The organism is Roseovarius roseus (assembly GCF_043355935.2).
Taxonomy (GTDB): Bacteria; Pseudomonadota; Alphaproteobacteria; order Rhodobacterales; family Rhodobacteraceae; genus Roseovarius; species Roseovarius roseus.
On the sequence record NZ_JBHFPE020000008.1, the window covers coordinates 1 to 56,447 of the forward strand.

Consider the following 56,447-nt stretch of genomic DNA (forward strand, 5'->3'; position numbering starts at 1 on the left):
AGCTTGCACTGCTGCCCAATGGACAGATCTGGGTGGTCGGGCTCCATCATGCCGCGCCTCACTTCCCGCCCCAAGGCTTCAGCTTTCGTTCCAAAAAAGAGTTGGCCACCGCCAGCTCCCCGATTTTGGCGTGGAGTTCCTTCACCTGCTCCTCGTCAATCTCAGGTTTCTTGCGGCTCCCGCGCTCGAACACGCCGGACGCACCTTCGAGCAGGGCTCGCTTCCATTGATGGATCATCGTCGGATGAACCCCAAACCGGCTTGCCAGCTCGGCGGCCGTCTCCTCCCCCTTCAGGGCTTCCAGCGCGACCTTCGCCTTGAACTCAGGCGCGTGCTGCTTCCGTTTCGACATCTCTGATCTCCTTCTCGTCGAAGATCAGCAGACTGCAAATCGTAGCTTATGTCAGTGTCCGAATTTCGGGGGGTAGCTCACTGTCATATTGTCCAACTCACAGCGCGGTCATTTTCCAAATATCGCGCGGATGGCAGAGCGACCTCGTGTGGTCATTCGAGGATCGCTATCGCCTGATGCGTCGCGAAGCTCTTGAAGCCAAGCGAGCTCATTGGCCGTGACCGGGGTGCCGAAAATTTCGATGAGCGCTGCGGCAGACGTATCGCCGACCGCTTGGTCGAGAGCCAGCCTCATCAGGTAGCCCGGATCACACTCCAATGCACGGGCCATCGACGGCGCACGGTCGAGCGCCAGCTTACTGGATCCGCTCTTTATCATGCTCACCATATTCGGATTGTGAAAGCCTGCCTCGTTTGCGATCTGCAACTGGGACTTCCTCGACTTCAGTTCAAGCACCCGGCGCTCTACATATTTTGCGAGCTTCGTATCTTCATGCGGTTTCTTGGGCATCGCTCTCTCTCTCATCATGTGACGCAGCACGCGCTGCATGTCATATTTATAGCGACGCTGTGTTTGGGGTTGCTTGGGAGATGAAACGAAAGACATGCCAGTCGGACCAGTCGGACCAGTCGGACCAGTCGGACCAGTCGGACCAGTCGACATCTTATAAACCTCTGGCGTCAAGAACAGCTCGCCTGGTCCAAGTGGTCCAATTAGGACGCCTGCACCCGGGTCGTGCCTTGACCGACCGCTAGATTCAGGGATCCTGAACGGATGTGTAACCTCTATTCCAACACGACCGCCGTGGAAGCTATGCGCAGCCTGTTCAAAGTCGCGCCTGGTGACAACCATTTGGGCAACGCCGAACCACTGACCGCGATCTGGCCCAAATATTATGGCCATGTCGTCAGGCTAGATAAAAATGGCGCTCGCGAGCTGGTGAGCCTGTCCTGGGGCTTTCGCACGACGAAGGTCAGCAAGAAAACAGGCAAGACCTTGCAGCCCGCCGCATGGAACAATGCGCGTGACGACAAGGTGCGGTCTGTTGGCCTGTGGAGGGAAAGCTTTCACAAACGCCGCTGCCTGTTACCAGGCGCCTCTTTTTGCGAGGCCAAAGGTAGATCGCCCGCGACCTACTACTGGTTCGGCCTACGCGGCGACGGGCCTCGCCCGCCATTCGCTTTTGCAGGCATGTGGACGCGTTCAAGCTTTGATGGGCCAGAAGGTCAGGATGAGTGCGAAACCTATACGATGATCACCACCACGGCGAATGAGCTGGTAAAGCCCGTGCATCCGGACCGTATGCCGGTCATCTTGCGGCCTTGTGATTATGAGCAATGGCTAAATGGCAGCGTCGAAGACGCGCACGAATTGTTGCGACCCTATCCGGCGGATGACATGCGCATCATCAAGAGCGGCGAAGACGAGCGGCAGGATGAAGGACTATAGATCAATACTGTCGCTACGTCATTTGGTCCATTTTTAGGTTGGTTACACGGTTACAATAAGACATCTAACTTATTGTTTTTATTTACTTAGGATAGAATTCAATCCTCTCTCACAGCACCATCCCCTTCTTTCCTTTTGCTTCGAGCCGCCCGGCGGCGCGAGATCGCCCGTTTGCAACGGGGCCGCGTAGCCGATGCCGGTCTATTCGCCGAGGCCCAGCGCACGCTTCTGATCGGTCGCCCACTTAAGGATCGTCAGATCGAAGGTCAGGGCCATCAGCGACACGCAGATGCCGAGGACGAAGTTCTTGCCCATATCCGTGCCCGCCAGCGTGCGCTGTAGTTCCTGCCCCAAATCCTGCGTGCCGATGAAGGCCGCGATGATGACCATGAAGAAGGCGAACATGATGGCTTGATTGAACCCGACGGCCATTGTCGGAAGGGCCAGAGGCAGTTGCACCTTCCACAGCTTTTGCCGGCGCGTCGCCCCCGACATGTCCGCCGCCTCCAGCATCTCTTCGGGGACTGTGCGCAGCCCCTCGATAGTGTAGCGCGTCAGCGGCACCATGGCGAAGATCAGGATCGAGAAGATGACCGCGACATCGGTAATGCCAAAGAGCATGATGGCTGGGATCAGATAGATGAAGCTGGGAAAGGTCTGCGCCGTATCGCAGGCCAGCAGGACCCGGCGGGACCACTTGTCGCTGCGTGCCGCAGCGATGCCCAAGGGAAGGCCGAAAAGCATCGCCAATGCCACCGCCGAGATGACGGAGTAGAGCGTGATGACCGACCGGTCCCACCACCCCGACAGCGCCACAAGGCCAAAGAACAGCGCCGCCAGCCACGCCTGACGCCGCCCACCCAGCCACAGCGCGAAGGCCGTGATGATCAGGATGAAGGCGGGCGTCGGAATGCTGAGCAGGAAGTTGCGGAAGGGGATCAGCACCTGAACATTCAGGAAGTACCGAATGCCATCGGTGATCGCGTTGACCCAGCCAAGGGCCAGGAAATTCTTCATCAGCTCGTCGATTTCCTTGCCTTGGCTGAAATTCTGCCTGCGTCCGATATCAGTGGCCACCTCGACGAACTGGCCCAGCACGCAGAAGAACGCAAAGGCGCCGATGGCCGTCAGCAAAAGAACATGACGCTTCCACCAGGGGGTGCCGCGCTCGAAATGCTCGGGCTGCTTGACCACCCAGGCCTTGGACATGCGGTCCAGCATGACGGCAATCAGGACGATGGTCACGCCGATCTCGAAGCTGCGGCCCAGCTTGAAACTGCCCATCATCGCCAGCAGCTTGGCCCCGAGGCCGGGCATCCCGATAAAGGCGGTCAGAACGACCATTGCGAGGCTGAGCATGATGACCTGATTGACGCCGACCAGGATCTCGGTCCGGGCCGAGGGCAGGTAGACATGGCGCAGGAGTTGCCAGCGCGTGCAGCCGCTCATATGGCCTGCCTCGACCACCTCATGCGAGACTTTCTGAAGGCCCAGCGTCGTCATCAGGATCATCGGGGGGATGGCATAGATCGTCGTTGCCACCGCGCCCGCCGTCGGCCCCACCTTGAAGAAGATGACCGCCGGCAGAAGATAGGTGAAGAAGGGCAGCGTCTGAAGCACCGAGAGCACAGGCTTGATCGCGCGGTCGATCCAGGCATAGCGCCATGCCATGATCCCTAACGTGAGGCCGATGATGAAGGCCAGCGGCGCGGCCACGACCAGCACCGAGACGGTCTGCATGGCAATCTCCCATTGGCCGATCAGCGCAGTCCAGACAAATACGCCCCCGCCCAGCAACGCCATGCGCCAGCCGCCTAGATAGTAGCCCAGCACGGCGGCAACCGCGGCAATCGCCGTCCAAGGAATGGGCCCTAGATAGGGCCATCGGCGCTGGCCGAAGAAAAGATTGGCCGTGATGTTCAACAGCCATTCCAACCCCTCGGTCAGGAACCGCGTCAGCGCCAGCAGACCCAGATCATCCTTGATGAAGTTGAACGCCGCATCCAGCCACGCGGCAAAGGGCGGTATCCATGCCTCGGGCAGGCGGTGCAGCGCGGCGGGCAAGAGGCCAGAATATTGCAGCAAGGTCAGCAGGATAGCCACACCCACCAAGATCAGCGCCGCACGTGGGCGGGTCAGCGGGGCGCGCGGCGCGCTATTTGTCGCCGTCGCCACCATCAGTTCGGCCCCACAAGGATTTCCAGCGCCTCGGTGCGCCGGAACGCGCCCAGCGCCTTGCCATCGCGCTCAACCGGGATCGCCTCGCGCGTGTCCTGCACCAAAAGTTTCGCCATCTGGTGCACCGTCATCGCCGCATCCACCGGCGCGCCCGTGCCGGTCACGCCCGGCTTGGCCAAAACGCTGGCATGGACGACGCGCGATTTGTCGATATCTTCGGTGAATTTGCGCACATATTCAGTGGCCGGGTGCAGCACGATCTGATCGGGGGTGTCGCATTGCTCGACCGCGCCGTCCTTCATGATGGCGATGCGGTCGGCAAGGCGCAGGGCCTCGTCGAAATCATGGGTGATGAACACGATCGTCTTGTGCAGCAAGGCCTGAAGGCGCAGAAATTCGTCCTGCATCTCGCGCCGGATCAGCGGATCGAGCGCCGAGAACGGCTCATCCAGAAACCAGATATCCGGCTCGATGGCGAGGCTGCGCGCGATGCCGACGCGCTGCTGCTGCCCGCCCGAAAGCTCGCGGGGGAAGTAATCCTCGCGGCCCTCCAGCCCGACCAGCTTGATCACCTCCATTGCGCGCTCGCGCCGCTGGTGGCGGTCCTGCCCGCGCATTTCCAGCGGAAACGCAACGTTCTCCAGCACGGTGCGGTGCGGCAAAAGACCGAAGGACTGGAACACCATGCCCATCTTGGACCGGCGCAGCTCGATCAGCTCGCGCTCGCTCAGCTTCATCACGTCCTGCCCCTCGACCGTGATGGTCCCGCCGGTGATGTCGTGCAGGCGGCTGAAGCAGCGCACCAGCGTGGATTTGCCCGATCCCGAGAGCCCCATTATCACCAGCATCTCGCCGCGGTTCACATCGATGCTGACATCCTTGACGCCCGCGATGTAGCCATCGGCGCGGATTTCCTCGAAGCCGCGACCGGCGGGCATGGTGGCAAGATATGTCTCGGGGTCCTTGCCAAAGATTTTCCACACGTTGCGGCACGAGATGACGGGGGTTTGCTGATCCATGTTCCATCCTGAATAAGGCAAATCGGCCCCGTCCAGCGTCATGCGGGCGGGGCCGGGCATTGAGATCGTCAGATCGGCAGGATCAGTTGATCCAACCCTTCCACACGTCCTCGTTCGCATCCAGCCACTCGGCCGCGGCCTCCTCGGGCTCCATCTCCTCCACATCGACCAGCTTGGCCATCTCGGCGATCTGCGGGTTGGTAAAGGAGATCTTCTCGAGCGTGGCATAGGCGGCGGGCCACTTCTCTTCCATGCCTTCCCATGCGGCCTTTTTCAGATAGCCGTCGGCAGGGTTGCCGCAGTCATAAAGCGCATCGGGATTCGGGCCGACCGCCGGATCGGTGTCGCAGCCATCCTCCCACTCGGGGAACTCGACGAACTCGCCCGGCCAGACGGCCTCGGCAAAGTTGGGTGTCCAGTTAAAGACAACGATCGGCTTCTTCCCGGCCTCGGCGGCACCGATTTCGGCCCAGAGGGCAGCGGCAGAGCCGGCATTGATCACGGTAAAGTTCATGTCCAGCGCCTCGACCCGCTCCTTGCCGTGCTTGAGCCAGTCGACCGGGCCATCGAGGTAACGGCCCTTGTCGCCAGTCTCGACGGTGGCAAAGACCTCGGCGCAGTCGTTCAGGGCCTCCCAGCTGGGCAGGCCCGGGCAGGCCTCCTTGGTCCACATCGGATACCACCAATCCTCGCGGGTGACGGCGTCGTGATCGCCGACATCAACGATGCCGCCCTTGTCCATGGCCGCGCGGAACGAGGCGCCGAACGCGCCCTCCCACACTTCCATTTCCAGCGTGACATCGCCCAGGCGGATCGACTCGTAGACCGCTTGGCTGTCGGTGGTGACGTATTCGACATAGGCCCCCTGCTCTTCCAGGATCTGGCCGACGACGTTGGACATCACGATCTGCGAAGACCAGTTATGGATGGGGATGACGATGGGGTCGCTGCTATCCTGAGCCAATGACGCCACGGGCGCAAATGCGGTCAATGCGGCCAGAATGGCCGTTTGTGTTTTCTTCATGGGTAACTCCCGGTTGTCGCGGTCTGTTCTGGTGCCGCTGTTTCAGGCCCGACTGTGTCGATGCCGAGATGTCCGATAAGGTCTATGCCACGGTCGATGCCGCCGGATCGTTCTTCATCCTCGCAGGTCTTCACTGTGGGTCAAGTTTTTTTCTTGGCCTTTCACGGAAACGCCGACGCTTCATCGCGGAAGCGCCCAATATTGAAGCACGATAATCGGCGCTCATCCCTGCCGCGGAGATACAGGCAGGGACAAGCGCCAAGCCTTCATCGGTCGGATCACTCGATCCAGCCCTCCCAGACGTCGCGGTTCGCGTCGAGCCATTCACTCGCAGCCTCGTCAGGCTCGAGATCTTCGACATCGACAAGGCGGGCCATGTCGGCAATCTGCGCGTTCGTAAAGCTTGCCTTGGTCAGCACGTCATAGGCAGCTGGCCATTTCTCGGGCATACCGTCCCACGCCGCTTTCTTGAGATACCCGTCGGCAGGGTTACCGCAATCATAGAGCGCATCGGGGTTGGGGCCGACGGCCGGGTCAGTGTCACAGCCCGGCTCGGCCTCGGGGAAGGCGACGAATTCGCCCGGCCAGACCGCCTCCGCAAAGTTCGGCGTCCAGTTGAACAGGACGATCGGCCGCTTTTCCGCCTCGGCCGAGCCGATCTCGGCCCAAAGCGCCGCGGCAGAGCCCGCGTTGATGACTGTGAAATCCATATCCAGGGCCGCGACGCGCTCGTTCGCGTGCTTGTTCCAATCGGCCGGCCCGTCAAGATACCTTCCCTTGTCCCCCGTCTCGGGCGTGGCAAAGACAGCGGCACAGGCATTCAGCGCCTCCCAGTCTGGCAGGCCGGGGCAGGCTTCCTTGGTCCACATCGGATACCACCAGTCCTCACGCGTCACGGCGGCATGATCACCCACGTCGATGATGCCGCCCTTCTCAAGCGCGGCCTCAAGGGACAGCTTGTGCGTGCCTTCCCACACCTCCATCTGCAGCGACACATCGCCCAGACGGATCGACTCGTAGACCGCTTGTGCGTCAACGGTCACGTATTCGACGTTGTTGCCCATGGATTCAAAGATTTGGCCCATCACGTTGGACATCACGATCTGGGACGACCAGTTGTTGATCGGAATGACGATGGGGTCGGCGCTGTCCTCGGCCAAGGCGGCGATGGGTGTGCATGCGATCAGGGCGGCCAGAATGGCCGTTTGCGGTCTTGTCATGGTAAACTCCCGGTTGTCGCGTCCATATGCGGATCGCTGTGTGGGGCCCGTATGTACCGGTGCCGGAACGTCCGAGAAGGTCTGCGCCGCGATCGATGTCGCCGGATCCTTTCTTATCCTCGCACCGCCTTACCTTAGGTCAAGCTTTTTCCGGCGACAGGGGCGCGTTCATGTTGCCATCCCGCCGCGCGAATTTCACCCTCATGTTATATTTCTTGTCCTGTGAGGAAAAATTGCGCATGTATGCGATGACAGGGTCACAGCGCGGCCCGGTAAGCAGGATACATGATGACCATCGAACGACTGACACGCGGCGAGGCCGCCCGTCTGACCCAGGACCCGCACCGCCCCCAGCGTGAAGACCGTGAAAACGTTCTGGAAATCGCGATCGGCCGAGAGTTGCGCGCGCATCGGCGCAAGCAGGAAATCACCGTGGCCGAGCTGGCAGCCAAGACCGGCCTCAGCATCGGCATGCTCTCCAAGATCGAGAATGGCAATACCTCGCCCTCGCTGACCACGCTGCAGACGCTGGCCAATGCGCTGCGCGTGCCGATCACCGGGTTCTTCCGCCGCTTCGAGGAGGCGCGCGAATACGTGCACTGCAAATCCGGCGAGGGTGTCGAGATCGAGCGTGCGGGCACGCGCGCGGGGCATCAATACAACCTCCTGGGCCATATCGGATCGAACGGATCAGGCGTGATCGTGGAGCCGTATCTGATCACCCTCAGCACCGAGTCGGACGTTTTCCCCACGTTTCAGCATGGCGGGATCGAGACGATCTATATGCTGGAAGGCGAAGTGGACTACCGCCATGGCGACGATGTCGTGACATTGCGCCCCGGCGACACGCTCTTCTTTGACGCCGACGCGCCGCACGGGCCCGAGCGGCTGGTAACGCTGCCCTGCAAGTACCTTTCGATCATCAGCTATCCGCAGAATGCGTGAGGCGCCCGCAAGGGGCGCCTCATCCGATCATTTCTGCAGCGGCGGCTCTGTTTCCAAATCCGGCCAGATGCCCGGCGAGGTCGGCAGCCCGTCATCATATTGCGACAGGTAGTCCAGCATCAGCTGGTGGTTCGCCTTGAAGCCTTTGTAGTCCAAAAGCTCCTCGGGCAGGTCGCGAATGACGCGATGCAGGCGCCGGCCCCATTTCGGCACGCTCACCACGTCCTGAAACGCACACAGATAGCACCGGATCGGAAAGACTAGCGCGTTCGAGCGCGGCAGGCGGAAGAAGGTCTGAAGCTCGACCCGCAGATGCTGTTTCGCGCCAATATTCTCAGGCGTCAGCGTGGTCTTTTGTACGCCCCATTTGTGGTAATTCTCGGGGCTGGTATCGAGCAGCGGATTGACCGTCATCGTCCAGTTGAGCCGCCGCGCGGGGCTGCCTTGCTGGATGTTCAGCAGGAATTTCAGCGCGCGGACAAAGATGCCCTTTTCATGCGCCAGCGGCACCGGCGCGTGCCATTCAAAGAAATTCATGCCGATATCGAAATCAAGGCTCCAATCGGCCTGCGTCGTCACCATCCCGGCATCCATCCACAGGTTGTCGTCGCGCTGGTCCAGCACGGCGAAATCCCCTTGGGTCTGGCGGGTGATATACTCCATCGGCCCGTAAGGCAGCGTCGTGTCGTCAAGGAAAGTGAACGTGTCGTCGATCCCCAGCGGCTTGTTGATCCAGCGCCACTTGTCGCCATCGCGGTGCAACTGGAACATGTCCGGGTAATCCTCGGACTTGGCGACCATAATCAGCTCCAGCAGATCCCAGCCCGCCAGCGTCATATGCGGCAGCGACTGGCAGCGTAGCGGATCCTGATCCAGCACGATGGCGCGGTCGCGCATCTCGGCCACGTAATGCTCGTCCACGTCAAAGCGGTTGTCGAAAACCGATCCCTCGCGCCCGCCCGCATGCGGCTCCATGTTGACGGAGTACATGTAGTCGTCCTTGTCGAACGGGAACGGAAAGCGTTTTATCGCCCAAGCCGAGTTGTGAAACGAGTAGTCGTCGCGGAACGTCTCGTCGTTGAATTGCATCGTCATGTCGTGGTCCCCCTATCGGTCCAGCACCAGCGTCTTGCCCTCGAAACGGCTGACGCAAGGCATGATCTTCTCGCCCGAGGCATGTTCTTCTGGCTCGAGCCAGTGGTCGCGGTGGATGATCTCGCCATCCTTCTCGATCACGTTCGTCTCGCATTGACCGCAAGCGCCGCCGCGGCAGAGGTAGGGTGCATCCACCCCTGCCCGCTCGATCGCCTCCAGGAGGCTCTCATGCTCGCCAACCTCGATCACCTTGTTGCTGACGGCCAGCTTGACCTCGAAGGGTTTGCCGGGCTTGGGCGCCAGAAATTCCTCGTAATGCACCGCCTCGCGGGGCCAGCCGAGTTCCTTGGCGGTGCCGCGCACCCAATCGATCATGCCCTTGGGCCCGCAGATATAGATATGCGTGCCAAGGGGCTGGCCATCCAGCAGGTGTTCAAGGTCGATGCGCTGGTTCTGGTCGTCGTGATAGATATGCACGTCATTGGGATGCTCGGAGGTCAGTTCCTTGGCGTAGCTGGCCAGATCCTCGCTGCGCACCGAATAATGCAGCTCCCAATTGCCATGGCTGCGGTCCAGCTGCTTGATCTGGGCGAGGAACGGCGTGATGCCGATGCCTCCCGCGATCATCAGGTGTTTCTTTGCGCGCAGATCGAGGCTGAAGAGATTGACGGGGTTCGACAGAACCATCTCATCGCCGACCTTGACCTTTTGGTGCAGGAAGAGCGATCCACCCCTGCCCTCGTCATCACGGCGCACGGAAATGGTGTAGGCGCCGCGGTCGGCCGGATCGGACATCAGGGAATAGGGATTGAGGCGCGTGCGGTCCCCGTCCTTCATCTCGATCACCGTATGCGCCCCGCCCGAGAAGGTGGGCAATAGCCCGCCATCCACCGGCTCGAACTTGAAGCGCGTCACCAGCTCGTTCAGCGGGACGATTTCGGTCACGCGCACTTTGATCTTGGTGGCTCCGCTCATTCGTAAATCCCCTTTTGTTCAGGAATGTTGCCCGGATCCTCGGCATCGACGCAGACGCCCTGATAGGCGGCAAGGCGGCGCGAGTAGTGATCGCGCACGAACAGGGTCAGCCCGCAATGCGAGCAGGTGAACGGGTCCACCTCGACATCCTCAGTGATGCCTTTGCAATGCACGCACTGCATGCGGCGCGAGGTCGATCCGCGATGTTCGGTCTGGATGGCGGTGTGCGGGATGCCGGCCTGCGTCGCCTCCTGCATCGCCTGCCCCATCAGCCCCTCGGTGCCGGCCAGATATATCTGCAGGCCCATATGTGCATCCTGCAGGATACGGCGGATGCGCGGCAGGGACGCCTCATAGCTGGGCGCGATGTGGAGAATATCGGGGCCCAGATCGCGCAGCTTTTGCTCGTAATCTGTGCCCTTCGGGATGTAGATAATATGGGCTTTGGCCATCAGCTCGGGTGTGGCGATGTCCAGAATGGCCTCGGCGCCCTCGCCATCGACGATCATCAGATGATGCTTGCCCGCGCGCGCCTCGAGGCTGCCCCAGACCGGGCGGCTCTTGATTGAGGGGGGGAATTCAAACTTCGACATGTGCGCCATCGTCTCCTGTTGGTCTTTTGTTTGTGGCCTGCGGCAGGGCGATCCCCGCCGCAGGCAAAATCATATGTCAGCCCTTCGCCGTGCGGATCTTCTTGTCCTTGTCGTAGAAGGGCATCTCGGCGGCGACGGCGGGGATTTCGGTGCCATCGCCGTTGCGGACAGTCAGCTTGGTTCCGGGTTTGGCCGCGTCCACGGGCATGCGGGCGATGCCGACGTTATGCTTGTTGACGTGCGAAACCATACCATAGGTCACAGTGCCGACCTTCTTGCCGTCCTGCAAGAGGTCGGCGCCCTCATCGGCGGGCACGTCGCCCTCCAGCTTGACGCCGTAGATCTTGAACCGCTCGCGGCCCTTGAGGGCGTAGTGGTTCTCGGCGCCGACAAAACCGATCTTGCCGGGCGAGACGACGAATTCAAGGCCCAGTTCCCACAGGGTGTCACCGGCGGGGTCGCCGTTCTCATGCGGATAGGTCTCGGAGTTGTCGCCGGGAAAGAAGAGCAGGTAGGATTCGGTGCGCAGACGGTCCAGCGTGCTGAACTGCACCGGGCCGATGCCCATATCCTTGCCCTTGTCGAGGATCTGATCCCAGATTTCGACCACGTGCTTTTTCTGGCAAAAGATCTCGTAGCCGCGCTCGCCGGTATAGCCGGTGCGCGAGATCATCACGGGGCAGCCAAAGAGCTTGGTCTGCATGATGCCGAAATAGGCCAGATCACGAATGCCCGGCACGTGCTTTTCCAGAAAGTCGACCGAAACCGGACCCTGCAGCGAGATATCGTGCAGATCGTCGTCGAAGGTGATCGCGACATTCTTGGCGGCGGCGGCGGCGGTCATCGATTCCATGCCCGCGCCGGTGCCATGCACGACCATCCAAGTGTTGACCGACAAACGGTAGATCACGCAATCGTCGATGAACATGCCGCGGTCGTTCAGCATCGCGGCATAGACCGCGCGGCCCGGCATCAGCTTTTCGACATTGCGGGTGGTGGTGCGGTCGATGACATAGGCGGCGTCCGGCCCGGTCAGGTGAACCTTTTTCAGGCCCGACACATCCATGAGTCCCGCCTTGGTGCGCACCCGCTCGTAATCGGCCTGGCCGCGCTCTTCGCTGTGGTCGTAGAACCACGCGGTGCCCATGCCGTTCCAGTCCTCAAGCTCGCCGCCGATCTCGGCGTGGCGGTGTGCCAGTGCGGAATGTCTCCAGATAATTGCCATGTGATGGCCCCCTGTTGCGATAAGTCAGAATTCGTCGAGGCATTGAGCCTCAGCCGCGTTCAAAAAGCAAGAATGGCATGCAATAATATTTCCTCACAGGCAATTTTTGCGCAATACAGCCGATCCGCCGATTGACACGGGGGAAAAAGCGCGACTGAATGTCGCAGGAAATAAATATTCCTGATGGGCAATGACCGCCCTGCACAAAAAATAACTACAGTGGGAGGAAACTCAAATGGCAACACCGGGCGAGAGCGGCGGAGGTAGCCTGCAAAGGGCTATCGGCTGGAAAGACGCATTCTGGATGGCATCGGGCGTGCCCGCGCTGGTGCTGTTCTCGATCGGGGGAATCGCCGCCACCATCGGCAACCCGTCATGGGTGATCTGGATGCTATCGGTCAGCTTCGGCTTCCTTCAGGCCTTCGTCTACGCCGAGATCGCGGGCCTTTTTCCCAACAAGTCGGGCGGTGCATCCATCTATGGTGCCGCCGCATGGGTGCGCTACTCCAAGATCATCGCGCCCCTGTCGGTCTGGTGCAACTGGCTGGCCTGGACGCCCGTTCTGGCCATCGGGGGCGGATTGGCGGCGGGATACGTGCTGACATCGCTCTTTGGCGCCGAATCGTCGATCAACGCGTGGGAGATCACGCTGCTGAACCTCGATTTCCTGAATGCGGGGCTGACGCTGCGCATCAATGCGGTCTCGATCGTCGGCTCAGCCATCCTGCTCTGCGTCTTCATCGCGCAGCACAAGGGCATTTCCGCCGCGGCCAAGTTGCAGACGATCATCGGCCTCGCGGTTCTGATCCCGCTGCTGATCGTGGGTATCGTGCCGCTGCTGACCGGCGATGTTCTGGCGGAAAACCTGCTGCCTCTCGTACCCATCTCGGGTGAGTGGAACATCGAGGGCACGACGCTCTTCCTTGGTGGCCTCTTCATCGCGGCATGGTCCGCCTACGCGTTTGAAACCGCGATCTGCTATACCAGCGAGTTCAAGGATCCGCAGCGCGACACTGTGCGGGCGATCATCGCGGCGGGCGTCATCTGCGTCGTGGTCTACACGCTGGTTCCGCTCAGCTTCCAAGGCGTCCTCGGCGTGGACGGTATGCTGGAGCCGGGCATCGTCGACGGCTCGGCCGTGGCAGGTGCGATGGCGGGCATGGTGGGCGGCGGCAGCATTATCGCCAAGATCATGGTGGTCATGCTGTTCCTGGCGCTGACGCTGGCGATCATGACGTCGATGGCAGGCTCGTCGCGCACGCTCTATCAGGGCTCGGTCGATGGCTGGCTGCCCAAATACCTGTCGCGCACGAACGAGCATGGCGCGCCGGTCACGGGCATGTGGACGGATCTGGGCTTCAACCTGATCCTTCTGCTGATGTCGGATTACCTCTTTGTCCTCGCAGTCTCGAACTGCTGCTACCTGGTGTTCAACTTCCTCAACCTGCATTCAGGATGGCTGCACCGGATCGACAACGCCGATGTCCACCGTCCCTGGAAGGCCCCCACCATCATGCTCTGGATCGGCGGCATCCTGGCCTTCGTCAACGCAATGCTGCTGGGCGCGGGCGCGAATGTCTGGGGCGAGGGCACGCTGCGCTCGGCCATCATTGCCATCGCGTTGATCCTGCCCGTCTTCTGGTATCGCCATTACGTCACCGACAAGGGCGTATTTCCGGCCAAGATGCTGGAGGATCTGTCAGTGGGCGGCAATACCGACCTCAGTCAGCGCAAGGCGGGCATGCTGCCTTACATCACGCTGGCCGCGGGTGTGGTCGTGGTAATCATCGCCAATCAGGTGTTCCACCTTTAGGGCCGCACATCCTGCTGAAATCTTAAGCTTTACCGCCACCGCCGCACTCAAACCGAGCGCGGCGGTGAAATTTTATTACTCGCATTAATCATCTTGTGTTAGAAAATTTCTGACGGGCGGCGTAACAGCCCGGGCAAAAATGACAGGGAGACCAGACAGTGGACGGCAATCTCAATGCACTAACCACGATCTTTACCGAGTTCTATTACTGGGTCACGGTCGTGTTCATGTTCCTCATCCATGTTGGTTTTTGCATGTACGAGGTGGGCGCCAGCAGGCGGCGCAACCACATGCACACGCTGATGAAGAACATCATGATCATCCCGCTGGTGACGGTCACGTTCTTCTTCTTTGGCTGGTGGATCTACTGGGCCTTTCCCAATTTCTACATCTTTGGCGGCAGCATCGACTGGGATGCGGGCGCGGGCAACGCCCCCTGGTCGCAGAACATGGCCACCAACCTCGAGGATCGCATCACCGGCGTCTTCTGGGCGGCGTTCCTGCTCTTCTCCTGGACGGCGGCGTCGATCGTCTCCGGCTCGGTGATCGAGCGAATCCGGTCCTCGGCGCTGTGGGTCCATGCGGTTCTGATCGGGTCGGTCTTCTGGATCATCGACGCGGCCTGGGGCTGGCACTATGCGGGCTGGATGGTCAAATATCTCGGCTACCATGATGCCTATGCGTCGGGCGTGATCCACGCCATCGCGGGCGGCTATGCGCTGGGCGTGATCATGGTGCTGGGGCCACGCATTGGCAAGTTTTCAAGCGATGGCACCCCGCGCGATATCCCGCCGCATAACCCTTGGCTGCTGACCATCGGCATCTTCCTGATCTACACCGGCTTCTGGGGCTTTTACGCGGCGTGCAACGTGCCACTGATCTCGCCCGAGGCGATCGGCGGGCAGATCACCGGCGTCACTTGGACCGCGACCAACATCTACCTCGCGCCCACCTCGCTTTCGGCGATCACGTTCAACTTCCTGATGTCGCTTTCGGGCGGTCTGATGGCGGCCTATCTCGTGTCCAAGGGCGATGCGTTCTGGACCTTTTCAGGGGGCCTCGCGGGCATCATCACTGCCTCTGCGGGCAATGATCTCTACCATCCGATCCAGGCGATGCTGGTCGCGGCTGTCGGCGTCTTCATCGTCTACAACCTGCACCAATGGGTCGAGCGCACGTTCAAGCTGGACGACGCGGTCGGCGCGGTGGCCGTCCATGGGTATGCGGGCGTTGTCGGGCTGATCCTTGCCGGCTTCCTGCTGTGGGGGGCGCCGTCCTCGCCATATGAGGGCTTTGCCACGGTCAACCCGCTGGGCCAGACCATCGGTGCGGTGATCATGTTCTTCGTCCTCGGCTTTGCGCCGGGATATGGCGTGGCCAAGATCCAGAGCATGCTGGGCGTTCTGCGCATCCCCGAAGAGGTCGAACTGCAAGGTCTCGATTTCGCGGATCATGACACCTACGAGGCCGCCAAGGCGAACATCATCGAAGCGGACAAGGCGCACCTTGCCGCCAAACTCAGAGCATAAGGAGCGCATACCATGTCAACGATCGGATATAATAACTGGGCCGTCGATCTGGCCAATGTCGGCCCCGTCTACCCTTTCCAGGGCTCGGAGGTGCTGATGGTCGTCATCGGCGTCGTGTTCTGGGTGGGCTGGCACCTGATCCAGTATCAGCGCGAAAAGGCGCATCTGGAGAAGGCGCGCAAGATGGGAGACAGGGACCAGATCGCCCGCGCCCTCGAACGCTACTGATCCTGCCTTGATGGACGGGCCTGAGACCGGGGGCGCGCCAAGGCGCGCCCTCTTTTGCCTTATATGAAAATTTGTTTCTTGTTAGTTGAGCGGACCGATCTTTGGTGCTAGCTTCAGAATCGACATCATAGAAGGATCGCAACTCATGTGCGGGATTGTAGGACTTTTTCTCAAGGACACGTCGCTCGAGCCGAAGCTTGGGCAGATGCTGACGGACATGCTGATCACCATGACGGACCGTGGCCCCGATAGCGCGGGCATTGCCATCTACGGCAGCGACAATCCCGGCAAGGTCAAGCTGACCGTGCAGTCGGACACGCCCGACCGCGATTTCGCCAATCTGGACAAGGACATGCAGAAGGCACTGGGCGGCGACGTCACGATGCGCGTCAAGGACACGCATGCCGTGATCGAGATCGACACCGCATGGGCCGCGGCCGCGCGCACCGTGCTGGCCGATATTCGCCCCGACGTGCGCATCATGAGCACGGGCGAAAAGCTGGAGATCTACAAGGAAGTCGGTCTGCCCAAGAATGTCGCGGCCCGGTTCGACATTTCGTCGATGACGGGCAGCCACGGCATCGGCCACACCCGCATGGCGACGGAGTCCGCCGTGACCACGATGGGCGCGCACCCGTTCAACACCGGCCGCGACCAGTGCCTGGTGCACAATGGCTCGCTGTCGAACCATGCCAGCCTGCGCCGCAAGCTGCGCAAGGCGGGCGTGCATATCGAGACCGAGAACGACACTGAGGTAGGCGCGGCCTATCTGACGTGGAAGATGCAGAACGGCGCGACGCTGGGCGAGGCGCTGGAATCCAGCCTCGACGATCTTGACGGCTTCTTCACCTTCGTCGTCGGCACCAAGGACGGCTTTGGCGTGGTGCGGGATCCGATCGCATGCAAGCCCGCCGTGATGGCCGAGACGGATCAATATGTGGCCTTCGGCTCGGAATATCGCGCGCTGGTGAACCTGCCCGGCATCGAGCATGCCCGCGTGTGGGAACCCGAGCCGTCGACCGTCTATTTCTGGAGCCACAACGCCCCACCCACCGCAACCGAGAAGGCCGCGTAAATGCAAACATTCGACCTCGAAGCGCAGGGTCTGCGCAATCTGAACGCGGCCCTCCAGGCGCAATCCCAGGACACCAACCAGACCGCCTGGGAAATCGTCAACGCCAAGGGCAGCCATGCCATTGCCGTCGGCCTCGACGCGCCAATCGAGGTGATCGTCAAGGGCTCGACCGGATACTACTGCGCCGGGATGAACAAGCAGGCGACGATCCGCGTGCATGGCTCGGCCGGACCTGGCGTGGCCGAGAACATGATAAGTGGCACGGTCATCATCGACGGCGACGCCAGCCAGTATGCCGGCGCCACCGCCCATGGCGGCACGCTCGTGATCAAGGGCAACGCCAGCTCGCGCTGCGGCATCTCGATGAAGGGCGCGGACATCATCGTGCATGGCAATGTCGGCCACATGAGTGCTTTCATGGCGCAAACCGGCAATCTGGTGGTCTGCGGCGATGCCGGCGACGCGCTCGGCGACAGCATCTACGAGGCGCGCCTGTTCGTGCGCGGCAAGGTCAAGTCGCTGGGCGCCGATTGCATCGAAAAGGAGATGCGCCCCGAGCATATCGAGATCCTCAAGGATCTGCTGGAGCGCGGCGAATGCGACGCCAAGCCCGAAGAGTTCAAGCGCTACGGCTCGGCCCGCAAGCTCTATAATTTCAACATCGACAACGCATATTGAGGGGGCAGACATGAAAGACGACGCCAAGCACGCACCGCGCACCGTACCCATCCAGTCGGCCACCTTCTCGAACCCGACCAATGCCGAAATCCGCCGCGCCGCGGCCACCGGCATCTATGACATTCGCGGCGGCGGCTCCAAGCGCAAGCTGCCGCATTTCGATGATCTGCTGTTCCTGGGCGCCTCCATCTCGCGCTACCCGCTCGAAGGCTACCGCGAAAAATGCGAGACCAAGGTCACGCTTGGCACCCGATTTGCCAAGAAGCCGATCGAGCTGGATATTCCCATCACCATCGCAGGCATGTCCTTTGGCGCGCTTTCGGGCCCCGCCAAGGAGGCGCTGGGACGCGGCGCGACCATGGCCGGCACCTCGACCACCACCGGTGACGGCGGCATGACCGAGGAAGAGCGCGGACACTCCAAGACGCTGGTCTATCAATACCTGCCCTCGCGCTACGGCATGAATCCCGATGATCTGCGCCGCTGTGACGCCATCGAGATCGTCGTCGGCCAGGGCGCCAAGCCGGGCGGCGGCGGCATGCTGCTGGGCCAGAAAATCAGCGACCGCGTCGCGCAGATGCGCAACCTGCCCAAGGGCATCGACCAGCGCAGCGCCTGCCGCCATCCCGACTGGACGGGCCCCGACGATCTGGAGATCAAGATCCTCGAGCTGCGCGAGATCACCGCATGGGAGAAGCCGATCTACGTCAAGATCGGCGGCGCGCGGCCCTATTTCGACACCACGCTGGCGATCAAGGCCGGCGCGGATGTTGTCGTTCTGGACGGCATGCAGGGCGGCACGGCGGCAACGCAGGATGTTTTCATCGAGCATGTCGGCCAACCCATCCTCGCCTGCATCGGCGAGGCGGTGCGCGCACTGCAGGACATGGACATGCACCGCGAGGTGCAGCTGATCGTCTCGGGCGGCATTCGCGGCGGCGCGGACACGGCCAAGGCGCTGGCGCTGGGCGCCGACGCGGTTGCCATCGGCACCGCCGCGCTCATTGCGCTCGGCGACAACGACCCGCGCTGGGAGGCGGAGTATAATGCGCTGGGCACCACCGCAGGCGCCTATGATGACTGGCACGAGGGCCGCGACCCGGCGGGCATCACCACGCAGGACCCCGAGCTGATGAAGCGCTTTGACCCCATCGAGGGCGGGCGCCGCCTGAACAACTACCTCAAGGTGATGGCCCTCGAGGCGCAGACCATTGCGCGCGCCTGCGGCAAGAACCACCTGCACAACCTCGAGCCCGAGGATCTGTGCGCGTTGACCATGGAAGCGGCCGCAATGGCCAAGATCCCGCTGGCCGGAACCAACTGGTATCCGGGCAAGCCGGGCTCCAGCTACTGACCCGAGGCGCAAGGGGCGCGGCACAGATTGTGCCGCGCCTTTTTTGCTTTTAGCCTCCCGCAAACGAAACAACAGGGACACAAAAACATGACTACCGATCTGGCCAAGTTCGCAAAGGACAATGGCGTCAAATACTTCATGATCAGCTTCACCGACCTCTTCGGCGCCCAGCGCGCCAAGCTGGTCCCCGCACGCGCCATCGCGGACATGCAGGAGGATGGCGCGGGCTTTGCCGGCTTTGCCACCTATCTTGATCTGACGCCCGCCCATCCCGACATGCTGGCCGTGCCGGACCCCTCATCGGTCATTCAGCTGCCGTGGAAGCCCGAGATCGCCTGGGTCGCCTCGAACTGCGTGATGGAGGGGCAGGACGTGGCCCAGGCCCCGCGCAACGTGCTGCGCCGCCTGATCGCCGAGGCAGCCGAGGAGGGCATGCATGTCAAGACCGGCATCGAGGCCGAGTTCTTCCTGCTGACGCCCGAGGGCACGCAGATTTCCGACGATCTCGATACGGCAGGCAAGCCTTGCTATGACCAGCAGGCAATGATGCGCAGCTACGAGGTGGTCCGCGAGATCAGCGACTACATGCTGGAGCTGGGCTGGAACCCCTACCAGTCCGACCACGAGGATGCCAATGGCCAGTGGGAAATGAACTGGGATTTCGACGACGCGCTGGCCACGGCGGACAAGCACAGCTTCTTCAAGTTCATGACCAAGACGGTTGCCGAAAAGCACGGCATGCGCGCCACTTTCATGCCCAAGCCCATTCCGGGCCTCACCGGAAATGGCTGCCACGCGCATATCTCGGTCTGGGATGCGCCTGGCAAGAAGTCCAAGAAGAACGTCTTTGCCGCCGAAAAGACCGACAGCCCCACCGGCGAGCTGGGCCTATCGGAGCAGGGCAAGCATTTCCTTGGCGGTATCATGAAGCACGCGAGCGCGCTGGCGGCGATCACCAACCCGACCGTCAACAGCTACAAGCGGATCAACGCGCCGCGCACCACGTCAGGCGCGACTTGGGCGCCCAACTCGGTCACCTGGACGGGCAACAACCGCACGCATATGGTGCGCGTCCCCGGCCCCGGCCGGTTTGAGTTGCGCCTGCCCGACGGCGCGGTGAACCCCTACCTCTTGCAGGCGGTGATCATCGCGGCGGGCCTTTCGGGCGTGCGCACCAAGGCAGAGCCGGGCAAGCGCCACGACATCGACATGTATGCCGAAGGCCACAAGGTCAAAGGCGCGCCCAAGCTGCCGCTGAACATGCTGGATGCGATGCGCGCCTATGACAGCGACAAGGAGCTGAAAGCGTCGATGGGCGAGGAATTCTCGGCCGCCTTCCTCAAGATGAAGCGCGACGAGTGGAACCAGTTCGTCTCGCATTTCTCGCGCTGGGAGCGCGAGAACACGATCGACATCTGATCCCGGGCGCACCGGACAGAGTTAAGGGCAGGCCAAACGGCCTGCCCTTTTTTGCATTGATCCGCTATGGTGCCCACCCGATGACCACGGCCCACGGGCGGGTTGAACCTCAGTTCAAAATGGCACTTACGGCTCCGATCAGATCCAGAATTTCCTTGGTGTCGCGGTCGACGCGATAGACCTTGTCGCCCATCCGGTAATAGGTCTCATCGCGGTCCAGACCGTAGCGCCCCGGATTACGGATAAGGACATAATCACCCGACAGATAGTCGCCGCGCCCATGGATCTTCTTGGCCTGCCCAGGTGGCAGACAGCCGTTCTGCTTCTTGGCGAGGCCCGGCGGGCAACCCTTGGAATTTCCCGCCATTGCGGAAAGGGGCATGATCGACAGCATCGCTGCCGCTGCAATAAAAATGGTCTTTCGCATGATGGTCCTCCTGCGATGACAATGCCGTAGCGCGGCAAAAGGTTGCGTCCATCCGGGCGCGACCCTTGAGTCAATCGTCCTTGCGCATCTTCTTGGGCGCACCCGAAGCCATGTCGGTGCCGATATATTCCAACCCCGCTTCTTTCCACGCGGCAAGGCCACCCTCCATATGCGCGATGCGGTCGAACCCGGCGGCGAGGCATTGCTGCGCCGCCTTGCCCGAGCGGACGCCCGAGCCGCAATGGAGAACGATCCGCTTGGATTTCTGATCCGGCAGGCAGGCCGGGCGAAACTCCTGCAGCGCCATCAGCATCGCACCACTGATCCGCTCCAGCGCATGTTCCTGCGGGGTGCGCACATCTATCAGCACGAGATCGTCGCGCGCATCCGCAATTTCCTTGGGGGTCCACAGCTCGACCGGGCCGCTTTCGGTGTCTTCGGTTTTCATCTCAGGCTCCTTTGATTGAGCGCGCGTCGCAAATTCGCCGTTTGCGTGCGCAGTGCATTGTGTAAACTGGGGTCGACCGACGGAAAAGGAAACCCTCATGTCGCTGGCGCAACTCACACCCGCCTTCACCGCCCAGACCCAGACCCAGATGAGCGCGACGGTCCAGACCGTTGTCGATACGCTCTTCGGGCGCATCCGCAGCGGCGAATACGCGGTGGACGAACGCCTGCCCTCCGAGCGGATGCTGTCGTCAGATCTGGGCGTCGCCCGCAACACCGTGCGCGAGGCGCTGGAAGTGCTGGAGAGCCACGGCCTCATCCGCCGCCGCGCGGGCAGCGGCAGTTTCGTCAACCCGCAGACCGGCGGGGCGCCCGCCGCCTCGCATAGCGAAATCGCCGCGTCCTCCAGCCCGCTGGATCTGCAGGTGATCCGCGGCATCCTCGAGCCGGACATGGTGCGCCTAGCCGTGGTCAACATGCCGCCCCGCGATATCGAGGCCTTGGGCGAAATCCTAAGCGATATCGAGGCGGTGCACACCGATGCGGGCGCCTTCGTGCGCCATGAAGAGGCGTTCTACCGCAAGATCGCGGCCGGCACGGGAAATCCGCTGATCGCGGGTTGCTACGATCTGGTGCTGGATGCCTGCCGCCAGAGTTTCCGCACCGCGCAACTGCGCCGCCACCTGACCCCCGCGCGGATCGAGCAGTATCAAAAGCGCTACAACAGCCTCTTCAACGCCATTGCCGCGCGCGACACCGATGCCGCCGTCGAGTTCATCAAGCTGCACCTGATCGAGGAGCAGCGCCAGCTCTTGCAAGAGGGCTAGGCAGGCTCATCGAAACCACCCGGAAATGACCCAATTTTCTTGACTCCTGAGGATGCCGCCGATTGAATTGGTCCATACCAAATGAACCAACAATAAAACCGGTTTGAACCAACGGGAGACTTCCATGAAAAAACGTATCGCAATCCTCGGCGCCGGTCCCTCGGGCCTTGCACAGCTGCGTGCATTTCAGTCCGCGCAGGCCAAGGGCGAGGAGATCCCCGAGATCGTCTGCTTTGAAAAGCAGGACAATTGGGGCGGGCTGTGGAACTATACGTGGCGGACCGGCGTGGACCAATATGGCGAGCCGGTGCACGGCTCGATGTATCGCTACCTTTGGTCGAACGGTCCCAAGGAGGGTCTGGAATTCGCTGACTATTCCTTTGAAGAGCATTTCGGCAAACAGATCGCCAGCTATCCGCCCCGCGCGGTCCTTTTCGACTATATCGAAGGCCGCGTGAAAAAGGCGGGGGTGCGCGATTGGATCCGGTTCGAAACCACCGTGCGCCATGTCGAGAAGAAAGACGGCAAGTTCCACGTCACCGTCTGCGACCTGCCCAAGGATCACGAATACACCGAGGAATTCGATCACGTCATCTGCGCGACCGGCCATTTCAGCACGCCGAACGTGCCCGAATTCAAGGGCTTCGACAAGTTTCCGGGCCGCATCCTGCATGCCCATGATTTCCGCGATGCGGTCGAGTTCAAGGATCAGGACATCCTGATCATCGGCACCTCCTATTCGGCCGAGGATATCGGCAGCCAGTGCTGGAAATACGGCTGCAAATCCGTCACGGTCAGCCACCGCACCGCTGCAATGGGCTATAAATGGCCGGATAACTGGCAGGAAGTGCCGCTGCTGACCCATGTCGATGGCAAGACCGCGCATTTCAAGGACGGCACCACCAAAGATGTGGACGCGATCCTGCTTTGCACCGGGTATCAGCACCACTTCCCCTTCATGGAGGACGCGCTGCGCCTGCGCACGGTCAACCGCCTTGCCACTGCAGATCTCTACAAGGGCGTCGCATGGGTGCATGACCCGTCGATGTTCTATCTGGGCATGCAGGACCAGTGGTTCACCTTCAACATGTTCGATGCGCAGGCTTGGTGGGTGCGAGACGCGATCATGGGCAAGATCGCGATCCCCGGAAAATCCGAAATGGAGGCCGATGTCGCCGACCGCGTCAAACGCGAGGATGCGGGCGAGGATGACTACGACGCCATCTGGTATCAGGGCGACTACATCAAGGAGCTGATTGCCGAGACAGATTACCCCAGCTTCGACGTCGAGGGTGCCTGCAAGGCGTTCAAGGAGTGGAAAGGTCACAAGAAGCAGGACATCATGACCTTCCGCAACAACAGCTACAAGTCGGTGATGACCGGCACCATGGCGCCCAAGCACCATACGCCCTGGAAAGACGCGATGGATGACAGTCTTGAAGTCTACCTTCAGAACTGACGTCTGCGACGCCGTTGGATCAGGGCCCCAATGCGTGTCCTGATCCTCCAGCACACCGAGGGCGAGCATCCCGCCGCTTTCGCCGATCACATCATGGCGGCAGGCGACGAGCCGCATGTCGTGCATCTTTATCGGGGCGAGGCCATACCGGGCTTCGCCCCTTTCGATGCGATGCTGGTGATGGGCGGGCCGATGGATGTCTGGGAAGAAGACGCGCATCGCTGGTTGGTTCCGGAAAAGCGTGCCATCGCGGATTGGGTCCGCGGCGGGCGGCCTTATCTTGGCGTCTGCCTGGGCCACCAGCTGCTGGTCGAGGCGATGGGCGGCGCCTGCGGCAAGATGGCGGTTCCCGAAGTCGGCGTGATGCCGATGAAACTGACCGCGATGGGCCGGGCCGATCCGGTTCTGTCGCGGCTGCCCGCCGTGGCGGATGCGGGATTGCGTGTGATGCAATGGCACGGCGTCGAGGCCACGCGCCTGCCCGGCGATACCGCCGTTCTGGCCGAGAATGATTATTGTCGGGTGCAGGCCATCCGCGTCGGGCGCCGCGCCTGGGGCATGCAGTTCCATCCCGAAATCACCGACGATCTCTGCAGCTTCTGGATGAAGGACCCCGGAAACCGCGCCGCTGCGATCGCGTGGCTGGGCAGCGTTGCGGCCGCCGATCAATTCGCCGCCGACAGCGAGGCGCATGTGCCGACCGCGCTGCGCAATTCCGCTGCGTTATATGATGGGCTGAGAGCGGCGGCGCTAGAGAGCTGAGAGCCGCGCGCTGTGCTCGCCTACCACGTTGCCGTCATTGACAAGGATCAGCGCCACGCGCCGCAACGTCGCGCGGATGCGCTCGACATGCGCGCCGGAATGGCCCAGATCGGCCAGCGCGCGGTCCATCAGGGCCAGCCAGTTTTCAGCATCCTCGGCGGTGATGGGGATATGTTCGTGGATCAGCTTCACGTTCATGTGGCCGTGCAGTTCTTTGTAATACTGCCGCCCGCCAAAGAACCCGCAGAGAAAGTTGAACTGCTCAGCCCGCGTGGCGGCAATGCCGTGGCCATCCATATGCAGGCGCACGATCTGCGCGCCTTCAGGGCGCGCCTCGACCAGATCGTAGAAATGCTCGACAAGGCGTTTCAATGCGGCCTCGCCGCCCAGCTTGTCCAGCACTGTCTCGGTCATGATCGTGGACGCTCTTTCTTGGGATCGTATGCCGCGAAGGGTACCACGGTTGCGGGCAGACGTTTTTGATGTCCGTCAAGTTTGCCGACTTCGACCTCGGTCCCGAAGTCCGCATGGGTCACGTCCAGGCGCGCCAGCGCGATGTTCTTGCCCAGCAGCGGCGAAATCATCGAGGATGTCACCTCGCCGATCTGCGCGCGGCCGATATGGATGCAGTCGCCATGGCTTACCTGCACCTTGCTGTCGATCTCAAGGCCAACCATCTTGCGCACCGGATGCTCCTTGCGGCGGATCAGCGCGTCGCGCCCGATGAAATCATCCTCTTTCGACTTGAGCGGCACGGTAAAGCCGATGCCCGCCTCGAACGGATCGGTCTGGTCGGAGAAATCATAGCCCGCAAAGATCAGCCCAGCCTCGATGCGCACCATGTCCAGCGCCGAGAGGCCCATCGGCTTCAGCCCGAATTCCTGGCCCGCATCCCAGATCGCCTTGAAGATCTCGTCACAATCCTTGGGGTGGCACATCACCTCGTAGCCGAGCTCGCCGGTATAGCCGGTTCGGCTGACCACGAACGCCGTGCCGGTCTCGTTATGGAGGCGCGCGGGGGTAAAGCGGAACCAGCCCAGCTGATCGAACTCGGGATTATGCGGCGCGGTCCAGACCAGCTTGCGAAGGACATCGCGGCTGTTCGGCCCCTGAACGGCGACGTTCTGCAACTGGTCGGTGGAAGAGCGCACCAGCACCTTCAGGCCCAGCTTCTCGGCCTGCTCGCGGATCCATTCGCCGCCGTAATCCGTGCCGCCGATCCAGCGGAAATTGTCCTGCCCCAGCCGGAACACGGTGCCATCGTCGATCATCCCGCCATGCTCGTAGCACATTGCGGTATAGACCACGCCGCCCACGGCCAGCGTCTTCATGTTGCGGGTAAAGACATATTGGCAGAGGGCCTCGGCATCCGGGCCGGTGATCTCGAACTTGCGCAAGGGGCTGAGATCCATGATCGCGCAGGCCTTGCGGCAGGCCCAGTATTCCTCGATCGGGCCCGTCTCGGCATAATGTTCGGCCAGCCAATAGCCGTTGTACTCGATGAAATTGCGCGTCAGCTTGGCGAAATTGTCGTGGAATCCGGTTTCTTTGGTCATTTTCGCCTCTGAATCGGGTGTCGGACGGTAGGCTACCGACCGGCTGAATTTCTCGGTGCCGCTATAGGTGCGGATGTGAATATCGGTGGGGTTCCAGCCATTGGCGGCACTGGTGTCATCCGGGCAGGCCGAACTGACGCAGACCAGATCGGTCAGCGCGCGCAAGAGCACGTAATCACCGGGGCGCGACCACGGCTCGTCGGTATACATGACGCCGTGATCGTCGATGCTGGTGTTGAAAAAGAAGTTGATGGCCATCCAGCCGGGCCGCCCGCCGACATTGTAGCGCGCCAGCACGCGGTTGAAATTGTCCGAGCAGTTCACGTGGCCCGGATAGCCGATATCGTCGTAATACTTGGCCGAGCAGGCCAGCGCGAAGGCATCGTGCCGCCCGCAGGTATCCTGCACCACCTCGACCAGCGGCAGCATTTCCTGATCGTAATATTTCGCGTGCAGCCCCGGCATCGGGTAGGCATGGCTCATCAAGGTGCGCGTGGTAGTCACGTCCAGCGCGTGCTCGATCCCCTTGTCCAGCTTCGAGGCCGAGAAACACTCGAAATCCGTGCATTGGCGCCCGTCGACATCCTGGATCTGGATGTAGTCACCCGCCTTGACGAAATAGGCCTCGGCGGTGGCGCTGTGCACCCGGATGCTTTGCAGCGGCTCGGCCAGCGGGTCCGGCAACTCGAATTTGGCGTGGCGCTTGATCACGGCGCGGTGGACCATCACGGTCAGCGGCGTCACCGTATCCTGCGCTTCAAGGTCCATGGCATCGCCCGGCGCCGCGATGATCAGCACGCCGTCCCGCTCTACCGCGAAGTCCTGAGTGGCCTTGGCCGGAGTCCCTGCATCCCAGAACCGATGCGCGCGCGCCTTGGACAGATCCAGCCCGCGCGCCTCCAGCCCCATGCGCAGCCCCCGCAGCGATCGGTCGCTGACGCTCAGCAATGCCTTCAGCCCCGCCGCATCGCTATTGGGCGCGCCGCCGATGATGCCGGGGTCGATCACCCCGTTCTCATCCGCCGCGACGACCTCGCAAGGCTGGCCGCCCTCGTCATTGGTGATCGTGAACCGGTCGCCCGCCTCGATGCGAATCAGAATGGCGCCGCTGCCCTCGACGACATAGCGTTCGGTGCCCGGCGGCATCGAGAATACGCGCGGTTCAATTATTTTACTGGGGCGCGGCGGACCGGGCTGGACCCTGGCATAGATATCGTCGAGCATCGTCGCACCTCCCCAGAAGATGCAATGATTGCATCTGTGGAATATTTATTTACCTTCCAGAATATCGCGGAAGAGAGTTCCAAGCAACAAGAGCCTTTACCAATATGACCGATCATCAAATCAATTTCCTGGGATGGATCCTGTTCCTGATCTCCGCGGTGGGCTTCTGCATCGCCAGTATCGGCCATTTCTGGGCCATGTTCGGCTCAGTGTTCTTCCTCGTCGCGTGCATCGTGTTCATGATCCCCTTCTTTCGGCCGCCCGACTGATGGGCTCGCTGGTCTTCGGCCTCATCGCGGCGCTGTGCTGGGGCATCCACGACATTTGCGTGCGCTATGTCTCGCAGCGCGTCGGCATCCTGCCCGCACTCACGACGGTGCTGATCATCGGCACGCTGGTGATGGCACCCGCCGCATTTCTGGTCGGAGACTGGGGCGCGATGGGCTGGACGGCAAGCGCCCTTGCCATGGCCAGCGGCATTGCCTTCACGCTGGCCTATCTTGGGCTCTACAAGGCGTTCGAGATTGGCCCCGTGCGCCTTGTCGCGCCCATCATCGGCGCCTACCCGGTGCTCTCGGTCGGCTGGGCTGCCGCCGCGGGACAGACCGTCAGCGCGGATCAATGGCTGGCGGTGGGCGCGGTCATTGCGGGCGTTGCCATCGTGGGGCTGCTGACGGACGAGGCGGCCAGTAGCGGGAACAAGCGCGCAGCGATCATCTGGGCGATCCTCGGCGGCGCGGCCTTCGCCGCCACCTTCGCCCTCGGCCAAGCGGCGGCGCATGCGGGTAGCGAAGTGCCCGCGATCCTGATCACGCGCATCATCGCCGTGGGTATGGCGCTGATCCTCCTCGCTGCGTCAGGCGGCATCCGCTGGCCTGCACGCGGCGCATTGCCGCTTCTGGGCCTCATGGGCGTGCTCGACTGCATCGCGCTTGGCATCGTGATCGCGGCGGCGGGCATGGCGCGGCCGGAATTCGCATCCGTCGCCGCCTCGACCTTCGGCATGATCACCGTGATCCTTGCGTGGGCCATCCTGCGCGAGCGCATGACGCCAGGCCAATGGGGCGGCGTCTTGCTGACCTTCTCGGCCATCGGCTATCTCGCACTCTAGCGCTTTCACTGTTCCGGAAATGCTCCCGCCGCAGGCAGGCCGATCTGAGGCCCCCCCTTGCATCACCGCGCCATCCTGTCTATCTAGCGAACTGAGAGGTTGGCGCGGGCAGGCGCCTCGCCAACCCGGTCAGATCCGGAAGGAAGCAGCCGTAACGAGCCCCGCTTGGGTCGTTGTCCAGCCTCTCACCTTACCCTCCCCCTTTGAAATGAAACAATTGCCTTGCGAACAAGGCGCGTAGTCCTTTCTGAGGTTACGAAATTGGTTACAAACGGGCCGCCTGCGCGCGGGGATTGCCGGCAGCGCGTCGAACTTGTCGGTGCGCAAATCGACGTTTTTCGCAACCCCGGCAATCTCCTTACGCAGAGCTAGAAACGCTGGCTCGTGTCGCGGAGCGCGATGAAGGTGACTTTAGCGACAAACCGACAGCTCTACCAATCATCAACGCACAGCCGCCAGAGAATGCCCCTCCCCTCCGCATGTCTCGAAAGCATCCTCAGAACGAAACGTGTTTGCAAAATAGTAGGCGCGTAGAACTCGATGAATGCCATGCCATCGTGCCTCCAGCACGTATATGGGCGGTTTGTCCCTTTTCCAGCACATGCTGCTCGCCGCCCTCGCCCGAAAGTGTGAGACAGCCCGAGAGCACATGCACCAGCTGGTTGCAGAGGGATGGCATTGAAGGAATCCGCGTTTCTGACCAGTTGCTGATACCGACCTTCAGCGTCCCGGCGGCATTGAGGAAATGCACTTGTTCCGACACAAGCACCCCTTCAGAGAGCGCCTCGCCGTGCTCTAGTTCCGGCACGGTAATGCGCTTGAGCGACCTGTTTTGGGCCTCCTCAGGCACCGGGCCATCAAGGATCACGAAGAACTTGCGCAGGTAGCCCGGCTGTTTCCATTGACATTCGAACCCCTTGGGAATGACAAATGCGTCGCCCGGCGCGATGGTGACCTCGGTGCCGTCCGGCATGGCCATGACCAACGTGCCTTCGAGGATCAGCATGAACTCGTCGACCCCGTAAGGGCCCATCTTTTCGGTCTGGGCCGTGCAATCCCAGACGCCGGAGAGGTATCCGCTATCCTCCTCCTCGTAATAGACATGCCCGTGCTGGACCGGTTCGCCCGAGACGAGGGACGCGGGATCGATCGGATCCCACTCGGTCATGCCGGTCCCCTCGGGCCCGTGCTCGTTGAACCGGGTGATGATAGCGCTCTGCGTCATTGTCTGGCTCCTGATGTTGTGGTCGTCGTCGCTGCGGGTTGGTGGCGCCGCAGCATTACCTTGTGTCGCGCGTCGCAACTGGCGCAGGACGCTTGCGGTGCGGCCTGCTGTGATGTGGTCGGCCACGCGCCAAGCGCGGCCACCGCCCCGGCGGCAATCGCCGCGCCGGTCAGCGCGGCGGCCAGCCGCCGCGGTCTCATGGCGATCCGGTTTCGAGATAGCGCTGCATCGGTGCCGCGCTTTGCGGATCGCCGGCGGCCTCACGCTCGAGAAAGTCGATGGCCGCGGTTTCATGGGCCGTCAGCACCTTAAGGGCAGGCAGATCCTCGGCCGGGGCCATCGCCTCAAGCCGCGCGAAATCGTCCATATAGGCCGGAAAGCTCTTGCGCATCTCGGCGATCAGGCTGTCCCAGTCCGCGCTCGCGCTCTCGGCCTGCGCACGTCCCGTGCGGTGCAGCCCTTCGGCATCGCGCGGCACAAGCCCGTGTTTCAGCAAGAGCGGGTGCACCGCCGCCGCCGCGTAAGTTTCGACATCGGCCATGAGGCGCATCTTGTCGCGATGCTCGGGGGCGTCCAGCCGCTCGGCGATAGCCGCGAAATAGGCCTCGCCCTCGATTTCCTCCTCGTAATAGAGCTGCAAGGTCTCCAGGTATTCGCGGCTGGCCGCGCCTTGCCCGCCTGCCAGATGCCGGCCCTCGGGTGTGGCACCCACGTCGACGCGGTCATGCTTCAGCGGCATGTCGACATCCTGCGGCGCATCGAGATTCCGCGCATAGCGGTGCCCGGCATAGACGGCGGCGGCGACGATCGCGGGTGCCTCGCAATCGCCGATCCGCGTCAGGGTGAAAGGCAGCTTGGCCGCGTCGCCCTCCGCGGTTTCCAGAAGCTCGTGGTAGAGCGCATCATTTGGCGCGCGCTGGGTGACCATCACCACGCTCGCGACGGGCAGCAGCTTTTCGGCGCCGGTATATTGGCAGGTCAGCGCCGCCTCGGTGCCGTCGAAGCGGGTCAAAGCGTGCGAGACCTCGATCCCAACGCCCATTGCCGCCAGATGGCTGCGCACGCGCCAACGCTCGGTCGTGTTGGACGCCCAGGGCGAGATGACGTCCGAAGGCGTGCAGATCGTGACCTCGGCACCGTCGCTGCGCAATTTCTCGGCGATGACGCCGCCGAGGTAGTAGCCATCCTCGTCATAGACCAGCACCGGGCCAGAGGGCCGGACACCGTCCATGATGTCGTCGGCGGTCAGGATCTCGGGCGAGGTGCCGGCCGCGGCGACGGACACGTAGGTCCGGCCGTCGAACCGCTCCTTGCGCCAATGCGCGCCGGTGGCGATGGCAACGTGATCGGCGCCCACGTCCATCACGTCCTGCGCGCCCAGACGGCTTTCGCGAAAGATATCGACATTGGGCAGATCCAGAAGCTGCTGCGCGCGGTAATCACGCACGCGGGCATATTCGCTGAGCCCCGGCAGGGCCGACTCGCGCGTGACGCGCCCGCCGATCTCGCTGCGCGCCTCGGCCAGCGTCACCTTGTAGCCGCGCTTGCCCAGCGCATGCGCTGCCTCCAGGCCCGCCGGGCCCGAGCCGACCACCAGAACAGATGCGTCCGAGCCCTTTTCGGCAATCTTCTCGGGGTGCCAATCCTTGCGCCACTCCTCGCCCATGGTGGGGTTTTGTGTGCAGCGGATGGAGACGCCCAGGCTGTCGCCCGAGTAACAGATGTTGCAGCCGATGCACTCGCGGATGTCCTCGATACGGCCCTCCTCGATCTTCTTCGGCAGGAACGGATCGGCGATGGAGGGGCGTGCGGCGCCGATGAAATCGGTGATCCCGCGCTTCAGCTGGCCGACCATCGTATCGGGCGAGGTAAAGCGGCCCACGGTCACGACAGGCTTTGTCGTCATGGATTTGATGAAGCTCATATAGGGCTCAAGCGCGGTGTCGGCGGTAAAGCGCGACACGCCCATCTCGACGCCGTAGTCGGCGATGTTGATGTCCCAGAGGTCCGGCAACTCGGCCAGAAGCGAGAACATCTCGCGGCGCTCGCCCTCGATGGGGATGCCGTCCTCGCCGATCCGCTCATCGGCGGCAAAACGCACGGCCACGCCGCAGCGATCGCCGACGGCGTCCTTGGTCTCCTCGATCAGCTCGCGCACGAGGCGCACGCGGTTTTCCAGGCTGCCGCCGTATTCGTCGCTGCGTGTGTTGATGCGCGGATCGAGGAAATTGGAAAGAAGATAGGTATGCGTCGCATAGACATATACGATGTCGAAGCCCGCATCGCGCGCCCGCAGCGCCGCCTTGCGGTGCCAGCGGCGCAGGTTGCGGATATCGGTCTTGTCCATGGCGCGGGTCTGGAACGGGTGCCCAGGCCCGTTGGGCAGGGAGGCCACATCCATCGCAACCTCGCGCGTCAGCAGGTTGCTGGTGCGGGCACCGCCATACCACAACTCGGCCCCCGCCAGCGCGCCATGCGCGTGCACCTTTTCAGTCATCAGCGCATGGGCGCGAATGTCGCTGTCATCCCAGAGCGAAGCCGACAGGTGGGGTGTGTCGTCCGACGACGGATGGATCGAATTGTATTCGGTGCAGACCACGCCCCAGCCGCCCTCGGCCTTGACCTCGCGCATGGCCGCCAGGGTGCGGGGCCGCGTATAGCCCATGCCGGTGCAATGCGGCACCTGATAAAAGCGGTTCTTGGCCGTGACGGGGCCGATCTGCATCGGCTCGAACAGTGCATCATATCGTGGATCGCGGGCCATGTCGTGTCTCCTGTCAGGGCTGCGCCGGATCGCCGGGCGCAAGGAATTGTCGGCGGAAGGGAACGCCGTCATCCGGCGCAGCGCCGGCCTGCCGTGCATAGCGGTGTCCGCTATGCACCGCTGCGGCAATGGTGGCGGGGGCAAGGCAATCGCCGATCCGGGTCAGGGATTTCAGGCCCTTTTTCTCCAGCGCGGCATAAAGGTCATCGACCGGGACGCGCATCGTCACCAAGACGCTCGCTGCACAGTCCAGCGTCTCGGCCGCGCCGGAATAGATGCATTCCAGATCGGCCGCACCCTTGCGAAGCGCGGTCAGGTTCCGCGCGGTGACAATGCGCACGCCAAGCTCGATCAGGCGGGCCTGAATGACGTGCTGCTCCAGAGTGTTATGCGTCCAAGACGCGACCTCGGCGGCGGGGGTGACATAGATCACCTCGGCTCCGGTGCCGCGCAGCTTTTCGGCCATGACCGAGCCCATGTAGTAATGGTCGTCATCAAAAACGAGCACCGGCCCCTCGGGCGCGGCACCGTCCATGACATCATCGGGGGTCAGGACCACCGCGCCTTCTTCGATGTCGATGACGGACGGATTGGCCCGGCCGACGCCATCGGCGGTCCATTTCGCGCCGGTGGCCAGAACGACGTGATCGGCGCCGAATTCCATGACCTCCTGCGCGCTCAGCGCGCTTTCGAGATAGCAATTCACGTTGGCAAGCTGACTGATCTGATAGCTGCGGTAGTCCGCGACGCGGCCCCATTCGGCAAGGCCCGGCAATTCGCGCTCGCGCGCCACGCGCCCACCCAGCGAACTGCCCGCCTCGGCTAGCGTCACGTCATAACCGCGCCGTCCCAGCGACAGCGCCGCCTCAAGCCCGGCAGGACCGGCGCCGACGATCAGGTAGCGCGCGTCCTCGGTCTTCTCGGCGATACGCTCGGGGTGCCAGCCGCTGCGCCATTCCTCGCCCATGGTGGGATTCTGGGTGCAACGGATGGGCACGCTGTGATGGTCGCCCGAGACGCAGATGTTGCAGCCGATGCATTCGCGGATATCCTCGATCCGGCCCTCCTCGATCTTCTTGGGCAGAAACGGATCGGCAATCGAGGGCCGCGCCGCCCCGATGAAGTCCAGCACGCCGTTCTTGATGAGCGAGACCATCGCATCGGGGCTTGTATAGCGCCCGACGCCGACGACGGGCTTGCTGGTGACCTGCTTGACGAACGAGACGTAATCATCCTGGTAACCCTGCGCCTTGAACCGCGAGGTGGCGCTGTCGTTCTCCCAAGCGCTGAGGTTCACATCCCAAAGATCGGGCAACTCGGCCAGCATTTCGACCAGATCGCGCCCCTCTCCGTCGCTGGTAAAACCGGCGTCTCCCATCAGCTCTTCGACGGCAAAGCGCAGCGCCACGCCGCAGCGGTCGCCGACCGCCTCCTTGGTATCCTCCAGCACCTCGCGCAGCAGGCGCGCGCGGTTTTCCAGGCTGCCGCCATATTCATCGCTGCGGTGATTGCGCTGGCGCGACAGAAAATGCGAAATCGTGGACAGCTGATGGCCCGCATAGACATAGACGATGTCAAAACCCGCATCCCGCGCGCGCAGGGCCGCCGTGCGGTGCCATTTGCGCAGGGCGCGGATGTCGCTCTTGTCCATGGCGCGGGCTTGTAGTGGATCAGGCAGCGCGATGGGCGCATGCGACGGCGCCATCGGCGGCAAGCGGCTGTAGCGGTTGGCGGCCATCAGTCCGGCATGGTTCAGCTCGGCGCCCGCTAGGCTGCCGAATTCGTGAATGCCCTCGCACATGCGCGCCAGCACCGGCATGTCGCGATCATCCCAGAGCCGCCCGCCCGACCAAGGCGCATGTTCAGCGGTCGGGTGGATCTCGATCTCTTCGGTGCAGATCACCGCCCAGCCGCCCTCGGCCTTGGTGCGGCGCATCTCGGCCATGCTCTCGGGATAGACGCGGCCCATGCCGTTGCAATGGGGCACCTGGTAAAAGCGGTTGCGCGCCGTCACCGGGCCGATCTTGACCGGCTCGAACAGGCAATCGTATCGCGGATCGCGTGTCATGCGGCCTCCTTCATGCCAGCGCGGGCAATTCGCGGCGGAAGGGCGTGCCCTCTGCCGCAGGCTCGCCCAGCTCGCGCGCGTATCGGTGCCCGGCATAGATCGAGGCCGCGATGGTGCCCGGCGCCAGGCAATCCCCGATCCGCATCAGCGTCTTCGGCATGGCCGCCCCCTCCTCGCCCAGCGCGGCAACCTCGTGATAAAGCGCATCCTCAGCCTCGCGCATCGTCACCAGAACGGCGGTGCCGCAGGCAATCTCATGGGTCTTGTCGGTATAGACGCATTCCAGCCGCGCGTGATCCGCGCCCAGCGCCGCGAGGTTGTGCAACGCCTTGATCGTCACGCCCATTTCCATCAGACGGATCTGGATGCGCTCCTGCTCCATCGTGTTGTGGGTCCAGTGCGAGACGTCCGCGAGCGGCGTCACATAGGTCACGTCATGCCCCTCGCCGCGCAGCTTTTCGGCCAGGATGCCGGCCATGAAGTAGTAATCATCGTCGAATATCACCACCGGCCCCTCAGGCGTCTTACCGGCCATGATATCGTCGGGCGTCATGATCCGCGCGCCATCCTCGGCCGGAATTCCCTGCCGGTTGGTGCGCCCGATCCCGTGCGCCGCCCAGTGCGATCCGGTGGCGATAGCCACATGATCGGCCTCGAATTCCAGCACCTGCGCTGCGGTCAGTCGGCTTTCCAGATAGAGCGAGACATTGGGCATCTGGCTGATTTGGTAGTCGCGGTAATCCACCGCGCGCTTCCACTGGGCAAGGCCCGGCAGGCGGCTGACACGGGTGGCGTGGCCGCCCACCTCGCTGCCCGCCTCGGCCAGCGTCACGTTATAGCCGCGCTTGCCCAATGCATGTGCTGCCTCAATCCCGGCAGGGCCGGACCCGACGACCAGCACGGCTTCTTCAGCCGATTTCCGAGCGATCTTCTCGGGATGCCAGCCGCGGCGCCATTCCTCGCCCATGGTGGGGTTTTGCGTGCAGCGCAGCGGAACGCAGAGAAAATCGGCGGTCACGCAGATGTTGCAGCCGATGCATTCGCGGATGTCCTCGATGCGGCCCTCCTCGATCTTCTTGGGCAGGAACGGGTCGGCGATGGAGGGGCGCGCGGCACCGATGAAATCCAGCACGCCTTTCCTGACCAGCGAGACCATCGTGTCGGGCGATGTAAACCTGCCCACGCCGACCACCGGCTTGGAGGTGACGCCCTTCACGAAAGAGATGTATTCGTTCTGAAACCCTTCCTCCGAGAACCGCGAGGTGGCGCTGTCATTCTCCCAGCCGCTGACGTTGACGTCCCAAAGGTCCGGCATTTCGGCCAGCATCTCGACGATCTCGCGGCCCTCGGCATCTGCCGTGAGGCCGCCCGCGCCCTTCATCTCGTCCACCGCCAAACGGATGGCCACGGCGCAGGTGTCGCCGACGGCCTCTTTCGTGTCCTCCAGAACCTCGCGCATCAGGCGCACACGGTTTTCCAGGCTGCCGCCGTATTCGTCCATCCGGTCGTTGCGGTCGCGTGTGAGGAAATGCATCAGCGTGGTCATGTCGTGGCCCGCATAGACATAGACGATGTCGAACCCCGCCTTCTTGGAGCGCAGAGCCGCGTCGACATGCATCTTGCGAAACGCCTTGATATCGGCCTTGTCCATGGCGCGCGATTGAACAGGTTCCAGCAGGTCGATGGGACGGGCCGAGGGGCCGAGGGGCACCTCGCGGCTGTAATTGTTCGCCGCCCCCATGCCCAGATGCGCCAGCTCGATCCCCGCAAGCGCACCGTGCACGTGCACACGCTCGCACATGCGGGCGAGGGCCGGAATATCGCTGTCGTCCCAAAGCCGCGCCTCGATCACGCCGCTCAGCTCGGAGCTGTGATGAATCTCCGCCTCTTCGGTGTTGACCACGCCCCAGCCACCCTCGGCCTTGATGCCGCGCATCTCGGCGATGCTGGAGGGATACTGGTGACCCATGCCGTTGCAATGGGGCACCTGGTAGAACCGGTTGGGCGCGGTGACGGGGCCGATGCGCACCGGCTCGAAAAGGATGTCGTAACGGGGATCGCGTGTCATGGGTCAGTCTTCCAGAAGTTGGGGGTCGAAGGTGGCGGCATGCTGCGGGAACGTGGCAGCGAGATAGGCGCGCACGCGGCGCATGGCGTCCTGACGGGTGAAAACCTTGGGATAGATCAGAATGTTCAGGCAGAACCCGTCATAGAGCGCCTCGAGCGTGGCCGAGATCTCTTCGGGGGCGATGCGCTCATAGCCGCCCTCCTCAATGATCCGGCGGCAGAGCCCGATCGAAATCTCGATTCGCTGCCCGTCCATCTCGGACATGATCGCCCGGTAGGCCTCGCGGTTCGCCGCCTCGCCGTAGAAGGCGAACCAGACGGTCAACTTCTTGCGGTTGCAGATGCTGGGATGGAAATGCGCATCGACGATGGCCAGCAGCTTGGCAGCGGGATCCAGTTCGGCATTGTTCACGCTTTTCTGCCACTGGGCGTGATGCTCCTGCCCCAGATAGCGCAGCGTCTCCTCCAGCAGCGTCTGCTTGGTCTGGAAATGGAAATTGACCGTGCCGGTCGACAGGCCAGCAAGACTTGTTACCGTGGGCGTCGTGGTGCCGGTGATGCCGTATTTCGAAATCGAGGTGATCGTCGCGTCGATCAGTTGCTGGCGACGGACCTCCTTGCGGGCGGTCCGGCCGACTTCGCTGTTGAGTTTTGCCGCCGCGGCGGTTGGCTTGATCATCGCCCTGTCCGTATGTTGCCCGCGCCCGGATGAGAACGGGGATAGGTGTTTTCAGCCTCCGACATGGGACTCAATCGTCTCGCAGCAGCACGACCGATGCCCGGCTCCAGGTCAGCCAGACCTTACCTTTCTCGGGGCTGGGCAACGACGCATGTTCGCGGTTCTGCGCCGAGACGGCGACTGGCTGCTCGCGCCCGTCCAGCGAGACGAAGAAGTGACTGCGCTCGCCCAGATAGGCGGTGTTGACCAACTGCCCCTCGACGGCGCCGTCCTCCCCGGCAGGCCGCTCGGGGCTGATTTCCAGCTTTTCGGGGCGGATCGCCGCCTGCACACGCTCGCCCTCGGTGAAGTGGCGCGTGCCCTGATCGCCCGCGTCGATGCGCCCCAATCCTTCGGCCTCGACAATGACGGATCCGCCCGAAACCTCACTGACGCGGGCGTCAAAGAAATTCATCGTGCCGATGAAGGACGCCACCTGCCGGCTTTGCGGACGCTCGTAAAGGCCGGTGGGCGTGTCGAGTTGCAGCACCCTGCCCTGCGACATCACCGCGATGCGGTCCGACAGGGTCAGCGCCTCTTCCTGGTCATGGGTGACAAAGACAAACGTGATGCCGACGGTGCGTTGAAGATCGCGCAGCTCCAGCTGCATCTGCTCGCGCAGCTGCTTGTCCAGCGCGCCCAGAGGCTCGTCCAGCAGCAGCACCTTGGGCCGCAGGATCAGCGCGCGGGCAAGCGCGATGCGCTGGCGCTGGCCGCCCGACAGCTCATTCGCCTTGCGATCACCGTAGTCGGGCAGCTTGATCAGATCCAGCATCTCATCGACCATCTCGGCTCGGCGGGCCTTGCTCAGCCGCTGCTTGCGCAGACCATAGGCGATGTTGTCGCGCACGTTGAGATGCGGGAAAATCGCGTAGTTCTGGAACACCATGTTCACCGGGCGCATGTGCGGCGGCACGTCCGACATCTCGTTCCCGTCGATCTTCAGCTCGCCCGAGCTGGTATTCTCGAACCCGGCGAGGATCCGCAGCAAAGTCGTCTTGCCACAGCCCGACGAGCCCAGAAGCGAGAAGAATTCGCCATGTCCGATATCCATCGAGATATCGTCGAGGGCCTGGAACTTTCCGAAATACTTGTCGACGTTCCGGATCGAGATGAAGGCTTGGTCGCTCACGTTTCGCCCCTTTTCAATGCTTTGATCTGAACATCCCGGTTGACCCACTGGCTGATGAAGACAATGACGAACGACGCCGCGATGATGATCGACGACAGGGCCAGGATGGACGGGAATTCCTGCGGAAAGCGAAGCTGACCCCAGATATACATCGGCAGCGTCGGCTCGGTCCCGCTGAGGAAGAACGCCATGATGAACTCGTCGAATGAGACGGTGAAAGTCAGCATCAGACTGGCCACCACGCCCGGAAAGACCATCGGCAGCGTCACGCGCCAGAACGTCCAGAGCGCGTTCTCGCCCAGATCCGCCGACGCCTCTTCGATCGAGCGATCGAAGCCCTCAAAGCGCGGGATGAGCGTGGCGATCGAAAACGGCAGACAGATGATCAGATGCCCCATACCGACAGTATAGAGAGACAGCGGCACACCCAGCCGGCTGAACAGCACCAGGAGCGCCACGCCAAAGATGATCAGCGGCACGACGAGCGGCAGCATGATGAAACCCACGATAGGCCCCCGCCCCGGCAGCCGGTAGCGTGTGATCGCCTTGGCGGCGAAGACGCCCAACAGCGTCGACAGGATCGACACGCTGACCCCGATCTTGACGCTGTTCATCAGCGCGTTCCAGACCGGCTCGCGCTGGAAAAGGTCGCCATACCATTCCAGGGTGAATCCCGTCAGCGGAAACTTGACGTAGATCGAGTCGTTGAAGCTGAACAGCGGCAGGAAGAGCACCGGCACGTAAAGGACGATCAGAAAGACCGCCGCGTAGAGCTGAAGGGGCCTGTTCGGCCGCCTGATATATGATCCTGAGCTCATAAAATTCGCTTTCTGACAAAGAGGGTCAGCACGATGAAGGCCGCGCAGATCGCCGCGATGCACAGCATCAAGGAGATCGACAGCGCCGCCCCCATCGGCCAATTGTTGATCGCGCCGAACTGCTTCTGGATCAGGTTGCCGATCATGGTGCCGTCAGGCCCGCCCAAAAGCGCGGGGGTGATGTAATCGCCGGTCGTCGGAATGAAGATGAGCAGGCTGGCCGAGATCACGCCGGGCAGCGACAGCGGCAGTGTCACGCGCAGGAACCGCATCACCGGCCCGTCGCCGAGGTCTGTCGCCGCCTCCAGCAGCGAGCGGTCGATCTTCTCCAGCGAGACGTAGAGCGGCAAGATCGCAAAGGCGGCCCAGGCGTGGGCCAGCGTGATCACGACCGCGGACTGGCTGTAGAGCAGGAATTCCAGCGGGGCATCGATCAGTCCGACCGACATCAGCGCCGAATTGATCACCCCCTCGTATCCCAGCACCACTTTCCAAGCGAACACGCGCAAAAGGTAGCTGGTCCAGAACGGGAGCGTCATCAGCACAATCCACATCATCTTGTTTCGGTGGACGTGGAAGGCGACATAATACGCCATCGGATAGCACAGGATGACCGTCGCGACGGTCGCCAGCCCCGAGATGTAGAGCGAGCGTTCGAGCAGGGCCCGATAGATCGGCCGGTCCAACATGTCGCGGTAGTTCGCCAGCGTCCAAGTCGTGTCGAAATCGAAGCCGGACTGGGTCCAAAAGCTCATCACCACCAAGATACCGAAGGGGATGAGGATGATGACGCCCATGAAGATCAGCGTCGGCGACAGCAGAGCGTAGCCGCGGAGCGCTTCCGATCGGTGCATCATCCTGGTGATGATGCCGGGGCGCTTTTGCGACGCGGAGCTGGACGTGTCGAAATCCTGGAGGATCTGCTCACTCATGAGGGTATGCGCCTCGTCTGGGATGCGGGGAGGACGTGTCCGCTCCGGCGCAAGGCCGGAGCGGTGGTTTTGCAATTGAAGCGGTAATGAACGGCAAGGCTTTAGAAGCCTGCCTTGATCTCTTCAAAGAGGCCGTTCATCTTGGTTTCCCATTCTTGGGACTGCGGGACCTGGAAATGGCCGGCTTCCAGTACTTCCTGCGGATTCTTGCTCAATCCCAGACCGGCCAGCATCTCCTCATCGAAGGAATCGAACGCCTTGGCGTTGGCATGGCCATAGCCGTAATCGTTGATCATGAACTTGCCCGCCTCGACACTGAGGAGCGAGTCGATCACCTCATACGCCTTTTCCAGATGGGGCGCGTCCTTGTGGATCATCAATCCGCACACCCAGGTCAGCGCGCCTTCCTTGGGATCGGCAAATGCAACCGGCACGCCCTCGGCCTTGAGCAGAGCCGCCGACGAGGCCCACGTCATCGCCGCGACCATCTCGCCCGATGACAGCGCCTGTTCAAGCGTGGTGGTGTCGTCGGTGTAGGTGCGGATCAGCGGGCGCTGCTCGCGCATGACGGCGGCGATCTTTTCGAAGGCTTCGGGCGTGTCGATATTCTCGAAATCGACGCCGGCCTTGATCGCGCCGCACCACCAGGCATCCCCGCCCGAGGCCAGACTGCCCAGACGGTTCTTGTAGCGCTCGTCCCAGAGCATGTCCCAGCTTTCCTCGCCTTCCAGCTCGAAAAGGTCGGTGCGATAGGTGATCGAGGTCTGCCCCCAATCAAACGGCGCCAGCCAGATATTCCCGTTCTCGGCCTCGTTGCCGGTCAGATCCACGAGACCCGGCAGCACGTCGGGCCAATTGCTGAGGCGCGAGGGGTCGATCGGCTGGAAAAGGCCACTTTGCACCCAGCGCGGCAGGCCCGAATTGCAGGGGTGCGACACATCCACGACAAAGCCGCCGCGCATCTTGGTCAGCGCCTCTTCGGAGCCGCCGAAGGTGGCGAAATCGGGCAGCGCGCCGTTCTTTTCCTTGTACTCGCCAAAGAGCTCGGGGATGTCATAGCCGCCCCACGTGAAAAACGTCGCCTGCGCATCCTGCGCACCGGCCATCCGCGCGCCCATCGGCACCGCAGTCACGCCAATACCCGCCGCCAGCAGCGAGCGTGTAAAAGCGCGGCGGCTCAGCTTGCCTTCCTTCATTGATCCCAGTTGGTCGAGAACGTCCATTTCCATCTCCCTGATGTGACTGGCCAGGCTCTTTGCCGGTACCTTCGATCCTTCCCGATCGGCCTCCGCCATGATTGGCGCACGAATACCCGCTACGCCGAAGCAATGATCATGCGCAGCAATACGCTTAAGAAAAAGAGGTTATTGAAACCTGCACTAAATGATCATTCATTCAACAATGGAATCAGATGCGGCATTCTGTCAAGGTTTAGATAAGCACGGCCAAAAGGGGGCACCCGCTCGGCCTAGCAAGTGGCAGGCGGCGCTGCGACGGGATATGAACGGTTACGATCCCATCCGGCTGAGGTAATGCGAGTGATCAAGATCGGCGAAGACGAACGACAGCATGTAGCGGTCGCCCAACCAAATTGACGAAACGTAAATTGATCCAATTCCAAGATCGGTCACATGGTTACAAAACAACTCGCAAGATATTGCTTTATATAACCTAATGCTGCGTTCCGGCCTCTCACCTCATCCCTTCTCTCCCGTCCCGGCGCCCGGTCCGGCGCCTTGCAGGGCCCAGCGCATCTGGGCCTTCGTCTCGACGGCGCAGGGACGCACGGTGCGCAACCGCGCCAGAGCGGCACCGCTCGGCTCGCCCGCCTCGGTCATCAGACGCAGCGCCGCCATCCCCGAACGTCCGCAGCCACCCCGGCAATGGATGAGAACACGTCCGCCACCGCGCAGGGCGGAGAGGGCCGTCGGCGCCGCCTTGCGCCATATCACCATCCCGGGGGCATCCGGCACACCGTAATCCGGCACCGGCACATGCACCCAGCGCGCGCCCAGCCCGACAACGGTGCGGCCCAGATCGCCCGCGCCCACGGCGACCATCTCGGGCAGCTCAGTCAGGGTGATCACCATCGAGGGCCGCCAATCGTCCAGATGAGTCATGTCGGCCTCGTATTCACCGCCCGCACCCGGCAGGGGTGCGATGGCAAGGATACCGCGCAGCACCGGCAGGGCGTGAAGGACAAAGCCCGTCATCCGCCCCGCCCCTTAAAGCTGCTCGGCGCCGAACGTGTCGCAGGCAGCCATCTGCCCGCGCTCGTATCCGCGGGCAAACCAGCGCGAGCGTTGCTCGGAGGTGCCATGGGTAAAGGTGTGGGGCTGCGGCACGCGGCCCGCCTGACGTTGCAGGTGGTCGTCCCCGATCCGGCGCGCGGCATTCAGCGCCTCGTCCAGATCGCCCGGCTCCAGCAGATCGCCCACCGCCTGCGCCCAGACGCCGCTGAGACAATCTGCCTGAAGCTCCAGCCGGACGGTCAGCGCATTGGCGCGCGCCTCGCCGCTGGCTTGCCGGGCCTCATTGACCTGGCCCAAGATCCCCAGCTCGTTCTGAACATGATGGGCGACCTCATGCGCGATGACATATGCGGCGGCGAAATCGCCGCGCGCGCCCAACCGCTCGGCCAGCGTGGCAAAGAATTCGGTATCAAGATACGCCTTGCGATCCGCGGGGCAGTAAAACGGCCCCGTCGCACCCGATGCGCCGCCACAAGGGCTTTGCGTAATGCCGGAATAGAGCACCATGACCGGCGGGCGATACTCCTGCCCCGCCTGCCGCGGCATCAGATCGCTCCAGACACCTTCCGTGGTGGCCAGCACGCGAGCGCTGAACTCGGCCGCGCGCTCTTCCTCGGCGCTGAGCTGGCGCGGCTGCGAGGACTGCACCGCACCACCCTGCATGCCCTGCAAGAGGGGCGTCACGTCAATTCCGGCGAAATAGCCGATGGCCAGCACGACGATCAGGCCGACACCGCCGATGCCAGCGCCGCGCCCGCCCCCGCCCGAACGGCGGCGATCCTCGATATTGCGGCTGCGGCGCAATCCTCTCAGCTTCATGGCACGGTCTCCGATCCTCTTGCGGCCCGCACCCAAGCTACACCGCCCCGCGCACCATGCGCCAGAAAAACCCGTCTCGCCAAAAGGCCGCGCTTGGCTTAGCGTCCTTGCATGAGCGACAAGACCGAAAAAGCCGAACAGCGCACCGATTGGGCCGAGGACCGGACAATCATGGCCAATGAGCGCACGTTCAATTCCTGGATGGGTCTCGGCCTTGGCGCGGTCGGCGTTGCCATCGCGCTCAAGGCCGTCTTTGGCGATTTCGAGCCGACATGGGCGGCCAAAGGTGTCGCCAGCCTTTTTCTGCTCACCGCGATCGTCATCTATTGGACCGCAGCCAGGCAGGCGCACAAGACGCATGAGCGGCTGACCTGCCAGGAGGTCGAAGTCACCGATACCAAGAATTTCCGCCGCCTCGCCGGACTGCTGACCCTCGCCACGGTCGGGACGGGTGCCGTGCTATGGGCACTTTGAAGCGCGCGATGCCGCCTCAGGCGGTGGACGCGGGCGCGCGCCGCGGCTACGTTGCCCGCCTGACAGCAGACGATTCCAGCAGGCGCTTCATATGACCGACACCGCCCCATCCGGCTACCGCGTTCTGGCCCGCAAATACCGGCCCGAAACCTTTGCCGATCTGGTGGGGCAGGATGCGATGGTGCGCACGCTGAAAAACGCGTTTCAGGCCGACCGCATCGCGCAGGCCTTCATCATGACGGGCATTCGCGGCACCGGCAAAACCACGACCGCGCGCATCATTGCCAAGGGCATGAACTGCATCGGTGCCGACGGAAACGGCGGGCCCACCACCGACCCCTGCGGCGTCTGCGAGCATTGTGTCGCCATCATGGAAGGCCGCCATGTCGACGTGATGGAGATGGACGCCGCCAGCCATACGGGCGTGCAAAACATCCGCGACGCCATCATCGAGACGGTCAGCTACCGCGCCGCCTCGGCCCGCTACAAGATCTTCATCATCGACGAGGTGCACATGCTCAGCACCTCGGCCTTCAACGCGCTGCTGAAAACGCTCGAAGAGCCGCCCGCGCATGTGAAATTCATCTTCGCCACGACCGAGATCCGCAAGGTGCCGGTGACGGTCCTGTCGCGCTGCCAGCGCTTTGATCTGCGCCGGATCGAGCCCGAAGTCATGTTGACGCTCATGCGCCGCATCGCGGAGAGTGAAGGCGCTCAGATCACCGACGATGCGCTCGCGCTCATCACCCGCGCCGCCGAGGGCTCGGCCCGCGATGCCACGTCGCTGCTCGACCAAGCCATCAGCCACGGCGCCGGGGAAACGGGCGCCGACCAAGTACGCGCGATGCTGGGGCTGGCTGACCGGGGCCGCGTGCTGGACCTCTTCGATCTGATATTGAAGGGCGACGCAGCGGGCGCACTGACCGAGCTGGGCGCGCAGTATTCCGACGGGGCCGATCCGCTGGCCGTGCTGCGCGATCTGGCCGAGATCACGCATTGGACCTCGGTCGTCAAGATCACGCCCGAGGCGGCGGACGATCCCACCATTGGCCCGGACGAGCGGGCGCGCGGGCTGCAGATGGCCGAGGCGCTGCCGATGCGCGTGTTGACCCGCATGTGGCAGATGCTGCTCAAAGCGCTGGAGGAGGTCGCGGGCGCGCCCAACGCCATGATGGCCGCCGAAATGGCCGTGATCCGGCTGACGCATGTCGCCGATCTGCCCAGCCCTGAAGAACTCTTGCGCAAGCTGAAGGACACGCCCGTGCCCACGGACGCGCCCGGCGGCACCGCGGCCCCCGGAGGCGGCGGTCACACTGCGCAGGCCAGCACCGGCGCCTATGGCGCACCGGCCAGCCAGCCACAGCAATCGCACCAGCCCAATCAGCCGCGCGCCTCCGCCGGCAATGGCGCGGGCGGGGCACTGGCCGTCGCCACGAACGAGGCGCTGGCACATTACCCCACCTTCCACCACGTGGTCGAGGTCATCCGCGCCAACCGCGACGTCAAGCTGCTGGTCGAGGTCGAAACCTGCGTTCAGCTGGCCGCCTATCAGCCCGGCCGGATCGAATTCGTGCCCACCGAGGGCGCGCCGCACGACCTCGCGCAGCGCCTCGGCGCCGCGCTTCAGCGCTGGACCGGCAATCGCTGGGCCGTGACGCTGGTCAATGAGGGCGGCGAGAAAACCATCGCCGCCAAGCGCGACGCCGAAGAGATGGCCCTGCGCAGCGAGGCCGAAGGTCATCCCCTTGTCCAAGCGGTCAAGGACGCGTTTCCCGGCGCCGAGATCATTGAAATCCGCACGGCCCGCCAGATCGAGAACGCGGCACTGGCCGACGCCCTGCCCGAAGTCGAGGATGAATGGGACCCGTTCGAAGAGGATTGATCACCGCCGCGCTGACGCTCGCGCCCGGCACGGCGCTGGCCGATGCCTGCGGCATCGAGCGCCCCGGATGGGACGGCGTTCCCGTTACCATGTGGGGCGAGGCGCTGACGCTCTTCTCCAGCCCCGCGGCGCTTGCCCTGCTGGCGGCATCGGCCATTGCGGTACTCATGCGCAGCGCCTGGGGCGCGCTGATCGTCTGCGTGCTCTGGTCGGTTCTGACCATGATCGTCGCCGCCGCCGACCCCACCGGCCTGCGCGCCGAGGCGATGGCGGCGGGTTGCCGCGCTTCGCCCGCGCTTTTCATCATCGCGGTGGCAGCGATCTGCGGGGCGATGATCCTGCATACCAGCCGCAAATCCAAAGCGGTAGGCTGACCCGCACCGGCCGCCCCCTTGTGCCAAGGGGATGCGCCCCGTATCTAACATCAAACATCCTCAGCAATCGGAGACCGACATGTTCAAGGGACTGGGCCAGATGGGCGACATGGCCAAGATGATGAAGGCCGCACAGGAAATGCAGACCAAGATGGCAGCGCTGCAAGAGGAAATGCACACGCTCACCGTCACCGGCGAGAGCGGCGCAGGTCTCGTCAAGGCCGTCGCCACCTGCAAGGGCGAGCTGAAGAGCCTCGATATCGACCCCAGCATCTTCTCGGGTGACGACAAGGAAGTCGTCGAGGACCTGATCCTCGCCGCGATCAAGGATGCCCAAGGCAAGGCCAGCGACCGCGCCCAGGAAGAAATGGGCAAGCTGACCGAAGGCATGGGCCTGCCCAAGGACATGAAACTGCCCTTCTGAGGCGCACCGCCCCACCTTCATCTTGGGGTAAATACTCTCGCCGAAGGCGTCCACGGAAACAGCCAGGACAAACCGTTTGAGTTCGACCCGCGATATAGACAGCCTGATCGAGATGATGGCCCGGCTGCCCGGCCTCGGGCCGCGCTCGGCCCGGCGCGCGGTGCTGCACCTCATCGCCAAGCGCGAGATGAAGCTGATGCCGCTGGCGGACATGATGCAGACCGTCGCTGCTACGGCCCGCGAATGCGCGACCTGCGGCAATATCGGCACATCCGAGATCTGCGATATCTGTATCGCGCCCAAACGCGCCAATGGCATGCTCTGCGTGGTCGAGAGCGTGTCGGACCTCTGGGCGATGGAGCGGGGCGGCAGTTATAAAGGGCGCTACCATGTGCTGGGCGGCACGCTCAGCGCACTCGATCAGGTGGGACCGGAACAGTTGCGTATCCCGCAAATGATCGGGCGGATCGAGGAGGAGGGGATCGACGAGGTCATCCTCGCCCTCGCCGCCACCATTGATGGCCAAACCACCGCGCATTACATTGCCGATCAGATCGAGGGGCGTGTGCGCCTCACGTCGCTGGCCCAAGGCGTGCCGATCGGAGGCGAGCTGGATTATCTTGATGATGGCACGATCAGCGCGGCGCTGAGCGCGCGCAAGGATATCTGAGCGCCCTGCCTGATCCGTGCGGGGTTTGAGTATTTTTCCCAAGATGAAGCAGGGGGCCGCCCTTTTATCGCAGGACCTGGTCCTCGGGCCATTGCATACCGTATTCCAGGATCAGATCACGGGTTGCGCCGGGTTCAAGATCGAACTCCCACGCCAGAACGCCGGTCTGGCCGTCCACATCCACTTCGGTCGGGCGCGGCTCGGCCTGCCAGTCGATCTGCAGATCCTCCTGCTCGGAATAGGGCACCCGGTCGAGCACGCGCAGGGGCCAGGACTCATCCGTCAGGTTCTCGACCTCGATCCGGGCCGTTTCGGTCAGATCGCTGGATTTGCGGATAAGGCCGCTGCCGCCCTCTTCGCGGTCCAGCGTAGTGCGCGTCAGCCGCAGGCCGTCAATGGGGCCGAAGGACGCCTCGCTGGTGGCGCCCGCGGCGATCATCTCGCCCCGCGTCTGGCCGACATAGGTGCTGCCCAAATAGTGATGCGTCTCACCGGGCAGGATCAACTCGCCCGTGTCATTGGTGAATTCTGCCATCAGGAACGCGCTGCTGTCATGGAGCGGCACGGCCCGCGCCTCAATGGTCGCCTCGGCTTCGAGGGTGCCGAGCGCGATGCGCAACGCGTCGGCCCCAGATGCGACCGAGACGGGCGGCGCGTAATCATAGGTCACCGAGAGGCCATCGAACTCGGCGGAGGCCGTGACGATGGACGGGGCTTCGGCGGGCATGGGAGCCGACTCGGCCATCGCCATGCTGTCCATCTCGGCGCCCAGCGCCTCCTTGCGAAGGGCCGGCTGGGGCGGGCCGATGCGGCGGAGGAGCGGGCCGATCTCGCTGGGCCGGGTCTGGCCGCTCGGGCGCACCGTCGACAGGGTCAGCGAAACGTCCTGCCAATTCTCGCCCGTGCTTTGGCTGAGATAGGCGCCGCGCTCGATGGTCAGCGCACCGGTGTCGCGCGTGAGGGTCATGTCATAGACGGGCGCCCAGCCCGCATTCCACGTTTGATACGTGACGGTCAGAGTGCCGCTGGTCTGATCCGCCGCAGTGATCGAGACGGCCAGCATCGCGCGGTCCTCATCCTCGGGTACCAGCGCGGCAAGGGCCTGGCGCGCCTCCTCCAGCGCTTCGATCTGGTCCTTGAGGTCCCGCTCGGCGGCGGCGGCGGCGCGGGTAGCATCATGCGCGGCCTCGCGCGCGGCCAGCGTCTGCTCGCCGATCATCTGCGCCATGTCGCGCAGGGTACCCACGTCCTGCGCCGCGATGCCGTCCCCCTGCCCCAACTGGGCAAGAAAAGCGGTCTGCGCATTGGCCGCATCCACCGCGAGGCGCAGGCGGGCAATCTCGGCGCGTGCGGCCTCTAACGCGACCTCGCGGCGCTCGACCTCATCGCGCGCGGCCTCGATCGCAGCGCTTTGCGTTTCGCTGCGCGTGGGCTGGGCGGTGCGGCGGGTCGTAACGCTGCCCATCTCGGCACCCGAAACTTCGGCGCGAACGGTGGCGAGGTTGGTGTCCTGCGGCAAGTCGACAAGGATCAGGTCATGCTGACCGGCTGGCGCATCGAAGGGCACCGCGCGCCGCACCGTCGCGCCCTGCGGATAGAGCGTGACCGCCGAGACACGGCTGGTCAGGGGAATGTCATCGGCCATCACCGTGCCCGGCAGGGCCAGGGCGAAAGTCAGGGACATAAGGGGGGTTGTCGCGCGCATGGGGCACCTCTCCAGCAATATGGCGCCAGTCTTTGGCGCTCGTGACTGGATTGCAAGCGGATCCGGGCAAGACTGCGCGGATTTACGCTATCTTGAACCGGTCAGGGTCAGATAGCTACATGATGTGGTTCTATTGGTTGATAGCGCTGGTACTACTGGCAATCACGCGCCGGGCGGCGGGATGGCCTGACATGCGGCGCGCGCCTGGGATTGCCCCCTCCCCGCGTGCTGCAATGCACCGGGAAGGGGTTGGTCCTCTCAGCCCTTTTTCAGCACGCGCTGGCCCAGTGTCTCGGCGATCTGGACCGCGTTGAGGGCCGCGCCCTTGCGCAGGTTGTCACTGACGCACCAGAGGTTCAGGCCGTTCTCGATGGTGCTGTCCTGCCGGATGCGGCTGATGAAGGTGGCGAAATCGCCGACGCATTCGACGGGGGTGACGTAGCCGCCATCCTCACGCTTGTCGATCACCATGATGCCGGGCGCCTCGCGCAGGATGTCGCGCGCCTCGTCCTCGTCGAGGAATTCCTCGAACTCGATGTTGATCGCCTCGGAATGGCCGACAAAGACCGGAACGCGCACGCAGGTCGCCGTGACCTTGATCTTTGGATCGACGATCTTTTTCGTCTCGGCGACCATCTTCCATTCTTCCTTGGTCTCGCCCGAGTCCATGAAGACGTCGATATGCGGGATCACGTTGAAGGCGATCTGCTTGGTGAATTTTTTGGCCGGTTTGTCATCGGTGGGGTTGTAGATCGACTTGGTCTGATCCCAGAGCTCATCGATGCCCTCCTTGCCCGCGCCGCTGACCGACTGGTAGGTCGAGACGACGACGCGCTTGATCCGGGCGCGGTCATGCAAGGGCTTCAGCGCCACGACCATCTGCGCGGTCGAGCAGTTGGGATTGGCGATGATATTGCGCTTGTGCACCTGCTCGACAGCCTCGGGATTGACCTCGGGAACGACCAGCGGGATGTCGGCGTCGTAGCGATAGAGCGACGAGTTGTCGATCACGATGCAGCCGGCCTTGGCGGCCTTGGGCGCGTAGATCTTGGTGGCGTCCGAGCCGATGGCAAAGAGCGCGATATCCCAGCCGGTGAAATCGAACGCATCAAGATCCTTTGTCTTCAGGGTCTTGTCACCATAGCTGACCTCGCTGCCGATGGATTTTCGGCTGGCAAGCGCGACGACCTCGTCGGCGGGAAACTGGCGCTCGGCCAGGATGTTCAGCATTTCGCGGCCCACGTTGCCCGTGGCGCCTACGACGGCGACCCTGTAGCCCATCTCTTGATAACTCCTGATGCAAATGCGGTTTGGCTCCGGCGCCTCATATCCCGCATCGCCGCCATAGGAAAGGGGTCAGGCGGGCGCGTCGCGGCTGAAGAGGTAGGCCGCGGCGCCGATCAGCGACACCGAGGCGAAGAAGGCGAAGAGCACCTGATAGGAGATGAGCGCGCCCGAAGCGGCCCCGACCTGTGCATGAATGCCGCCCGAGGCCAGCTGCATGACGCCGACACCGCCGATGCCGAAGAGATTCATCAGCGTCACGCCGCGCCCGGCCAGATGCGGCGGGAAAAACCCGCGCGCATGGGCGATCATCACCGGGAAGGTGCCGCCGAAAAGACCGATCGCCGCGCAAAGCGCGATCCCAAGCGCGGCGCTGTGACCGGCCAGCGCCGCCAGCGCCAGCGCCGAGAGGCCGCACATCACGTTGCCGATCAGGATCACCCATTTATGCGTGCCGAAAACGCGGTCGAGCGGGCCGTAGGCCAGCGTCCCGCAAATCATCGCGATACCCATCACGAGCGATGCCTGACCCAGCTGCGAAGTGGTGAGGCCGAAGACATCGCTCAGATACGGCCCGATCCAGAGGCCGCGCACGGCGGCCGCAGGGGCGTAGCACGCGAACATCATGGGGATGATCGGCCAGAGCGCGCGCATTTTCAAAAGGTCCAGAACCGAGCCGCGCTGACCGCCCAGCGGCGCCTCGGGATCGCGGACAATCAGAAACAGCGCCGCCGCGGCGCCAGCCGTCAGCGCCGCCAAGAGGACCATCGCGGCGCGCCAGCCAACGGTTTCGACCGCGAAGGCCATGGGCCAGGATGCACCAAGGTTGCCGACCGACCCGATGCCCAACAGCAGCGCGGCCATGGTGGCGAATTGTGCCGGGCTGCCCTGACGCGCGAGGATGTAATAGGCCGAAACCAGCACCGGGGCGCAGCCCGCGCCGATCAGCATCATGGCAATCTTGACGTGAAGCGCGCTGGCCGCCGCCGCGAAAAGCAGCGCCCCACCAGCCCCACCGATGAGCAACACAGCCGAGACCGTGCGCCGCGGCCCCACATGGTCAAGCGCCCAGCCCACCGGCAGCTGCGCGGCGGCAAAGGCGAGAAACCACAGCCCAGACGCCACCGCGAGGTCATCCGGCCCCGCGCCGACATCACGCTCCAGCACGCTGCCGAGCACCGCGAGGAAGGCGCGGTAGAACTGGCTGAGCACATAGGTGAGGCACAAAAGCGAAAGACCGGCGCGCATGGGGATCCTCCGCGGCGAATTGGTGCCCTTGGTGGCACGGAGCGAAAGATGAGGCAAGCGGCAGAAAAGGTTTGCTGCCCGACAGTTGAGTATTTTGGGAACAGTGAAAGGGGCGAGTGGTCAGGCTATCCCCCGCGCGCGATCAGCACATCCACATGGGCCGCGGCGCTGGCTGCCAGAGACTCCAGATCATACCCGCCCTCAAGGCAGGAAATCTGGCGGCCATCGCAATGCTGGTCTGCAAGGTCGCACAGCCTTTCGGTGACCCATGCGAAATCATCGGTGCCAAGCTGAAGGCTCGCCAGCGGATCGTCCTTATGAGCGTCAAAACCGGCGGAGATGATCAGCAGCTCGGGGTCAAAGGCGCGGGCCGCCGGCAGGATGGTGTCAGACATGGCCGCGCGAAACGCGGCGCTGCCATCGCCGGAACGCAGCGGCACGTTGACGACATTGCCATCCGTGCCCGTTTCGGACGGATATCCGGTGCCGGGAAAGAGCGGCATCTCGTGGGACGAGAGGTAGAGGATGCGCGGATCGTCCTGAACCAGCGCCTGCGTGCCATTGCCATGATGCACGTCGAAATCCACGATAGCAACACGGGTCAACCCGTGATGGTCAATCGCGTGGCGCGCCGCCGCCGCGACATTGCCGAAGAGGCAAAAGCCCATTGCCTTCGCGGGCTCCGCGTGGTGGCCGGGGGGACGCGTGGCGACAAAGGCGTTGCGGGCAGTGCCTTCGATCGCCATGTCGACGGCGCGGATCGCCCCGCCCACACCGCGCCGCGCGGCGCGCATCGAGCCGGGCGAGACCCATGTATCGCCGTCAATCGGAGCGAGGCCCCGAACCGGGATCATCGCCTCGAGCGCGTCGATATGGGTCTGCGGATGCACGAGGCGCAGCTGGGCATCCGTGGCCAGGGGCGCCTCGATCTGCATCAGCGCCTTTCCCTCCAGCGCGCGCAGAACGGCCTCAAGCCGGGCCACGCGTTCAGGGTGGCCGTCGGGCGTTACATGGTCGAGACAATCGGGGTGGGTGATCAGGGCAGTGGTCATACTTACCATCATGGCCGGGCGCGCCCCTTAGTGTAAACAGTATCGTGAAGCGAAAAATCCCGCATTGTCATATAGCAAGCTTGCCCGGTGATCCGGCCCATGCAAATCTGTGCGTCATGGCAACGGACCCAACCCTTCCCCCTGTCGAGCAGGCGCAGGACATCGCGCTGAACCTCTGGGCCCAAGCGCATACATTCGTCACGGCGCTGTTGCGGCCCTGGAACGCCTATCAGATCGGTATCATCCTGGCGCTGATGGTGGCCGCGCATATCCTGCGCGCAATTCTGGGGCCGCGCCTGCACGGCTGGATGCGCACGCGCGAGGGCTGGCCAAAATGGCAGATGCGCCTTCTGGTGATGACGCACCGCCGATTGCGCCTGATCTTTTTCGTCATATTGGCCGGGCTGACCTATAGCATCATGAAGGAGGTGACCTGGCCCAGCCGGTCCTACCTGATCGGCATTGCGGCCAGCCTGGGCCTTGCCTGGCTGATCATCGCCTTCGTCACGCGCCTGATCGTCAACGGATTTCTGCGCGGCATCGTGCGCTATGTCGGTTGGATCTGGGCCACGTTGATCATCCTTGGCCTGACGGACGAGGCGCAGCGCCTGATGGAAAGCCTGGCCATCAACCTGGGCGAGACGCGCATCTCGGCCTGGATCGTTGCGCAGGCCATCGTGATTCTTGGCGCGCTGTTTTTCGTGGCACGCTTCCTCTCGCGCACGACCTCGGCCCGTATCGCCCGCAATGACGAGATTTCACCCTCCATGCAGGTGCTGGCAGTCAAGTTCCTGCAGGTGCTGCTCTACGGTGCTGCCTTCTTTATCGGGCTGCGCACCGTTGGCTTCGATCTCACCGGCCTTGCCGTTCTTTCAGGCGCCATCGGTGTCGGCCTCGGCTTTGGCCTGCAAAAGGTGGTGTCGAACCTCGTGTCGGGCGTGATCATTCTGCTCGACAAGTCGATCAAGCCCGGTGACGTGATCAGCCTGGGCGAGACCTTTGGCTGGATCAACAGCCTCGGCGCACGCTATGTCAGCGTCGTCACCCGCGACGGCAAGGAATACCTCATCCCGAACGAGGATCTGATCACCAGCCAGGTGGTCAACTGGTCGCACTCGAACGAATTCGTGCGGCTCGATATCTATTTCGGTACCGCCTATGGCGATGATCCGCACAAGGTGCGCAAGATCGCCATCGCCGCCGCCGCGTCCGTGCCGCGCGTGCTGAGCATGAAGGCCCCTGTTTGCCACATCGTCGGCTTCGGCGACAGCAGCGTCGATTACATCCTGCGCTTCTGGATCCGCGACCCAACCGAGGGGCTGACCAATATCCGCGGCAACGTCTATCTGGCCCTCTGGGACGCGTTCAAGGAAAACGGCATCTCGATTCCCTTCCCGCAGCGCGAGGTGCGGATGCTGAACCAACCGGGCGAGCGCCCGGAAAAGGCAAGTCCCGCTGCGTTGGACTGACGGCGCGGACGTGCCCCGCATCTCATAAATTTGCCCTCAATGCGGTTGGACCGGCATGCTTTGTTGAAACTTCCCCCGCGGATGGCTATTTTTAGAATAGGCCCGGCACCGGGGCAGGATCAGGTGCGCAGCCAGGAGGACGACGTTCTGTCCATTTCCGCCCAAGCGGCCGATGCCGCCACTACCACCACCGCAGGGACGCAGCGCGCACCATCGGACACTGCGACCAGCCAAGAACAGCTTCAGCATATTCTCGCCTCGCTGGAGGCCGACAAGGCCGAAGACATCGTGCAGGTCGACCTGCGCGGCAAATCCGCGATTGGCGATTACATGGTCATCTGCTCGGGCCGCTCGTCGCGGCAGGTCAGTGCCATCGCCGAGAAGCTGGTCGATAAGCTCAAACATGATCTGGGTCGCGCCAGCCGCATCGAAGGCCGCGAGACAGGCGACTGGGTGCTGATCGACACCGGCGACGTGATCGTCCATGTCTTTCGCCCCGAAGTGCGCGAGTTCTACCAGCTGGAGAAGATGTGGGTGCCCGCTGGCGGCCCCTCATCCGAAGTGGCCCCGCCCACCAGCCCCGGCTGATGCGTCTGCATATTTGCGCTGTGGGCCGCATGCGTGCCGGCCCCGAGCGCGACCTCTTTGACGACTACGTCATCCGCGCCGACCGCACCGGCCGCGCGCTCGGCCTTGGTCCCACCACCTTGCACGAGGTCGAGGACAAGAAGGGTGGCGGCCCCGCCGCCGAGGCGGTCCTGCTAGAGCGCGCCCTGCCCCAAGGCACCGTGCGCGTCGCCCTGGACGAGCGGGGGCAGGTCACCAGCTCGCCCAAATTCGCGCGCAAACTGGCCGATTGGCGCGATGCGGGGCGCGGCGATCTGGCCTTTGTCATCGGCGGCGCCGACGGGATCGACCCTGCCCTTCGCGCAACGGCGGATTTCAGCCTCTCCTTCGGCGCCATGGTCTGGCCGCATATGCTGGCCCGCGTAATGCTGGCCGAACAGATCTATCGCGCGACGACGATCCTCGCGGGCGGCCCCTACCACCGGGTTTAGGCACTCCGCAGCCGCGTCATTCATCGTTCCAAATATACTCACCCCCGCCCCCGAAACCCACGCAAACGCAGGTTTAGCGCCAACACCACGTGCAGCCCTGTTCCAACCTGCCGCCATCTTGGGTAGAACCCTCGCAAGCGGCGCATCTCCGGAGCATGACATGACAATCCCCAAACCTGTGGTTCTGTGCATCCTCGATGGCTGGGGTCTGTCGGGTACCGAGGTCGGCAATGCCCCCGCCCTGGCGCAGACGCCCAATTTCGATGCCGCGATGGCCAACTGCCCCCATGCGCAGTTGATCACCCATGGCCTCGATGTGGGCCTGCCCGAGGGGCAGATGGGCAATTCCGAGGTGGGCCACCTCAATATCGGCGCGGGCCGCGTGATCGAGATGGATCTGCGCCGCATTGACCGCGCGGTCGAGACGGGCACCTTCGCGGCCTTGCCCGCAGTGCGCCGTTTTGTCGAGGCGATGCGCACCTCGCGCGGCACCGCGCATCTGATGGGCGTGCTGTCCGACGGGGGCGTCCATTCCCATATCAGCCACATGATCGCCGCCGCCAAGGCGCTGGCGGATGAGGGTATTCCCGTCGCAATCCACGCCTTTACCGACGGGCGCGACGTCGCGCAGATCTCGGCCAAATCCTATCTGGACGCGCTGCAGCAGGCCCTGCCGCCCGGCGCGCGCATCGCCACTGTCTCGGGGCGCTATTATGCCATGGACCGTGACAACCGGTGGGAGCGCGTGTCGCTGGCCTATGACGCCATCGCCAAGGGCGAAGGCTACAAGGCCGAAACCGCCGCCGAGGCTATCGACAACGCCTATGGCAAGGGCCGCACGGACGAATTCATCAAGCCCCGCGTTCTGGGCGACTACACCGGCATGCGCGATGGTGACGGGCTGATGTGCCTCAACTTCCGCGCCGACCGCGCGCGAGAGATCCTTGCCGCCTTCGCCGATCCCGAGTTCGACAAGTTCGAAACCGGGCCGCGCCCGAAATTCGCAATCGTCAGCGGCTTTACCGACTATTCCGCGCGGCACAAGACCTACATGGACTGCATCTTTCCCGACGAGACGCCGGAAAACACGCTGAGCATCTGGGTGGCCAAGCAGGGCCTGCGGCAGTTCCACATCGCCGAGACCGAGAAATACCCCCATGTCACCTTCTTCCTGAACGGCGGCCGCGAGGCGCCCGAACAGGGCGAGGATCGCTACATGGCCCCCTCGCCGCGCGTCGCCACCTATGATCTGCAGCCCGAGATGTCGGCCCCCGAAGTGACCGATCACCTGACCCGCGCGATCGAGGACGGGTATGACCTGATCATCGCGAATTACGCCAACCCCGACATGGTCGGCCACACCGGCGATCTGCCTGCCGCCATGGCCGCTTGCGAGGCGGTGGATGCCGGGCTGGGCCGCGTGATAGTGGGGCTGGACAAGGCGGGCGGCGCCATGATCGTTACCGCCGATCACGGCAATTGCGAGACGATGATCGATCCGGTCACCGGCGCGCCGCACACCTCGCACACCACCAACCCGGTCCCCGTCATCCTGATCGGCGGCCCCGAAGGCGCGGCGCTGCGGGACGGGCGGCTCAGCGATCTGGCGCCGACCCTTCTGACGCTGATGGGCCTTGCCGCCCCGCCCGAGATGACGGGGCAATCCCTGATCGTCCCCGCGCCCGAGATGATAGCCAAATGAGGCGCTGGAGGCTTGCTGCCGCGATCGCGCTTGCGCCGCTCGCGGGTCTTGCGCAATCGGATGCCCCCTCGCCGGGGGACGAGGCGCGCGCGGCCTCCGACATGCTGGCCGAGGCGACCCGCGCGCTGGACGAGGCCGACGGCGCTGCCAGTCGGGTCAAGGCCCTCAGCAAGACCGTGCGCGCCTTCGAGGCCGGCTTGCGCGCCATGCGCGTCGGCATGCGCCAGGCCGCCATCCGCACCGAGACGCTGGAGCGTGATCTGGCCTCGCGCGAGGACGAGATTGCGCAGCTCTTGGGCGTGCTGGGCTCGATCAACGCAACGCCC

Annotated in this window: 53 protein-coding genes and 1 other RNA gene (1 of these 54 running past the window's edge); 25 read left to right on the forward strand and 29 right to left on the reverse strand. The window is 63.2% G+C overall.

Going from position 1 to position 56,447, the window contains the following annotated elements; genetic code table 11:
• Positions 1–58: 58 nt before the first annotated feature.
• Entirely contained in the window at positions 59–352 is a 294-nt protein-coding gene (locus ACEWPL_RS12815) for an IS3 family transposase (protein ID WP_028095443.1), read from the reverse strand.
• Between the two features lie 108 nt (positions 353–460).
• Positions 461–862, reverse strand: a complete 402-nt coding sequence (locus ACEWPL_RS12820) for an XRE family transcriptional regulator (RefSeq protein ID WP_393931189.1) — start codon at positions 860–862, stop codon at positions 461–463.
• 264 nt (positions 863–1,126) lie between these two features.
• Between ACEWPL_RS12820 and ACEWPL_RS12825 the strand changes: the two genes are divergently transcribed.
• A complete protein-coding gene (locus ACEWPL_RS12825; RefSeq protein ID WP_393931187.1) occupies positions 1,127–1,801 on the forward strand; it encodes an SOS response-associated peptidase in 675 nt (224 codons plus the stop codon).
• A 201-nt stretch (positions 1,802–2,002) separates the two neighbouring features.
• Here ACEWPL_RS12825 and ACEWPL_RS12830 read toward each other — a convergent pair whose 3' ends face one another.
• The 4 genes from ACEWPL_RS12830 to ACEWPL_RS12845 all read right to left on the reverse strand — a co-directional run bounded on the left by ACEWPL_RS12830 (position 2,003) and on the right by ACEWPL_RS12845 (position 7,242).
• Positions 2,003–3,979, reverse strand: coding sequence for an ABC transporter permease (locus ACEWPL_RS12830; RefSeq protein ID WP_393931185.1), 1,977 nt, complete (start codon positions 3,977–3,979; stop codon positions 2,003–2,005).
• Positions 3,979–4,998 (reverse strand): quaternary amine ABC transporter ATP-binding protein, encoded by a 1,020-nt coding sequence (locus ACEWPL_RS12835; protein ID WP_393931183.1) that lies wholly within the window; start codon positions 4,996–4,998, stop codon positions 3,979–3,981. Before ACEWPL_RS12835 ends, ACEWPL_RS12830 begins: the two co-directional genes overlap by 1 nt.
• An 82-nt stretch (positions 4,999–5,080) precedes the next feature.
• Complete coding sequence (locus tag ACEWPL_RS12840) at positions 5,081–6,022, reverse strand: ABC transporter substrate-binding protein (RefSeq protein WP_393931181.1); 942 nt, start codon at positions 6,020–6,022, stop codon at positions 5,081–5,083.
• A 278-nt stretch (positions 6,023–6,300) separates the two neighbouring features.
• Positions 6,301–7,242 (reverse strand): ABC transporter substrate-binding protein, encoded by a 942-nt coding sequence (locus tag ACEWPL_RS12845; protein ID WP_393931179.1) that lies wholly within the window; start codon positions 7,240–7,242, stop codon positions 6,301–6,303.
• Positions 7,243–7,530: 288 nt separating this feature from the next.
• On the opposite strand from ACEWPL_RS12845, the gene ACEWPL_RS12850 reads away from it, so the two are divergent.
• On the forward strand, positions 7,531–8,187 hold the full coding sequence (locus ACEWPL_RS12850; protein WP_393931201.1) for a helix-turn-helix domain-containing protein: 657 nt from the start codon (positions 7,531–7,533) through the stop codon (positions 8,185–8,187).
• A 27-nt stretch (positions 8,188–8,214) separates the two neighbouring features.
• Here the strand turns inward: ACEWPL_RS12850 and ACEWPL_RS12855 are convergent, their stop codons facing one another.
• The 4 genes from ACEWPL_RS12855 to ACEWPL_RS12870 all read right to left on the reverse strand — a co-directional run bounded on the left by ACEWPL_RS12855 (position 8,215) and on the right by ACEWPL_RS12870 (position 12,075).
• Positions 8,215–9,282: a heme-dependent oxidative N-demethylase family protein gene (locus tag ACEWPL_RS12855; protein WP_393931177.1), complete on the reverse strand. Its 1,068-nt coding sequence runs from the start codon at positions 9,280–9,282 to the stop codon at positions 8,215–8,217.
• A gap of 12 nt (positions 9,283–9,294) precedes the next feature.
• Positions 9,295–10,257 carry a PDR/VanB family oxidoreductase gene (locus tag ACEWPL_RS12860; RefSeq protein WP_393931175.1) on the reverse strand — a complete coding sequence of 321 codons (963 nt, stop codon included), beginning with the start codon at positions 10,255–10,257 and terminating at the stop codon, positions 9,295–9,297.
• The gene (locus tag ACEWPL_RS12865) at positions 10,254–10,850 is read right to left on the reverse strand and encodes a dimethylamine monooxygenase subunit DmmA family protein (protein WP_393931173.1); all 597 of its coding nucleotides are present in this window, start codon (positions 10,848–10,850) and stop codon (positions 10,254–10,256) included. Before ACEWPL_RS12865 ends, ACEWPL_RS12860 begins: the two co-directional genes overlap by 4 nt.
• Before the next feature lie 76 nt (positions 10,851–10,926).
• A complete protein-coding gene (locus ACEWPL_RS12870; protein WP_393931172.1) occupies positions 10,927–12,075 on the reverse strand; it encodes an aminomethyl transferase family protein in 1,149 nt (382 codons plus the stop codon).
• Positions 12,076–12,310: 235 nt separating this feature from the next.
• Between ACEWPL_RS12870 and ACEWPL_RS12875 the strand changes: the two genes are divergently transcribed.
• The 7 genes from ACEWPL_RS12875 (at position 12,311) to glnT (ending at position 20,171) form a co-directional block, all read left to right on the forward strand.
• The gene (locus ACEWPL_RS12875) at positions 12,311–13,888 is read left to right on the forward strand and encodes a trimethylamine N-oxide permease (RefSeq protein ID WP_393931170.1); all 1,578 of its coding nucleotides are present in this window, start codon (positions 12,311–12,313) and stop codon (positions 13,886–13,888) included.
• A gap of 158 nt (positions 13,889–14,046) precedes the next feature.
• Positions 14,047–15,417, forward strand: a complete 1,371-nt coding sequence (locus ACEWPL_RS12880) for an ammonium transporter (RefSeq protein WP_393931168.1) — start codon at positions 14,047–14,049, stop codon at positions 15,415–15,417.
• Between the two features lie 12 nt (positions 15,418–15,429).
• Positions 15,430–15,645 carry a hypothetical protein gene (locus tag ACEWPL_RS12885; protein ID WP_393931166.1) on the forward strand — a complete coding sequence of 72 codons (216 nt, stop codon included), beginning with the start codon at positions 15,430–15,432 and terminating at the stop codon, positions 15,643–15,645.
• 145 nt (positions 15,646–15,790) lie between these two features.
• Positions 15,791–16,720 carry a class II glutamine amidotransferase gene (locus ACEWPL_RS12890; RefSeq protein WP_393931164.1) on the forward strand — a complete coding sequence of 310 codons (930 nt, stop codon included), beginning with the start codon at positions 15,791–15,793 and terminating at the stop codon, positions 16,718–16,720.
• A complete protein-coding gene (locus ACEWPL_RS12895) occupies positions 16,721–17,398 on the forward strand; it encodes a GltB/FmdC/FwdC-like GXGXG domain-containing protein (RefSeq protein WP_393931162.1) in 678 nt (225 codons plus the stop codon). It begins immediately after the preceding gene.
• Between the two features lie 10 nt (positions 17,399–17,408).
• A complete protein-coding gene (locus ACEWPL_RS12900; RefSeq protein WP_393931160.1) occupies positions 17,409–18,752 on the forward strand; it encodes an FMN-binding glutamate synthase family protein in 1,344 nt (447 codons plus the stop codon).
• An 87-nt stretch (positions 18,753–18,839) separates the two neighbouring features.
• Complete coding sequence (glnT, locus tag ACEWPL_RS12905; protein WP_393931158.1) at positions 18,840–20,171, forward strand: type III glutamate--ammonia ligase; 1,332 nt, start codon at positions 18,840–18,842, stop codon at positions 20,169–20,171.
• 109 nt (positions 20,172–20,280) lie between these two features.
• Here the strand turns inward: glnT and ACEWPL_RS12910 are convergent, their stop codons facing one another.
• Positions 20,281–20,598, reverse strand: coding sequence for an excinuclease ABC subunit A (locus tag ACEWPL_RS12910; RefSeq protein ID WP_393931156.1), 318 nt, complete (start codon positions 20,596–20,598; stop codon positions 20,281–20,283).
• A 70-nt stretch (positions 20,599–20,668) separates the two neighbouring features.
• Positions 20,669–21,046: a rhodanese-like domain-containing protein gene (locus ACEWPL_RS12915; RefSeq protein WP_393931154.1), complete on the reverse strand. Its 378-nt coding sequence runs from the start codon at positions 21,044–21,046 to the stop codon at positions 20,669–20,671.
• Between the two features lie 97 nt (positions 21,047–21,143).
• Between ACEWPL_RS12915 and ACEWPL_RS12920 the strand changes: the two genes are divergently transcribed.
• The 3 genes from ACEWPL_RS12920 to ACEWPL_RS12930 all read left to right on the forward strand — a co-directional run bounded on the left by ACEWPL_RS12920 (position 21,144) and on the right by ACEWPL_RS12930 (position 24,093).
• On the forward strand, positions 21,144–21,872 hold the full coding sequence (locus ACEWPL_RS12920) for a FadR/GntR family transcriptional regulator (protein WP_393931152.1): 729 nt from the start codon (positions 21,144–21,146) through the stop codon (positions 21,870–21,872).
• A 124-nt stretch (positions 21,873–21,996) separates the two neighbouring features.
• Positions 21,997–23,331 carry an NAD(P)-binding domain-containing protein gene (locus ACEWPL_RS12925; protein ID WP_393931150.1) on the forward strand — a complete coding sequence of 445 codons (1,335 nt, stop codon included), beginning with the start codon at positions 21,997–21,999 and terminating at the stop codon, positions 23,329–23,331.
• Positions 23,332–23,361: 30 nt separating this feature from the next.
• Entirely contained in the window at positions 23,362–24,093 is a 732-nt protein-coding gene (locus ACEWPL_RS12930; protein ID WP_393931148.1) for a type 1 glutamine amidotransferase, read from the forward strand.
• Here the strand turns inward: ACEWPL_RS12930 and ACEWPL_RS12935 are convergent.
• On the reverse strand, positions 24,082–24,507 hold the full coding sequence (locus ACEWPL_RS12935) for a group II truncated hemoglobin (protein WP_393931146.1): 426 nt from the start codon (positions 24,505–24,507) through the stop codon (positions 24,082–24,084). The two genes, ACEWPL_RS12930 and ACEWPL_RS12935, sit on opposite strands and share 12 nt — an antisense overlap.
• A complete protein-coding gene (locus tag ACEWPL_RS12940; protein ID WP_393931144.1) occupies positions 24,504–26,873 on the reverse strand; it encodes a trimethylamine N-oxide demethylase in 2,370 nt (789 codons plus the stop codon). The genes ACEWPL_RS12935 and ACEWPL_RS12940 overlap by 4 nt, the downstream gene beginning before the upstream one ends.
• 104 nt (positions 26,874–26,977) lie before the next feature.
• Between ACEWPL_RS12940 and ACEWPL_RS12945 the strand changes: the two genes are divergently transcribed.
• The 3 genes from ACEWPL_RS12945 (at position 26,978) to ffs (ending at position 28,175) form a co-directional block, all read left to right on the forward strand.
• The gene (locus ACEWPL_RS12945; protein ID WP_393931142.1) at positions 26,978–27,142 is read left to right on the forward strand and encodes a cytochrome oxidase subunit III; all 165 of its coding nucleotides are present in this window, start codon (positions 26,978–26,980) and stop codon (positions 27,140–27,142) included.
• Positions 27,142–27,984: an EamA family transporter gene (locus tag ACEWPL_RS12950; protein WP_393931140.1), complete on the forward strand. Its 843-nt coding sequence runs from the start codon at positions 27,142–27,144 to the stop codon at positions 27,982–27,984. The genes ACEWPL_RS12945 and ACEWPL_RS12950 overlap by 1 nt, the downstream gene beginning before the upstream one ends.
• Before the next feature lie 92 nt (positions 27,985–28,076).
• An RNA gene (gene ffs / locus ACEWPL_RS12955) (signal recognition particle sRNA small type) lies at positions 28,077–28,175 on the forward strand.
• A gap of 305 nt (positions 28,176–28,480) precedes the next feature.
• Here the strand turns inward: ffs and ACEWPL_RS12960 are convergent.
• The 11 genes from ACEWPL_RS12960 to ypfJ all read right to left on the reverse strand — a co-directional run bounded on the left by ACEWPL_RS12960 (position 28,481) and on the right by ypfJ (position 42,779).
• The gene (locus tag ACEWPL_RS12960; RefSeq protein ID WP_393931138.1) at positions 28,481–29,209 is read right to left on the reverse strand and encodes a cupin domain-containing protein; all 729 of its coding nucleotides are present in this window, start codon (positions 29,207–29,209) and stop codon (positions 28,481–28,483) included.
• A gap of 196 nt (positions 29,210–29,405) precedes the next feature.
• The gene (locus ACEWPL_RS12965) at positions 29,406–31,973 is read right to left on the reverse strand and encodes an oxidoreductase (protein WP_393931136.1); all 2,568 of its coding nucleotides are present in this window, start codon (positions 31,971–31,973) and stop codon (positions 29,406–29,408) included.
• A 13-nt stretch (positions 31,974–31,986) separates the two neighbouring features.
• Positions 31,987–34,041 (reverse strand): oxidoreductase, encoded by a 2,055-nt coding sequence (locus ACEWPL_RS12970; protein ID WP_393931134.1) that lies wholly within the window; start codon positions 34,039–34,041, stop codon positions 31,987–31,989.
• A 10-nt stretch (positions 34,042–34,051) separates the two neighbouring features.
• The gene (locus tag ACEWPL_RS12975) at positions 34,052–36,109 is read right to left on the reverse strand and encodes an oxidoreductase (protein ID WP_393931132.1); all 2,058 of its coding nucleotides are present in this window, start codon (positions 36,107–36,109) and stop codon (positions 34,052–34,054) included.
• A gap of 3 nt (positions 36,110–36,112) precedes the next feature.
• Positions 36,113–36,787, reverse strand: coding sequence for a TetR family transcriptional regulator C-terminal domain-containing protein (locus ACEWPL_RS12980; RefSeq protein ID WP_393931130.1), 675 nt, complete (start codon positions 36,785–36,787; stop codon positions 36,113–36,115).
• Positions 36,788–36,857: 70 nt separating this feature from the next.
• A complete protein-coding gene (locus ACEWPL_RS12985; RefSeq protein ID WP_393931128.1) occupies positions 36,858–37,958 on the reverse strand; it encodes an ABC transporter ATP-binding protein in 1,101 nt (366 codons plus the stop codon).
• A complete protein-coding gene (locus ACEWPL_RS12990) occupies positions 37,955–38,776 on the reverse strand; it encodes an ABC transporter permease (protein ID WP_393931126.1) in 822 nt (273 codons plus the stop codon). The genes ACEWPL_RS12985 and ACEWPL_RS12990 overlap by 4 nt, the downstream gene beginning before the upstream one ends.
• Entirely contained in the window at positions 38,773–39,708 is a 936-nt protein-coding gene (locus ACEWPL_RS12995) for an ABC transporter permease (RefSeq protein WP_393931124.1), read from the reverse strand. The genes ACEWPL_RS12990 and ACEWPL_RS12995 overlap by 4 nt, the downstream gene beginning before the upstream one ends.
• Before the next feature lie 101 nt (positions 39,709–39,809).
• Positions 39,810–40,931 (reverse strand): ABC transporter substrate-binding protein, encoded by a 1,122-nt coding sequence (locus ACEWPL_RS13000; RefSeq protein ID WP_393931122.1) that lies wholly within the window; start codon positions 40,929–40,931, stop codon positions 39,810–39,812.
• Between the two features lie 474 nt (positions 40,932–41,405).
• Positions 41,406–41,921, reverse strand: coding sequence for a protein-tyrosine phosphatase family protein (locus ACEWPL_RS13005; RefSeq protein WP_393931120.1), 516 nt, complete (start codon positions 41,919–41,921; stop codon positions 41,406–41,408).
• 12 nt (positions 41,922–41,933) lie between these two features.
• Positions 41,934–42,779, reverse strand: a complete 846-nt coding sequence (gene ypfJ, locus ACEWPL_RS13010) for a KPN_02809 family neutral zinc metallopeptidase (RefSeq protein WP_393931118.1) — start codon at positions 42,777–42,779, stop codon at positions 41,934–41,936.
• A 111-nt stretch (positions 42,780–42,890) separates the two neighbouring features.
• Here ypfJ and ACEWPL_RS13015 point away from each other — a divergent pair, with 111 nt between their 5' ends.
• The 5 genes from ACEWPL_RS13015 to recR all read left to right on the forward strand — a co-directional run bounded on the left by ACEWPL_RS13015 (position 42,891) and on the right by recR (position 46,603).
• Positions 42,891–43,253: a DUF202 domain-containing protein gene (locus tag ACEWPL_RS13015; RefSeq protein ID WP_393931116.1), complete on the forward strand. Its 363-nt coding sequence runs from the start codon at positions 42,891–42,893 to the stop codon at positions 43,251–43,253.
• Positions 43,254–43,344: 91 nt separating this feature from the next.
• Positions 43,345–45,135: a DNA polymerase III subunit gamma/tau gene (locus tag ACEWPL_RS13020; protein ID WP_393931114.1), complete on the forward strand. Its 1,791-nt coding sequence runs from the start codon at positions 43,345–43,347 to the stop codon at positions 45,133–45,135.
• Positions 45,111–45,509, forward strand: coding sequence for a hypothetical protein (locus ACEWPL_RS13025; RefSeq protein ID WP_393931112.1), 399 nt, complete (start codon positions 45,111–45,113; stop codon positions 45,507–45,509). Before ACEWPL_RS13020 ends, ACEWPL_RS13025 begins: the two co-directional genes overlap by 25 nt.
• Before the next feature lie 79 nt (positions 45,510–45,588).
• Entirely contained in the window at positions 45,589–45,933 is a 345-nt protein-coding gene (locus ACEWPL_RS13030; protein WP_393931110.1) for a YbaB/EbfC family nucleoid-associated protein, read from the forward strand.
• Between the two features lie 76 nt (positions 45,934–46,009).
• On the forward strand, positions 46,010–46,603 hold the full coding sequence (gene recR / locus ACEWPL_RS13035; protein ID WP_393931108.1) for a recombination mediator RecR: 594 nt from the start codon (positions 46,010–46,012) through the stop codon (positions 46,601–46,603).
• 64 nt (positions 46,604–46,667) lie between these two features.
• Here the strand turns inward: recR and ACEWPL_RS13040 are convergent, their stop codons facing one another.
• The 4 genes from ACEWPL_RS13040 to ACEWPL_RS13055 all read right to left on the reverse strand — a co-directional run bounded on the left by ACEWPL_RS13040 (position 46,668) and on the right by ACEWPL_RS13055 (position 51,892).
• Complete coding sequence (locus ACEWPL_RS13040; protein WP_393931106.1) at positions 46,668–48,308, reverse strand: DUF4139 domain-containing protein; 1,641 nt, start codon at positions 48,306–48,308, stop codon at positions 46,668–46,670.
• Between the two features lie 258 nt (positions 48,309–48,566).
• Positions 48,567–49,589 carry an aspartate-semialdehyde dehydrogenase gene (locus ACEWPL_RS13045; RefSeq protein ID WP_393931104.1) on the reverse strand — a complete coding sequence of 341 codons (1,023 nt, stop codon included), beginning with the start codon at positions 49,587–49,589 and terminating at the stop codon, positions 48,567–48,569.
• A 75-nt stretch (positions 49,590–49,664) separates the two neighbouring features.
• Positions 49,665–50,840: an MFS transporter gene (locus ACEWPL_RS13050; protein WP_393931102.1), complete on the reverse strand. Its 1,176-nt coding sequence runs from the start codon at positions 50,838–50,840 to the stop codon at positions 49,665–49,667.
• Positions 50,841–50,965: 125 nt separating this feature from the next.
• Positions 50,966–51,892 carry a histone deacetylase family protein gene (locus ACEWPL_RS13055; RefSeq protein ID WP_393931100.1) on the reverse strand — a complete coding sequence of 309 codons (927 nt, stop codon included), beginning with the start codon at positions 51,890–51,892 and terminating at the stop codon, positions 50,966–50,968.
• 116 nt (positions 51,893–52,008) lie between these two features.
• On the opposite strand from ACEWPL_RS13055, the gene ACEWPL_RS13060 reads away from it, so the two are divergent.
• From ACEWPL_RS13060 to ACEWPL_RS13080, 5 genes are all read left to right on the forward strand, one after another.
• Entirely contained in the window at positions 52,009–53,361 is a 1,353-nt protein-coding gene (locus tag ACEWPL_RS13060) for a mechanosensitive ion channel family protein (protein ID WP_393931098.1), read from the forward strand.
• A gap of 81 nt (positions 53,362–53,442) precedes the next feature.
• Positions 53,443–53,949, forward strand: coding sequence for a ribosome silencing factor (rsfS, locus tag ACEWPL_RS13065; RefSeq protein WP_393931096.1), 507 nt, complete (start codon positions 53,443–53,445; stop codon positions 53,947–53,949).
• Complete coding sequence (rlmH, locus tag ACEWPL_RS13070) at positions 53,949–54,419, forward strand: 23S rRNA (pseudouridine(1915)-N(3))-methyltransferase RlmH (protein WP_393931094.1); 471 nt, start codon at positions 53,949–53,951, stop codon at positions 54,417–54,419. The genes rsfS and rlmH overlap by 1 nt, the downstream gene beginning before the upstream one ends.
• 160 nt (positions 54,420–54,579) lie before the next feature.
• The gene (gene gpmI, locus ACEWPL_RS13075; RefSeq protein ID WP_393931092.1) at positions 54,580–56,121 is read left to right on the forward strand and encodes a 2,3-bisphosphoglycerate-independent phosphoglycerate mutase; all 1,542 of its coding nucleotides are present in this window, start codon (positions 54,580–54,582) and stop codon (positions 56,119–56,121) included.
• Positions 56,118–56,447 carry the start of a murein hydrolase activator EnvC family protein gene (locus tag ACEWPL_RS13080; protein WP_393931090.1) on the forward strand. Its footprint extends 825 nt past the window's final position, so 330 of the gene's 1,155 nt are visible here — the first part of the coding sequence; the start codon lies at positions 56,118–56,120; its stop codon lies beyond the right edge, outside the window. The genes gpmI and ACEWPL_RS13080 overlap by 4 nt, the downstream gene beginning before the upstream one ends.

Coding starts and splice junctions, on each gene's coding strand:
- ACEWPL_RS13045 (WP_393931104.1), bottom strand. CDS start 49,589: ATGGGCTACAGGGTCGCCGTCGTAGGCGCCACGGGCAACGTGGGCCGC.
- ACEWPL_RS12975 (WP_393931132.1), bottom strand. CDS start 36,109: ATGACACGCGATCCCCGTTACGACATCCTTTTCGAGCCGGTGCGCATC.
- ACEWPL_RS12920 (WP_393931152.1), top strand. CDS start 21,144: ATGTCGCTGGCGCAACTCACACCCGCCTTCACCGCCCAGACCCAGACC.
- ACEWPL_RS12965 (WP_393931136.1), bottom strand. CDS start 31,973: ATGGCCCGCGATCCACGATATGATGCACTGTTCGAGCCGATGCAGATC.
- ACEWPL_RS12875 (WP_393931170.1), top strand. CDS start 12,311: ATGGCAACACCGGGCGAGAGCGGCGGAGGTAGCCTGCAAAGGGCTATC.
- ACEWPL_RS12970 (WP_393931134.1), bottom strand. CDS start 34,041: ATGACACGCGATCCGCGATACGATTGCCTGTTCGAGCCGGTCAAGATC.
- ACEWPL_RS12890 (WP_393931164.1), top strand. CDS start 15,791: ATGTGCGGGATTGTAGGACTTTTTCTCAAGGACACGTCGCTCGAGCCG.
- ACEWPL_RS12995 (WP_393931124.1), bottom strand. CDS start 39,708: ATGAGTGAGCAGATCCTCCAGGATTTCGACACGTCCAGCTCCGCGTCG.
- ACEWPL_RS12895 (WP_393931162.1), top strand. CDS start 16,721: ATGCAAACATTCGACCTCGAAGCGCAGGGTCTGCGCAATCTGAACGCG.
- ypfJ (WP_393931118.1), bottom strand. CDS start 42,779: ATGAAGCTGAGAGGATTGCGCCGCAGCCGCAATATCGAGGATCGCCGC.
- ACEWPL_RS12925 (WP_393931150.1), top strand. CDS start 21,997: ATGAAAAAACGTATCGCAATCCTCGGCGCCGGTCCCTCGGGCCTTGCA.
- ACEWPL_RS13030 (WP_393931110.1), top strand. CDS start 45,589: ATGTTCAAGGGACTGGGCCAGATGGGCGACATGGCCAAGATGATGAAG.
- ACEWPL_RS13020 (WP_393931114.1), top strand. CDS start 43,345: ATGACCGACACCGCCCCATCCGGCTACCGCGTTCTGGCCCGCAAATAC.
- ACEWPL_RS13015 (WP_393931116.1), top strand. CDS start 42,891: ATGAGCGACAAGACCGAAAAAGCCGAACAGCGCACCGATTGGGCCGAG.
- ACEWPL_RS12865 (WP_393931173.1), bottom strand. CDS start 10,850: ATGTCGAAGTTTGAATTCCCCCCCTCAATCAAGAGCCGCCCGGTCTGG.
- ACEWPL_RS12850 (WP_393931201.1), top strand. CDS start 7,531: ATGACCATCGAACGACTGACACGCGGCGAGGCCGCCCGTCTGACCCAG.
- ACEWPL_RS12990 (WP_393931126.1), bottom strand. CDS start 38,776: ATGAGCTCAGGATCATATATCAGGCGGCCGAACAGGCCCCTTCAGCTC.
- ACEWPL_RS12825 (WP_393931187.1), top strand. CDS start 1,127: ATGTGTAACCTCTATTCCAACACGACCGCCGTGGAAGCTATGCGCAGC.
- ACEWPL_RS12870 (WP_393931172.1), bottom strand. CDS start 12,075: ATGGCAATTATCTGGAGACATTCCGCACTGGCACACCGCCACGCCGAG.
- ACEWPL_RS13040 (WP_393931106.1), bottom strand. CDS start 48,308: ATGCGCGCGACAACCCCCCTTATGTCCCTGACTTTCGCCCTGGCCCTG.
- ACEWPL_RS12935 (WP_393931146.1), bottom strand. CDS start 24,507: ATGACCGAGACAGTGCTGGACAAGCTGGGCGGCGAGGCCGCATTGAAA.
- ACEWPL_RS13060 (WP_393931098.1), top strand. CDS start 52,009: ATGGCAACGGACCCAACCCTTCCCCCTGTCGAGCAGGCGCAGGACATC.
- ACEWPL_RS12815 (WP_028095443.1), bottom strand. CDS start 352: ATGTCGAAACGGAAGCAGCACGCGCCTGAGTTCAAGGCGAAGGTCGCG.
- gpmI (WP_393931092.1), top strand. CDS start 54,580: ATGACAATCCCCAAACCTGTGGTTCTGTGCATCCTCGATGGCTGGGGT.
- rsfS (WP_393931096.1), top strand. CDS start 53,443: ATGGCTATTTTTAGAATAGGCCCGGCACCGGGGCAGGATCAGGTGCGC.
- ACEWPL_RS12835 (WP_393931183.1), bottom strand. CDS start 4,998: ATGGATCAGCAAACCCCCGTCATCTCGTGCCGCAACGTGTGGAAAATC.
- ACEWPL_RS12855 (WP_393931177.1), bottom strand. CDS start 9,282: ATGACGATGCAATTCAACGACGAGACGTTCCGCGACGACTACTCGTTT.
- ACEWPL_RS12840 (WP_393931181.1), bottom strand. CDS start 6,022: ATGAAGAAAACACAAACGGCCATTCTGGCCGCATTGACCGCATTTGCG.
- ACEWPL_RS12885 (WP_393931166.1), top strand. CDS start 15,430: ATGTCAACGATCGGATATAATAACTGGGCCGTCGATCTGGCCAATGTC.
- ACEWPL_RS12940 (WP_393931144.1), bottom strand. CDS start 26,873: ATGCTCGACGATATCTATGCCAGGGTCCAGCCCGGTCCGCCGCGCCCC.
- glnT (WP_393931158.1), top strand. CDS start 18,840: ATGACTACCGATCTGGCCAAGTTCGCAAAGGACAATGGCGTCAAATAC.
- ACEWPL_RS12845 (WP_393931179.1), bottom strand. CDS start 7,242: ATGACAAGACCGCAAACGGCCATTCTGGCCGCCCTGATCGCATGCACA.
- ACEWPL_RS13050 (WP_393931102.1), bottom strand. CDS start 50,840: ATGCGCGCCGGTCTTTCGCTTTTGTGCCTCACCTATGTGCTCAGCCAG.
- ACEWPL_RS12820 (WP_393931189.1), bottom strand. CDS start 862: ATGCCCAAGAAACCGCATGAAGATACGAAGCTCGCAAAATATGTAGAG.
- ACEWPL_RS12910 (WP_393931156.1), bottom strand. CDS start 20,598: ATGCGAAAGACCATTTTTATTGCAGCGGCAGCGATGCTGTCGATCATG.
- ACEWPL_RS12950 (WP_393931140.1), top strand. CDS start 27,142: ATGGGCTCGCTGGTCTTCGGCCTCATCGCGGCGCTGTGCTGGGGCATC.
- ACEWPL_RS13000 (WP_393931122.1), bottom strand. CDS start 40,931: ATGGACGTTCTCGACCAACTGGGATCAATGAAGGAAGGCAAGCTGAGC.
- ACEWPL_RS13025 (WP_393931112.1), top strand. CDS start 45,111: ATGGGACCCGTTCGAAGAGGATTGATCACCGCCGCGCTGACGCTCGCG.
- ACEWPL_RS12830 (WP_393931185.1), bottom strand. CDS start 3,979: ATGGTGGCGACGGCGACAAATAGCGCGCCGCGCGCCCCGCTGACCCGC.
- ACEWPL_RS12960 (WP_393931138.1), bottom strand. CDS start 29,209: ATGACGCAGAGCGCTATCATCACCCGGTTCAACGAGCACGGGCCCGAG.
- ACEWPL_RS12945 (WP_393931142.1), top strand. CDS start 26,978: ATGACCGATCATCAAATCAATTTCCTGGGATGGATCCTGTTCCTGATC.
- ACEWPL_RS12860 (WP_393931175.1), bottom strand. CDS start 10,257: ATGAGCGGAGCCACCAAGATCAAAGTGCGCGTGACCGAAATCGTCCCG.
- ACEWPL_RS12915 (WP_393931154.1), bottom strand. CDS start 21,046: ATGAAAACCGAAGACACCGAAAGCGGCCCGGTCGAGCTGTGGACCCCC.
- ACEWPL_RS12930 (WP_393931148.1), top strand. CDS start 23,362: ATGCGTGTCCTGATCCTCCAGCACACCGAGGGCGAGCATCCCGCCGCT.
- ACEWPL_RS12900 (WP_393931160.1), top strand. CDS start 17,409: ATGAAAGACGACGCCAAGCACGCACCGCGCACCGTACCCATCCAGTCG.
- ACEWPL_RS13005 (WP_393931120.1), bottom strand. CDS start 41,921: ATGACGGGCTTTGTCCTTCACGCCCTGCCGGTGCTGCGCGGTATCCTT.
- ACEWPL_RS12980 (WP_393931130.1), bottom strand. CDS start 36,787: ATGATCAAGCCAACCGCCGCGGCGGCAAAACTCAACAGCGAAGTCGGC.
- rlmH (WP_393931094.1), top strand. CDS start 53,949: ATGCGTCTGCATATTTGCGCTGTGGGCCGCATGCGTGCCGGCCCCGAG.
- ACEWPL_RS13055 (WP_393931100.1), bottom strand. CDS start 51,892: ATGACCACTGCCCTGATCACCCACCCCGATTGTCTCGACCATGTAACG.